We start from the raw sequence: 57,671 nt of genomic DNA on the forward strand, positions 1-57,671 counted from the left end.
CGTCATCGACGGCCCCCAGCGTTGAAGTACGTGGCTTCGGGGTGGTGGATCACGATCGCGTCGGTGGACTGCTCGGGGTGCAGCTGGAACTCCTCGGAGAGGTGTACCCCGATCCGCTCGGGCTGGAGCAGTTCGGCGATCTTCGCCCGGTCCTTCAGATCCGGACACGCCGGGTACCCGAGCGAGTAGCGACAGCCCTGGTACTCGGTACGGAGCACGGCATCCAGCGAGTCCGGGTCGCCCGCTTCGATGCCGAGTTCGGAGCGGACTCGTGCGTGCCAGTACTCGGCGAGGGCTTCGGCCAACTGGACGGAGAGGCCGTGGAGTTCGAGGTAGTCGCGGTAGGAGTTGGCCTCGAACAGCTCGGCGGTGGCCTCACCGATCCGCGAGCCGACCGTGACCACCTGGAGACCGATCACATCGGTCTCGCCGGACTCCTCGGGGCGGAAGAAATCCGCCAGACAGAGCCTGCGGCCACGGCGCTGACGCGGGAAGGAGAAACGGGTCCGCTCACTGCCGTCCTCGTTCAGGAGGATCAGGTCGTCGCCCTTGGAGACACAGGGGAAGTAGCCGTAGACCACTGCCGCTTCGAGCATGTTCTTGGTGTGCAGCTGATCCAGCCACCCCCGCAGATGCGGCCGCCCCTCGGCCTCCACCAGCTCCTCATACGTGGGACCCTCACCCTTACGGGCCTCCTTCAGACCCCACTGCCCCTTGAACAGCGCGCCCTCGTCCAGCCAGGACGCATACTCCTTGAGCTGGATCCCCTTGACGACACGGGTACCCCAGAACGGCGGCTCCGGGACCGGATTGTCGGTGGCCACATCCGAGCGGACAGGCCCCTGCGCCTCCTCCACCTCCAGAACAGCAGCCGTATCCCGCTTCGGCACCCGCCGCTGCTTGAGCTCGGGCAGCACCACACCCGGCACACCCCGCTTGACCCCGATCAGCGCATCCATCAACCGCAGACCCTCGAAAGCATCCCGCGCATAGCGGACCTCGCCCTCGTAGATCTCGTGAAGATCCTGCTCGACATACGCCCTGGTCAGGGCCGCGCCGCCGAGGATGACGGGGAAATCGGCAGCCATCTTGCGCTGGTTGAGCTCCTGGAGGTTCTCCTTCATGATCACAGTCGACTTCACCAGGAGACCGGACATCCCGATGACGTCCGCCTTGTGCTCCTCCGCCGCTTCCAGGATCGCCGAGACAGGCTGCTTGATACCGAGGTTGACGACGTTGTAGCCATTGTTCGTCAGAATGATGTCGACGAGATTCTTACCGATGTCATGCACGTCACCACGGACGGTGGCCAGAACGATCGTGCCCTTGCCGTCATCATCGGTCTTCTCCATGTGCGGCTCCAGATGAGCCACCGCACTCTTCATCACCTCAGCCGACTGGAGCACGAACGGCAACTGCATCTGCCCCGACCCGAAAAGCTCACCGACAACCTTCATACCCTCCAGCAAGGTGTCATTGACGATCTCCAGAGCCGGCCGGGCCTGCAACGCCTCATCCAGGTCGGCCTCCAGACCGTTCTTCTCCCCGTCGATGATCCTGCGCTGCAACCGCTCGTCCAGCGGGAGAGCCATGAGCTCCTCGGCCCTGCCCTGCTTCATGGACTTCATGTTGACGCCCTCGAAAAGCTCCATGAGCTTCTGCAACGGGTCATAGCCCTCAGCCCGCCGGTCGTAGATCAGGTCGAGGGCGACCTTGACCTGCTCCTCCTCCAGGCGGGCGATCGGCAGGATCTTCGACGCATGCACGATCGCCGAATCCAGCCCCGCCTTCACACACTCATCCAGGAACACCGAGTTCAGCACCACCCGGGCAGCCGGGTTGAGACCGAAGGAAATATTCGACAGACCCAGCGTGGTCTGAACATCCGGATGCCGGCGCTTCAGCTCACGGATGGCCTCGATGGTGGCGACGCCGTCGCCCCTCGACTCCTCCTGACCCGTGCAGATCGTGAAGGTCAGCGTGTCGATGAGAATGTCCGACTCGCGCACCCCCCAATTACCGGTCAGGTCCTCGATCAGCCGCTCCGCGACAGCGACCTTGTGCTCGACCGTGCGCGCCTGACCCTCCTCATCGATCGTCAGCGCGATCAGCGCGGCACCGTGCTCGACCGCCAGCGCGGTCACCTTCGCGAAACGGGACTCCGGCCCGTCACCGTCCTCGTAATTCACCGAGTTCAGGACCGCCCGACCGCCCAGCTTCTCCAAACCCGCCCGCAGCACAGGCAGTTCCGTGGAGTCCAGCACAATCGGCAACGTCGAGGCGGTCGCGAAACGGCCCGCCAGCTCGCTCATGTCGGCCACACCATCACGGCCCACATAGTCGACACACAGATCCAGCATGTGCGCGCCCTCACGGATCTGATCGCGCGCCATCTCCACACAGTCGTCCCAACGCGCCTCCAGCATCGCCTCACGGAACTTCTTACTGCCGTTGGCATTCGTCCGCTCACCGATCGCCATATACGCCGTGTCCTGACGGAACGGCACCGTCTGATACAGCGACGCGGCACCCGGCTCAGGACGCGGCTCACGAGCGGTGGGCTGGGTGCCACGTACTCGCTCCACCACCTGACGCAGATGCTCCGGTGTCGTACCGCAACAGCCGCCGATCAGCGACAACCCGTACTCTCCGACGAACGTCGCCTGTGCTTCGGCCAGTTGCTCCGGCCTGAGCGGATAGTGCGCGCCGTCCTTGCCGAGCACCGGAAGCCCCGCGTTCGGCATACAGGACAGCGGGATGCGGGAGTGGCGCGCCAGATAGCGCAGGTGCTCGCTCATCTCCGCCGGACCCGTCGCACAGTTCAGGCCGATCAGGTCGATACCCAGGGGCTCCAGCGCGGTCAGCGCGGCGCCGATCTCCGAGCCGAGCAGCATCGTGCCGGTGGCCTCCACCGTGACCGAGCAGATCACGGGAAGATCGGCACCCGTCGCCTCCAGCGCACGCCGTGCACCGATCACGGCGGCCTTCGCCTGGAGCAGGTCCTGCGACGTCTCCACGAGCAAGGCGTCCGCCCCGCCGCGTATCAGGCCTTCGGCGTTCTGCTCGTACGCGTCCCGCAGGGCGCCGTACCGCACATGCCCCAGCGTCGGCAGTTTCGTACCCGGACCCATAGAACCCAGCACCCACCGCGGCCGCCCGTCGCGGGCCGCATACGCATCAGCGGTCTCCCGTGCGATGCGGGCCCCTGCCTCGGACAGCTCGTGGACGCGGTCGGGGATGTCGTACTCCCCCAGCGCGGCCAGATTCGCACCGAAGGTGTTCGTCTCCACACAGTCGACGCCGACAGCGAAGTACTCCTCGTGCACCGAGCGGACGATGTCGGGACGGGTGATATTGAGTACCTCGTTGCAGCCCTCCAGCTGCAGGAAGTCATCCAGCGTGGGGTCCTGGGCCTGAATCATGGTTCCCATGGCTCCGTCCGCGATCACCACCTGCCCGGTGAGCGCTTCGCGCAGACCCCTCGTGTCCCTCACGTCAACTCCCGCAGGTGTGCTGTCAGATGGGCCACGCATTCAGGGCCGTAGGACATCCTGAGCCGGGAGACGAGGGAGTCGCGGTACAGGCGGTACTCCTGTGTTCCCACGTAGTCGAGCACGGTCGCCGCCACCGCACAGCCGAGCTGGGCGGCGTGCTGCTCGGGGACTCCCCATGCCAGGCCGGCGAGGAAGCCCGCGCGGAAGCCGTCGCCGACTCCTGTGGGATCGACGGCGCCGGGCACCTCGACAGCGGGGACGGCCAGCGGGTCGTGACCGGTGCGCTCAAGGCGGACGCCCTGAGCGCCGTGTGTGGTGACCCAGCAGCCGACCTTGTTGAGGATCTGCTGCTGGGTGAGACCGGTCCGTTCCTGGAGGAGCGCTGCCTCGTACTCGTTGGTGAAGAGCCAGCGCGCGCCGCTGATCAGTTCCAGGGCCTCGGGCCCGTCGAGCCTTGCCAGTTGCTGCGAGGGGTCGGCGGCGAAAGGGATCCCCAGCTTTCGGCAGGCTCTGGTGTGCCTCGTCATGGCCTCCGGGTCGTCCGGGGAGATCATGACGAGGCTCAGCCGGCCGGTCCGGCGGATGACCGAACCCAGGTCGATTTCCCTGGCTTCCGCCATCGCGCCGGCGTAGAAAGTGGCGATCTGGTTCTGCGCCCGGTCCTTCGTACAGAGGAATCTGGCCGTGTGCAGTTCCGTGCTGACCCGGACGGAGTCCGTGTCGACCCCGTGCTGCTTGAGCCAGACACGGTACGGCTCGAAGTCGCTTCCCACCGCGCCGATCAGTACGGGGCGCAGTCCGAGCAGTCCGAGCCCGAAGGAGATGTTTGCTGCCACTCCCCCTCGCCGTATCTCCAGCTGGTCCACGAGGAACGACAAGGACACCCGGTCGAGCCGGTCGGCCAGGAGCTGGTCGGTGAACCTCCCGGGGAACGTCATCAGATGGTCGGTGGCGATGGAACCTGTGACAGCAATACCCATCTCAGTCAGTCCTCCGCTGCCAGACGCAGGGCGGCCACCCGGTCGGTGCGCTCCCAGGTGAAGTCCGGCAGCTCGCGGCCGAAGTGGCCGTACGCGGCGGTCCGGGCGTAGATGGGACGCAGCAGGTCGAGGTCGCGGATGATCGCGGCGGGGCGCAGATCGAAGACCTGGTCGATGGCGTTCTCGATACGGGACACGGGTACGGTCTCGGTGCCGAAGGTCTCGACGAACAGGCCGACTGGTTCGGCCTTGCCGATGGCGTACGCGACCTGCACCTCGCAGCGCTCCGCCAGACCGGCCGCGACGACGTTCTTGGCCACCCAGCGCATCGCGTACGCCGCCGAACGGTCCACCTTCGACGGGTCCTTCCCCGAGAACGCGCCACCGCCGTGCCGGGCCATCCCCCCGTACGTATCGATGATGATCTTGCGACCGGTCAGACCCGCGTCACCCATCGGGCCACCGATCTCAAAACGGCCGGTCGGGTTCACCAGCAGCCGGTATCCGTCGCTTTCGAGGCTGACGCCCTGCTCCGCGAGCGCCTTGAGTTCGGCCTCCACCACGTGTTCGCGGATGTCCGGGGCGAGCAGCCCAGCCAGGCTGATGTCGGCCGCGTGCTGGGTGGAGACGACGACGGTGTCCAGCCGGACCGGCCGGTCCCCCTCGTACTCGATGGTGACCTGGGTCTTGCCGTCGGGGCGCAGATACGGGACGGTCCCGTCCTTGCGTACCTCGCTCAGCCGGCGGGAGAGCCGGTGGGCCAGGTGGATGGGCAGGGGCATCAGCTCGGCAGTGTCGGTACACGCGTAGCCGAACATCAGCCCCTGGTCCCCGGCGCCCTGCTGGTCCAGCGCCTCACCGTCCTTGTCGGCGGTGTCGACGCCCTGCGCGATGTCGGGTGACTGGGCACCGATCGACACGGACACCCCGCAGGAGGCACCGTCGAAGCCCTTGGCCGAGGAGTCGTAGCCGATGTCGAGTACGGCCTTGCGGACGAGTTCGGCTATGGGTACATAGGCGGCGGTGGTCACCTCGCCCGCGATATGGACCTGCCCTGTGGTGATCAGCGTCTCGACGGCCACGCGGGATGCCGGGTCCTGGGCCAGGAGCGCGTCGAGGATCGTGTCGCTGATCCGGTCGGCGATCTTGTCCGGGTGTCCCTCGGTGACGGATTCGGAGGTGAAGAGCCGTCGGCTCACGTCACTTCACCTCCGCGCGGAAGAAGTTGTCCGCGATGGCGTCGAGCGTGCGGATGGCGTCGACCTCAAGCGTCTCCATCTCGATCGGACGGCCGCTCAGCTGCTCCAGCAGGAAGACGAACTCGACGAACGACAGCGAGTCGATGAGACGGTTCTCGATGAGGTCCAGGTCGGGTGCGATGTCGGCCCGGTCCTCGTGGCGCTTGAGGATCCAGTCCTTGACCTGCTGCAGGCCCTCGCTCATGGCTGTGCTCCTAACTGTGTCTGTGGGCATGACGATGTGTGCGTGACGATGTGCGGGCCGGTGGCCCTGTCACGGCTGCGGTGCGACAGGTGGGTCACCGAGGATCGGCGCTGCCACCGCGACGGCGTAGTCGACGTCGTGGCTGATGCTCACGGTGATCTCGCAGATGCCGGAGGCGGCGGCCATGTCGGCTGCGGAACGGCGGAGTTCGACGAGGGGCCAGCCGCCGTCCGACCGCCGCACGACGATGTCGAGCCACGGCAGGAACCGGTTCTGGACGCGGAGTGTCTTGAAGGCCGCCTCCTTGGCCGCGATACGGCCGCAGAGGCTCAGGATGTCCAGTCCGGTCGATGTCCGGCAGTCCGCCAGTTCGCGGGCGTCGAGCATCCGGCCGAAGAAGGCTTCGCCGTGGTCGGCCATGAGGCGGCGGACGCGGTTGACGGACACGATGTCCATGCCGAGATTCGCCCCGCCCAGGCCGCCCGCTGCGACAGTGGGGCGGGCCGGCACGTCAGGTCACCGGCCCGGCCGGCGCCAGTCGTGCCACGGCGGTGCGTACGGCGTCGGTGGCGGCCGCCCAGTTCCCATGGCGCCGTGTGAGCGCCGAGAGCCAGCGTTCGAGGCCGAAGGCGACGCAGCTGGTGAAGGCGGGGCCGCCGTCCGCGAGGCTGATGGAGCAGCGGTCGCCGAAGAAGTTGCGGTGGGTGTTGACCGAGGCGATCGCCAGGTCCTCGTAGAGGAATTCGTGCTTGACCGGCGACAGCCGTTGCAGGAGCGCCTTGGAGCCGCCCTTGTCGAAGAACGGGTCGCAGGCCGCTTCCCTCCGCAGTGGCAGGTCGAGCGCCTCGGCGAAGGCCGTCACCCGCTCGGTGAACCCGCGGAGATGGTTCTCGGCGTGCTCCTGGCTGCCGATGGCCACGATCTCCCTCATCCGGAAGCCGAGTTGGCGGCGCAGACCCTCGTAGTGCTCCTCCTTGCGGAAGCACCAGCCGACGACGGTCACCAGGGTGTCATCGGGCACCTGCTGTCCTTCGTGGTGGAGATACACCGCATAGCAGGAGGCCGATGGCAGCCCGAGTCCGGCCGGCTGGAGGGCGTCGCACGGAAAGGAGCCGGATTCGGTGCAGAACGGCGCCTCGTCGCGGCGGTCCAGGTCGAGGGGTGCGGCCAGCACCGCCTGGTGCGGGAAGTTCTCGTAGTAGTCCAGACGTGCCAGGTCGGCGGCGGGGAGCAGTGGTGCCATGGTCATGGCCCGTGCGCCGGCGTCGGTCCCCCAGGACTCGAAGGTGTCGTCGAGCAGCCGGAGCAGCGCGGTGCCTTCGGGGCCGAGTGCGGGGAGCCCTTGCGGGGCTGCTGGAGCGGGGCGGGGCACGGTGACGCCGGACGCGGTGGTACGGGACGCGGCCGTGCGGGTGGCCGTGGCCTGCGTGGCGGTGGTGTGCGTGGCGGTGGTGTGTGTGGCGGTGGTTCGGGACACGGTGAAGATCCACCTCTCGGTTCAGACGACCGGCAGGGTCTCGTCGGAGAAGATCCCGGTCTTCAGGAAGAAGGCGAGCGGCTTGCGGATGGCCTTGCGCTCGTGGGGGCGCCGGCGCTCGTCCTCGATGAGCGCGGTACGCAGGGCCAGCGGGTCGGCGATCCCCGCGTCGCGGTAGACATGCGGGTTGTAGAGGGAGTTGAGGCTGAAGACGACATAGCGCTTCAGATACGCCTCCACCTCGGCGAGCCGCTCCGGGCCGACCGCCTCACGCATCCGCAGGTGCAGCAGCGAGACCAGTTCCCGGCCGAAGGCGATGTGGCGGGACTCGTCCTGGTGGTGGATGCGGTTGACCTCGCGGATGGTGTCGCAGAGCGCGGTGTCCTGCGCCATCCGGCTGTTGTAGTGGTCGACCAGTTCCTCGAAGAAGAGGATGCGGGCGAAGACGAGGAAGTTCTCGACCTCGGGCTCCCACACGGAGTCCGCGCGCATCGGCGTGGAGCCGTAGATCTTGTTGCCGTACCTCCGGCAGAACTCGGCGAAGAACCACATGTGTTCGTTCTCCTCACCGATGAAGTGGTGGAAGAAGTCCGACGGGACCTCGAAGCCGGGCATGTGGATGCGGCCGACGACCTCGATGAGCAGTTCACGGATGCCGTGCACATTGAGGCTGTAGAAGTTGATGGACTCCCACTTGGCCAGCCGGTGCAGTGTCTTCTCGTCCAGCTCGTCGAAGTGGGGGGTGCCGTACGGGGTGAGCAGCTCGGGACTCATCCACAGGCAGTCCTCCTCAAGCCGGTCGGGCCACTGGAACTGCTGGTAGGGGTTGTAGTAGTCCTCGATGGACTTCTCGCTGAGCCGCCCCAGGACTTCGAGGAAGCGGTCGGTCACGGGCAGGGCTGTTGTGGCCATGGGCATCTCCTGTTGCGTACGTGGGTGGCGCACGGACCGGGGTCGTGCGCGGGGTGGGTCCGGGCGTCAGGGCCTGACCTCGTAGACGGCGTTGACGGGCGTCTCGGCGGCCCGGCGCCAGCGGGTGAATCCGGCCTCTTCGGCGATGGCGCGGAACGCCCGCTCTCCGGAGTGGTTGCCGAGGGCGTGCGGGCCGCGCTGGGCGACGGCGACCGGCAGGCACATGACCGCGGACAGCGCCATGAACATCCGGGCGGCCGGGGTACCGGAGTCGACGTCCGCGGGCGACACATTGGATTCGACCAGCATCCAGGTGCCGTCGGCGTCGAGGGACTTGTGGACGTGCTGGGCCGCTGCGACCGGATCCCCCATGTCGTGCAGGCAGTTGAAGAAGGTCACCAGGTCGTAGCCGGAGCCGGGGTAGTCGTCGGCGGACGCCGTCTCGAAGATCACACGCTCGGACAGGCCCGCGTCGTCGGCGAGCTGGCGGGCGATGGTGATGGCTTCTTCCGAGTAGTCGAAGCCGTGGACGGTCGCCTCGGGGTAGGCCTTGGCGATGAGGAGCGTGGTGTGCCCGACCCCGCAGCCCACGTCGGCGATCCGGCCGCCCGCGGTGAGTTTGCCGGTCACGTCGTGGAGGGCGGGGAGCCAGTCCGGCAGCAGCCGGTGCTGGTAGGTGGGCTCGAAGAAGCTGCCCATGCCGGTGTCGAGCGCCGGGTCGTGCTCGGCCCATCCGACGCCGTCCCCGGTGCGGTACGCGTCGACCAGGAGGTCTTCGGTGGCGTAGAGCGCCTTCAGTGCCGTGAAGAACCCGGCCGCGTAGGTGACGGCCGAGGGGTCGGCGAGCACCGGCGCGTGGCCGGGGGGCAGGGTGTACGTCCCGGCGGAGGGGTGCCGTTCGACGTACTCCGCGCTGAGCTGGGCGTGCAGCCATTCCTCCACGTACCGCTCGCTGGTGCCGGTGCGGCCGGCCAGCTGGGCGGGGGTGAGCGGGCCGTGCTCCGCGAGCGCCCGGTACAGGCCGAGCCGCTCGCCGACGGCCACCGTGAGACCGCGGACGGCGGCGGCCGCGTCACCGATGATCCGCTGGTGGAAGTCGGTGGCGGGAGTGCCGGACGTGACCCGGGTGCCGGGAGCGGGGTTCTCGGTCATGCCGCCTTCTCCTCGCCGGTCGACAGGTCGCAGGTGAACAGGAAGGACCGGGGTATGCGGGGCATCTCGCGCGCCGGCACCGGGTACGGCCAGCGCCCGAAGTCGGCGCCCTCCTCGCCGGGCTGCCTGACCTCGCGTGGCGACCAGCCGCAGTCGGTGAGCAGCTGCTCGGGCTCCTCGGTGCCGAACAGCCAGGGGTTGCCGTCCTCCTCAAGGGCTTTGAGGAAGGTGCGGGAGAGCGGGTTCTTCAGCGCGGACCGGCTGATGACGTCGCCCAGGAGGACGGATCCGGGGGCGCTGTGCGCGGACAGGGTGGTGATCAGCGCCCGGACCGCTTCCTCGGGCAGGAAGAAGAGCAGCCCTTCCACGACCCAGAGTGTGGTCTCGTCGGACCGCCAGCCCGCCTCCTTCAGCGGGCCCGTCCAGTCCTTTGTGAGGTCGACGGCGACGGTGCGCCGTTCGCGGCCGGGCGGTGCGGGCTCACCGGCGAGCATGTCCGCCTTCGCCGCGAGCAGTGCGGGGCGGTCGAGTTCGTAGACGGTGACTCCGGCCGGCCAGCCGAGCCGGTAGAAACGGGTGTCCATGCCCGCGGCCAGGAAGACGACCTGGCGGATGCCCTGGTCCTCGACGGCCCGGCCGATGGCGCGGTCCAGATAGGTGGTGCGGATGGCCAGGAACGGCACGGTGCCTGCGCCCGCGTACCGTTCCAGCAGTTCGAACCCGATGCCGTCGGCAACGGTACGCGCGTAGGGATCGGCGAACAGCCGGTCGTCGCGTTCGGTCTCCAGGGCGCGCGCTGCGGCGGTCCACTGGGCGGTGCGGGATACGGCCTCCACGGAAGGCCCCCTTCACTGGATGGGATGAGAGGACGGTCGTGCTCAGCCGGCCTTCACACAGGCCACCGGGTCCTGTGCCGCGGGCAGCGATGCGGGGGCCGCGGAGGACGCCGTACGGGGCGCGGCAGAGCGCCGCCGGAAGATGCTGTGCAGGACCATGCTGAACACGACCGTCCCGTCCGACGCCACCAGCTCGCATCGCGGCTCGACGATGCCGGTGGCAGGACTCATGAGCGAGGGGCGCGAGGCGAGGACCTCAAGTCGCGCGGTGAGTACGTCGCCGGGGCGCACGGGCCGGTGGAACCGGATCTTGTCGATGCCCGGTGATCCGGCGCCCGCGCTGTCGGCGAGCAGGCCGTCCACGTACAGCCGCATGAAGAGCGCGGCGGTGTGGAAGCCGCTGGCGATGAGGCCCCCGAAGGGCGACCGCTCGGCCAGCTCGGTGTCGGTGTGGAACGGCTGCGGGTCGAAGCGCCTGGCGAACTCCAGCACCTCCTCCTCGGTGACGGTGACCGTGCCCAGATGGTGGACGTCACCGGTACGGAAGTCCTCGAAGTAGCGCATGGAGCGCCCCCCTTGAGCCGAGAGTGGATGGTTCCGAGCTGCTTCGAATATACGAACGTGCCGTTTATTTTGTCAATCCAAATAAACGACCCATCCTTGAATGTTGGACCGTCAGGAGGCGTCGAGCGCCTGCTCGATGTCCGCCCAGAGGTCCTCGGCGTGCTCGATGCCCACAGAGATGCGCACAGTGCCCTCCCCCACACCCGCGGCCGTCAGGGCCTGGCTGTCGAGCTCGCGGTGCGAGGTGGAGGCAGGGTGCGAGATCAGGGTCTCGACGCCTCCGAGGGACAGGGCGAGCCGGGCCAGCCGCACCCTCTCGATGAAGCCACGGCCCGCCGCACGGCCGCCTGTCAGCTCGCAGGTGACCATGCCGCCCCCGCCGGAGAGGACCGTGCGGGCCGTGGCGTACGAGGGGTTTCCGGGAAGCCACGGCCAGTGCACGGCCCGCACGGCCGGGTGCCGGGCGAGCCGTTCGGCGATCACCTCGGCGTTGGAGCAGTGCTGGCGCATCCGCAGCGGCAGCGTCGCCAGCCCCCGGAGTGTCAGCCAGGCGGCGAACGGGTCCGCGGTCGCGCCCAGTTCGACCGTGCGCCCCCACACCCTGCGGTGCAGCCCCTCGTCCGCGAAGACGGCGACACCGCCCAGGACATCGGAGTGACCGGCCAGATACTTGGTGGTCGAGTGCACGACGATGTCGGCCCCGTGCTCGATCGGGCGGCACAGCACGGGCGAGGCGAGGGAGTTGTCCACCAGGCTGAGGACACCGCGCCGGCGGGCGGCCGCCGTGAGCACGGGGAGGTCCGGCACCTGCCCGGTCGGGTTGGCGATCGTCTCCAGAAGCAGCAGACGCGTCTTGGGTCGCATCAGCGCCTCCACGTCAGCGGCGTCACCCCCGGGCAGATACTCGACCTCGACCCCGAACCGCCGGGCCAGATCGGACAGCACCGAGTAGGTCCCGCCGTACAGGCAGCGCTGGGCCAGAACATGATCGCCGGGCTTCAGCAGGGACAGCAGCATCCCGCTGAGCGCGCCCATCCCGGACGCGAAGGCGATGGCGGCCGCGCCACTCTCAAGCCCGGCGACCGTGCGCTCCAGCGCCCGGACGGTGGGGTTGCCGCGCCGCGTGTAGACGTACTGGCCGTCCGGGCCTCCCATGGCGTCCGCCAGCGCGTCGGCCGAGCCGAAGCCGAAGGCCGACGACTGGACGATGGGCACACTCAGCGGCCAACTCCCTTCCCCGAAGGGTTCGTTCACGACGTGCACGGCGCGTGTCCGTATGTCCATTCCCGTTCTCCTGCCAGGTGGTGTCGGATGCGGTGCCGGGGGGCGGTGCGGGGTGCGGTGCGGGGTGCGGTTGCGATACGGAGAGGGGCCGCCCGATGTCCGCGTCGAGACATCGGGCGGCCCCTGTGTCCACCTCTTCTGTACTTACCCCCGGGGGGTATGTATCAAGCGCAACGCAACATACTCCCGGCAGGCAGGAGAGAACAAGGGAGTCACGCCGGCAGTCGGCGGGTGCGGTGAACGCCCTTCCGCACCAGGGCAGTTCAGTTCACGGAGATGTGCTGCCGTTCGGATGCGACAGCCAGGTCCGCCTCGATCCGTGCGACCGCCGCCGCCAGGGGCGGCAGCACAGTGTCGAGGAACTCCTGGCGTGTGGCGCGGCCTGCGTGCTGTGAGACATTGACGGCCGCGACGGTGCGCCCCAGGCGGTCCCGCAGCGGCATCGCCGCCGAACGCAGGCCCTCCTCCAGCTCCTCGTCGACCAGGGCATGTCCGTCACACCTGACGGATTCGAGGATGCCCGCCAGGGCGTCGGCCGTCGTCACGGTGTGCCGGGTGAGCGGCTCGAACCTGATGCGCGCCAGCCGGGCAGCCTGTTCCGGTGCGGGCAGGTCCGCGAGGAGGACCCGGCCCATCGAGGTCGCGTAGGCGGCGAACCGGGTGCCCACGGTGATGTCCACGCTCATGATCCGGGCCGTGGGGACGCGCTCCACATAACGGATGTCATCGCCGTCGAGGACCGCGATGGACGCCGACTCACGGACCTGACGGGTGAGTTCGGCGAGGTGGGGCCGGACGATCTCGCCGAAGGACAGGCGGGACAGCCGGGCGTAGCCGAGTTCGAGCACACGCGGAAGAAGGGTGAAGACACCCTCGTCGGCACGCACATAGCCGAGGTACTGAAGGGTGATCAGTGCGCGGCGCGCGCTGGCGCGCGGGAGGCCTGCGGCCTCGGCGACCGCGGTCAGACCCAGTCCGCCCCGGGCCGAGCCGAGCGCGCGCAGGACGGTGAGCCCCCTGGCCAGCGACTGGAGGAATTCCGGCCCCAGTTCCGCCTTGAGCCCGCTGTCCACGGCTTCGGGCGCGGGGGCGGCGAGCGGCGGTCCCGGGCGGGGCGGCGTACGCAGCGCCTCTTCCATGGCTGCCGCGGCCCGCCGCAGGCGCGGCAGGGCGTACTCGCGGAGCGACCGCGCGCTGTGGCGGCTGGTGTGGCTGACGACGCTGAGAGCGCAGACCACCGTCCCGGCCGGATCGCGGACGGCGTGGGCGACCGCGACCAGACCGGGTTCGATGAACTGGTCGTCCAGCGACCAGCCGAGGCCGGCCGCCTCCCGGACGCGCACGTCGAACTCCGCCTCGACCAGCTCCGGAGCGGTCGGCTCGACGCGGGGCGGAACGGCCGGGAACCCGGTGTCCAGCGGGTCCTCCCGGCGGCGGGCCAGCCAGCGCCCGCGGTCGGCCTCGTCCCACCCGCCGGCGAAGAGCGCACCGGGCGCGCAGCGCTCGGCCGGCAGCAGATCGCCGATCCGGAAGGCGAGCGACATGGCGCGTCTGCGGGTGGCCTGGGTGATGAAGCGGACCCCGTCACCGTCGGGTACGGCGATCGAGACGGACTCGTCCAGCTCGTCGGCGAGGGCGTCCGCGTACGGCTCCAGCGCGTCGGGCAGGCCGCAGGAGGCCAGGTAGGCGTTGCCGAGCTCCATCAGCCGGGGGGCGAGCAGCAGATCACGGCCCTCGGAGCGGAGGTGGCCGAGCCGGGCCAGCGTGATCGCGATCCGGTCGACGGTGGAGCGCGCGAGGCCCGTCGCGCGGGCCAGGTCGCTGGCGCGCCGGCGGGAATCCGGGTCGCCGGCCATCACGCGCAGCACGGTCAGCCCGCGTTCCAGCGGGCCGAGCACCTCGCCGGGCGCGGCCAGTGCCGCGGCGGACTCCCGCATGGCCTGCGGCATGGGCCTTACCTCCTTGGAGCGGCCACCGGGCCGGTGACGCTGGGAAAACCGTACCCGGAGGCGTTGACAGGGCCGACAGCTCGACGGACACTCAAGCTCAGGCAATTATGAACGAAAGTTCAGTGGGCGAACAGAGGCTTTGCATGGACAAGTTGGCAGCCACCGCCGGTGAGGCGGTGGCGGACATCCCGGACGGCGCGTCCCTCGCCGTCGGCGGATTCGGCCTGAGCGGGGTTCCCGATGTGCTGATCCAGGCCCTGTACGCGAGAGGGTCGACCGGGCTCAGCGTCGTCTCCAACAACTGCGGCGTGGACGGCGGAGGGCTCGGCACGCTGCTCGCGGCCGGGCGGATCGCCCGGGTGACCGGCAGCTACGTAGGCGGGAACAAGGAGTTCGCCCGCCGCTATCTCGGCGGTGAGCTGGAGCTCGAACTCACCCCTCAGGGCACCCTGGCCGAGCGGCTGCGCGCCGGCGGCTGCGGCATCCCGGCCTTCTACACCCCGGCGGGCGTCGGCACTCAGGTCGCGGACGGCGGACTGCCCTGGCGGTACGCCCCCGACGGCGGCGTCGCGGTGGCCTCCCCGCCGAAGGAAGTGCGTACCTACGACGGCCGCGACTACGTACTGGAACGCGCCATCACCACCGACTTCGCCCTGGTGCGCGCGGCCAGGGGCGACCGGCACGGCAACCTCGTCTTCAACAAGGCGGCCCGCAACTTCAACCCGCTCGCCGCGATGGCCGGGCGGATCACCATCGCCGAGGTCGAGCAGCTGGTCGAGCCGGGCGGGATCGACCCCGACGAGGTCCATGTGCCCGGGGTCTTCGTCCAGCGCGTCGTCGCGCTGACCCCGGCGCAGGCGGCCGACAAGGGCATAGAACGACGGACGCTCCTGGCGTCCACGACGGCACAGGGGACGGTGCGCGGCTGATGGCCTGGACACGGAACGAGATGGCGGCGCGCGCCGCGCGTGAACTCCGGGACGGCTCCTACGCCAACCTCGGCATCGGCCTTCCGACGCTGGTGCCCAACTTCCTCCCCGCCGGGGTCGATGTGGTGCTCCAGTCGGAGAACGGGCTGCTGGGCGTGGGCCCGTACCCGACCGACGAGGAGGTCGACCCCGACCTCATCAACGCGGGCAAGGAGACCGTCACCGCGCTGCCCGGAGCGAGTTTCTTCGACTCCGCGCTCTCCTTCGGCATGATCCGCGGCGGCCACATCGACGCCGCGATCCTCGGCGCGATGCAGGTCTCCGCCACGGGAGACCTCGCGAACTGGGCCATTCCCGGGAAGATGATCAAGGGGATGGGCGGTGCGATGGACCTCGTCCACGGCGCCCGCACGGTCATCGTCCTGATGGAGCACACGGCCAGGGACGGCTCACCGAAGATCCTCCAGGAGTGCACGCTGCCGCTGACCGGCCGCCACTGCGTCGACCGGATCATCACCGATCTGGCCGTCATCGACGTGACAGGAGACGGCCTCGTCCTGGCCGAGACGGCCCCCGGCGTGAGTCCCGACGAGGTCCTGGCCCGCACGGCCGCGCCCGTACGCCTCCTGTCCGACCGTACGGCCACCCGCTGATGGCCGGCACGGGCACCGCCGCCGGGCCGGGCCCGACGGCCGTCCCTCCCTCCCCGGTACCGGAAAGGCAGCCGTCGCCCATGCCGCTCACCCAGCCCGACATCTCCCGCGAGATCACCCAGGAGTACGAGGCGTACGTCAGCGCCGGCACCGTCCGGCACCACCCCTCCCGTGGCTACGCGCCCTACCGCAGCACCGTCCTGCGCCACCCGCAGCAGCCCCTGACCGCCGTGCGGGACCCGGAGGCGGTGGAGCTGTCGGGTCCGGCCTTCGGCGTCACGGACGTCACTCAGCTGGACGCCGACCTGACACGGCAGCACACCGGCGAGCCGCTGGGTGAGCGGATCACCGTCACCGGCCGCGTCCTCGACCGTTCCGGCCGCCCGGTGTGCGGCCAGCTGGTGGAGATATGGCAGGCCAACGCCTCGGGCCGCTACGCCCACCAGGGCGACCAGCACCCGGCGCCGCTCGACCCGCACTTCACCGGGGTGGGCCGCTGCCTGACGACCAGCCAGGGCTGGTACTCCTTCACCACCGTCAAACCCGGCGCCTACCCCTGGCGGAACCACGCCAACGCCTGGCGCCCGGCGCACATCCACTTCTCACTCTTCGGCCGGGCCTTCACCCAGCGCCTGGTCACCCAGATGTACTTCCCCGGCGACCCGCTCTTCGCCTACGACCCCATCCTCCAGTCCGTCACCGACGACGACGCCCGGGAGCGCCTGGTCGCCCGGTACGACCACGAACTGTCCTGCCCCGAATGGTCGTTGGGCTACCGCTGGGACATCGTCCTCGACGGCCCCGCCGCCACCTGGACCGAGGAGGGCCGATGACCGAACTCCCCACCCCCTCCCAGACCGTGGGCCCCTTCTACGGTTACGCGCTGCCCTTCCCCGGCGGCCCCGAGATCGCCCCGGCCGGACACCCCGGCGCCATCACCGTCCACGGCCGGGTATTCGACGGCGCCGGGGAGCCGGTCCCCGACGCGGTACTGGAGTTCTGGCAGCCCGCACCCGACGGCTCAAGGACCGGGGCACCCGGCTCGATGCGGCGCGACCCGGTGACCGGCGGCCACCTCGGCCGCGACGGCCTCACGTTCACCGGCTTCGGCCGGGTCGCCACCGACGCGGACGGCCGGTGGGTGGTGCGTACGCTGCCGCCCGGCGGCGTGCCGTACCTGTCCGTCTGCGTCTTCGCCCGCGGACTGCTACACCACCTCTACACCCGGGTCTACCTCCCGGGGGAGCCGGCCGACTCCGACCCGCTGCTCGCCTCGCTCGCCCCGGACCGCCGGCGGACCCTGGTCGCCGTCGAATCGGAGCCGCGCACCTACCGCTTCGACATCCGCCTGCAGGGCGCCGAGGAGACGGTCTTCCTTGACTTCCGCTGACGACCCCACCGCTGAGCACCCCACGGCTGAGCACCCCACGGCTGACCACCCCACCGAAGCGGCCCGCCCGTACGAGGACGAGGGCGCGCGGGCGGCGGCCGATGTGGGCCTGCTCGACCCGGTACGGGCCGGGTCGGCCGTCGAGGCGGCCACCGGCGACCGCGCCCTTCTGCAGGGGATGCTGGACGCCGAAGCGGCCCTGGCCCGGGCGCAGTCGGCGCTCGGCCATGTTCCGCCGTGGGCCGCGGCCGAGATCTCGGCTGCCGCCCAGGCCGAGCGGTTCGACGTACGCGACCTGGCGCTGCGCGCCCGCCGGGGCGGCAATCCGGTCATCCCGCTCGTCTCCGACCTCACCGCCGCCGTGTCCGGCGAGTCCGCGCCGTATGTGCACCGGGGCGCCACCAGCCAGGACATCCTCGACACCGCGGCCATGCTGGCCGTGGCCCGCAGTCTGCCGGGCATCATCGCGGACCTGCACCGGACGGCCGGGGCTCTCGGGCGGCTGGCCTCAGAGCACCGGGAGACCCCGATGGCCGGGCGCACCCTCACCCAGCACGCCGTCCCCACCACCTTCGGGCTCAAGGCGGCGGGCTGGCGCAGTCTCGTGCTGGACGCCGCGGACCGGCTGTCCGCCCTGCGGCCGCCGGCCCAGCTCGGTGGCGCAGCCGGCACCCTGGCGGCATTCGAGATCCTGGCCCGCGAGCCCGGCAGCGGCCCCCGGCTGCTCGCCGCCTTCGCCGCCGAACTCGGTCTGGCCGCGCCCGTCCTGCCCTGGCACACCCTGCGTACTCCGGTCGCCGACACGGGCGGGGCGCTCGCCTTCACGGCGGGTGCGCTCGGCAAGCTCGCCGCGGACGTGCTGGTGCTCTCCCGTACCGAGATCGGCGAACTGGCCGAGGACGCCGGGGGCGGATCGTCCGCGATGCCGCACAAGAGCAACCCCGTCCGGGCCGCCCTGATCGCGTCCGCGGCCCGCAGAGCGCCGGCCCTCGCCTCCGTACTGCTGGGCTCGCTGGCCGCCGAGGACGAACGGCCCGCCGGTGCGTGGCACGCCGAGTGGCAGCCGCTGCGCGACCTGCTCCGGCTGACCGGCGGGGCAGCCCGGCTGGCCGCTGAACTCAGCGAAGGGCCAGCCGTGTTCACCCACCGGATGGCCGGGAATCTGGGGCTCACGCAGGGCCTGGTGGTCAGCGAACGGATCGCCGCCGAACTGAGCCGCCTGCTCGGCCGCGGCCCGGCGAGGGAGCTGCTCACCCGGGCCGCCCACCGGGCTGCCGCCGAGTCGCTCGGCCTGGCCGACGTACTCCGGGACGAGCCCGCTCTCCAGGGCCTGCTCAGCCACGACGAACTCCGCGAACTCACCGACCCCGCCGGGTATCCCGGCTCGGCCGCCACCCTGGTCGACCACGCACTGCGGCGCATGCCCGCCGGAAGGACCCAGCCGTGAACCGTCTTCCCCACCACCTGCTCGACGGTCCGGCCGACGGCGCACCGCTGATCCTCGGGCCGTCCCTGGGCACGTCCCTATCCGTCTGGGAGGCCCAGGCCGCCGCCCTGTCCCGTACCCACCGCGTGCTCCGCTTCGATCTGCCCGGCCACGGAGGATCGCCCGCCGGGCTGCTCCCGCAGGACGGCTCCGCCACCGTCGCCGGACTCGCCGCACTCGTACTGCGGCTGGCCGACGCCCAGGGCTGGGACCGCTTCGGGTACGCGGGGATCTCGCTCGGCGGAGCCGTCGGCGCGCACCTCGCGGCGCACCACCCGGAACGGGTCGGCGCACTCGCGATGGTCTGCTCGTCCGCCCGCTTCGGCGACCCGGCCGGCTGGCGGGAGCGCGCCGCACTGGTCCGGGCCGAAGGGACCGCTGCCCTCGCACCGGGCGCGCCGGGCCGCTGGTTCACCCCCGCCTTCGCCGGGTCAACTGCCGCCGCCGGTACGGTCGCAGACCTGTGCGCCACCGACCGGGCCGGGTACGCGGCCTGCTGCGACGCGCTGGCCGCGTACGACCTGCGGGGCGAACTCCACCGTATCCGCGCATCCGCTCTGGTGATCGGCGGACGCGATGACCCCGCCACTCCCCCGGCCCACGCCCGGGAACTCGCCGACTCCATCCCCGGTGCGACCCTGCTCGAACTGCCCGGCGCCTCGCACCTGGCTCCGGTCGAGCAGCCGCAGCCCGTAATCGCCGCGCTCCAGGCGCACTTCGCCAACCATCCGTACGACGACGACTCGCGCCGCGCCGCGGGGACGGCTGTCCGCCGGGCCGTGCTGGGTGAAGCCCATGTGGACCGGGCCGCCGAACGCAGTACGCCGTTCACCGCCGCCTTCCAGGACCTCATCACCCGCTACGCCTGGGGCGAGATCTGGACCCGCCCCGGCCTGGACCGCCGCACGCGCAGCTGCATCACCCTCACCGCGCTGGTCGCCCACGGCCAGCTGGACGAGCTGGCCCTGCATGTCGGCGCGGCGATACGCAACGGGCTCACCCGCGACGAGATCGAGGAGGTCCTGCTCCAGAGCGCCGTCTACTGCGGTGTCCCCGCCGCCAACGCGGCCTTCGCCACCGCACAGCGCGTCCTGGCCGAGCTCGACCGGACCGACTGACGTCACCGCTTCCCCTTCCCCACCTTGGCCTTCCGCCACATTCACCTCCCTCTCCGTTCGCCTCTCCGCCCCAGGAGTCCGTCATGCGCACACGCGTCGGCATCATCGGCGCCGGCCCGGCCGGCCTGTTGCTGTCCCATCTGCTCCACCGCCAGGGCATCGACAACGTCGTCCTGGAACTCCGCACCCGGGAATACGTCGAACAGCGCCAGCGCGCCGGCATCCTCGAACACGGCACGGCCGAGGTACTGCGGGCCGCCGGGGCCGGAGAACGGATGGACCGCCAGGGCATCCGTCACACGGGTGTGGAGCTCCGGTTCGACCGCCGGCCGCACCGCATCGACCTCGCCGCCGGCACCGGTGGGCGGTCAGTGACGGTCTACGCGCAGACCGAGGTGGTCAAGGACCTGATCGCGTTGCGCGAACAGGCCGGCGGCGCCGTGCTCTTCGAGGCCGAGGCGCTCTCCGTCGACGCGATCGACACCCCGGCCCCTTCCGTCCGCTACCGCCACGGCGGGGCCGAACACACGCTGGACTGCGATGTCGTGGTCGCGTGCGACGGCTTTCACGGCATCGGGCGCCGCTCCGTGCCGGACGGACTGCTCACCGTCTCGGAGCGCACCTACCCCTTCGCGTGGCTCGGCATCCTGGCCGACGTACCGCCCTCCTGCGACGAGCTGATCTACGCCCACCACGAGCGCGGTTTCGCCCTGCACAGCATGAGGTCCCCGCAGGTCAGCCGCCTCTACCTCCAGGTCGAGCCCACGGACAGCACCGACAACTGGCCGGACGAGCGGATCTGGGACGAACTCGACGCCCGCTTCGCGACCGACGACGGCTGGAAGCTCGCGCGCGGCCCGATCACCGAGAAGGGCATCACCCCGATGCGGAGCTTCGTGGCAGAGCCCATGCGCCACGGCCGTCTCTTCCTGGCCGGCGACGCGGCCCACATCGTTCCGCCCACCGGCGCCAAGGGCCTCAACCTCGCGGTGGCCGACGTCGCCCTGCTCGCACAGGCCCTGACCCAGTGGCACACCCACCAGGACGAGGCCCTGCTCGACGCGTACTCCGAGACCGCGCTGCGACGTGTCTGGCGGGCCGAGCACTTCTCGTACACGATGACCAGCCTGCTGCACGCCGACCCCGCCGCCACCGGGTTCGACCGCCGGCTCCAGCTCTCGCACCTGCGGTACGTCACCTCGTCCGACGCGGCATCGGCCTCGCTCGCCGAGAACTACACCGGGCTGCCCGTCGTCTGACAGCGGCGGCGGTGCCCCGCACCTTGGAATTCGCCGGGGAATTCTCCGGGGGAATTCGCCGAGGGCAGAACGCCACCGGCAGCCTGCCGGGCGCGGGGCTCCTAGGCTGAAGAGGTGAGCAGCCACGGACCGAACCAAGCCCGCGTCCTTCCCCTGCGCCCGGTTGCAGCCGCTGCTGCGCCGGTCCCGCAGGCGGAGGCGAAAGAGCCCCTGTGGCGGGACGTCGTGGGAGACGTCCTGCGCCGTGAACGTCTCGCGCAGGAGCGCACACTGAAGGATGTGGCCGACGCGGCCAGAATCTCGATGCCGTACCTCTCCGAGCTGGAGCGCGGCCGTAAGGAGGCCTCGTCCGAGGTCCTCGCGGCTGCCGCCCGTGCGCTCGGTCTCGGCCTCGGTGATCTGCTCGCCCTGGGCCAGCGCGAGCTGGCACGCCTCACCCGCCGGATGCCGGCCGTGCCGCGTACCGCGCCCGCGCCCGCCACCACGGCGCGCGGCCCGGTCTCCGGCCGGCCTTCCGCCCGCGCCGGCGAGAACGGTGCGGCGGTGTCCGTGGCGGAGCTGAGTTCCCGCCGCGCGGTCGTTCACCCGGTCGCCTCCCCGGCCACGTCTCCGGTCTCGCGTCAGGGCGAAGTGCGCCTGGCGGCCTGAGAGTTCGGCAACCGGAAGGGCCGGGCCGGGTGCGACTCGCACCCGGCCCGGTCCTTCCCTGCGCAGGCCCCCGCAGGCCCCCGCAGCCCCTCCCGAAGTCCCCCCGTGGGCACCGGCCTTCGGTCCGCCACGGTCCGTTACGCGGCTGCGTTCCGGCGGCTGAGCACCTGGTCGGCGAGCCCGTACGCGACAGCTTCGCGTGCGGTGAAGACCTTGTCGCGGTCCATGTCGGCGCGCAGTTCGGAGATCTCGTGGTGCGTGTGCCGGGAGAGCACCTCCTCGATCTCCGAGCGGATCCGGAGCATCTCCTTCGCCCGCAGGCTGAGATCAGAGACCGTGCCCTGCTGGCCGCCGCTCGCAGGCTGCCCCAGCAGGACCCGTGCGTGGTCGAGGACGAAGCGCCTCCCGGGGTCCCCGCCGGCGAGCAGCACCGCCGCGGTCGAGGCCGCCTGGCCGACGCAGAAGGTCGAGATGGGCGAGTTGACGAAGGTCATCGTGTCGTAGATGGCCATCAGTGAAGTGACCGATCCACCCGGTGAGTTGATGTAGATGGAGATCTCGGTCTCCTGGCCGGCCGACTCCAGGTGCAGCAGCTGCGCGATGACGACATTGGCCACGCCGTCGTCGATCTCGGTGCCGATGAAGATGATCCGCTCGGAGAGCAGCCTGCTGAAGACGTCGTAGGACCGCTCCCCCTGCGGGGTGCGCTCGACGACGTTCGGGATCGTGTACTGGCTCATGTCCATCGGGTACCGGTCCATCTCAGAGCCCCGTCCGTCGCCGCGGACCGGCCGGCCGGACATCGCCGAGCGACTCCACGACCCGGTCCACCATGCCGTACTCCTTGGCCTGCTCAGCCGTGAACCAGCGGTCGCGGTCGCCGTCGCGGGAGATCGTCTCCTCGCTCTGGCCGGTGTGCTCGGCGGTGATCCGTTCGATGGACTTCTTGGTGAATTCGAGGTTCTCCGCCTGGATCGCGATATCCGCGGCGGTCCCGCCGATACCGGCCGACGGCTGGTGCATCATGATCCGCGCGTTCGGCAGTGCGAAGCGCTTGCCCTGCGACCCGACCGTGAGCAGGAACTGGCCCATGCTGGCGGCGAATCCCATCACGAGGGTGGAGACGTCGTTCGGGATGAGCCGCATGGTGTCGTAGATCGCCAGCCCGGCCGTCACCGAGCCGCCGGGGCTGTTGATGTACAGGCTGATGTCGGTCTTCGGGTCCTCCGCCGACAGCAGGAGCAGCTGGGCGCAGACGCGGTTGGCCGACACCTCGTCGACCTGTGTGCCGAGCATGACGATGCGCTGCATCAGGAGCTGTGCGGCCAGATGGTCGTCGAAGCGGGTGGCGGGCGTGCTGTCGTCGTCGGACGCTCGGGGGGCGAGGGCGGTGCCCCAGCCGGTAGCGGGAGTTGACATCGGTCCTCCTTGTCGGGGCGCGGACGCGATTGCGCCGCGCTCTCCCCCCACAGTCGGCCCGGCCGTGACTCCTGTTGAGCTTTCTCGGCCCCCAGCAGATTCGCTGACGGCAGAGCAGAACCGGCCCACCGGTCCGCGCCGGTGGGCCGGGGCGGACCGGTGCGGACCGGTGCGGTGGTCAGCTCAGCCCAGCTCAGCTCAGCGAGCGGTAGAGGCCGAACTCCGCGATACGGGCGGGCCCGCGGGAGCCGAGCACGCGCAGCCGCCACTGCCGGGCGGCCACCGGCGACTGCAGCAGGACGATTCGGCTCGCGCCGACGGTCCCCACCTTCGCGACCTGGGTCCAGCCCTCCCCCGTCCTGGCCTCCACGACGATCTGTTCGACCTGCTGACCGTGGCGGATGTCCTCGGCGAGCCGGATCCGGTCCACCTCGCGCGGGCGGCCGAAGTCGACGTACAGCGCACCGTCCGACGCTGCGGGCGCGGTCCATGCCGTGTCCGGGTCGCCGTCCACCGCGAGGCCCGGGTGGTGTCCGTCGCCCCAGGTCCGCGCCGTGTGGGCGAGGTTCTTGGGCAGTTCGGCGCCGATGCGCTCGTCGAAGGCGCGGAGTACGGCGACGTCCGCGTCGGGGAGCCGCCCCTGCTGGTCCGGCGGAATGTTCAGCAGCAGCACGGAGTTGCGGCCGACCGACCGCAGGTAGATGTCGGTGAGTTCGTCGACCGTCTTGGGCTGCTGGTCCGCGTGGTAGAACCAGCCGGGCCTGATGGACACGTCGCATTCGGCCGGCCACCACTGGAGGTACTGGGCGACCGACCGGGAGGCGGCGAGCGCGTCGCGGCTGCCCTGGTCGGGGGCGTCGTAGGGGAGCGCGTAGTCGGTACGGCCGTACTCGACCTCGGCGACGGGTACGGCGCTCCACTCGTCCTCGCGGGCCAGCCCGCCCTCGTTGCCCACCCAGCGGACGTCCGGTCCCGACACCGCGATGGAGGCGCCGGGCGCGAGGGCGCGTACGACCTCGTACCAGCTGTCCCAGTCGTAGTGCTCCACCTTCTCCGGGGGGATGCGGCCCTGGGCGCCGTCGAACCACACCTCGTCCACCGGCCCGTACTCCGTGAGCACTTCGTAGAGCTGGTTGAGCATGTGGGCGCCGTAGTCGGTGGCCTGGAGTTCGAAGGTACGCAGCCTCTTTCCCGCCCGGTCGTCGCCGTCCGTGAGGGTGGGCACCGTGCGGGAGGTGCGGGCGCTGCCGTTGGCGTAGACACCGTGCAGGTACTGGTTCTCGTCGGCCGGGGAGATGTAGACGCCGATCTTGATCCCATGGGCACGCATCGAGTCGGCGAACGAGCGCAGTACGTCGCCGCGGCCGTTCTCCCAACTGCTGGAGACCACACCGTGGTCCGTGTATCGGGAGGGGTAGAGGACGAAGCCGTCGTGGTGCTTGACGGTGAGGATGGCGAGTTCGAAGCCGCCGTCGCGCAGCGCCCGCGCCCACTGGTCGGTGTCCAGTCCGGTCGGCTGGAAGACATCGGGGCTTTCCTCACCCGTGCCCCATTCCAGGCCGGTGAAGGTGTTGACGCCGAAGTGCAGGAACGCCGTCTTCTCCAGCCGCTGCCAGGCTATTTGACGCTCGGTCGGGCGCAGCCGGGCGGCCTTGGCCACCAGCTCGTCCGGGGTGTCGTCCGGGCTGATGGCGATGCGGTAGCCGGGCTCGACGGGTACGGAGGGGTGGCTGCCGGACGCGGCCAGGGCCTCCGGAGCGAGCAGTGGCGAACCGGCGGTAGCGCTGACCGCGGCGAGCGCGGTGACGAAGAGGCGTCGGCTGAGAGCCATGGGCAGGTCCTTCGATGGCAGGGGCTCCGGTGGCAGAGGCCTCGGCCTCAGGGACCTCAGACAGAGGTCTCGGTGGCAGGGGCCTCGGTTTCAGGGCTTCGGGCGCGGCCTGCCGGGGCCACACCTTCGCCCATTCATCCGATGTTCTGCGGAACCCAGACTCTCAATTTCGATGCCCTACCGGTGAGTTGACGGAGAAGAGTCCATCCGTCCGTACGGAAAGTCCATCCCGGGCACAGCGAGAGGCCGGCAGAGCCGGTGGTGGGGACCCACGGCGTACACGGGTCCCCATCACCGGCTCTGCCGGCCGTCCGGCTCTCCTGACCTGCGGGCCTCTCGTCAGTCCGCGACGGGAATCCTTCCGGTCTCCTGCCCCTTGCCGAGCGACGGCAGGAAGCGCCCGATCATCAACTTGTACAGCCCCGCACCGAGCGCACCGCCGATCAGCGGCCCGACGATCGGCACCCAGAAGTAGAGGTTGCCGTACTGATCTCGCCAGGCCGTGTGGTAGCCGGTGATGAAGCTCGCCAGTCGGGGGCCGAAGTCACGCGCGGGGTTGATGGCGTACCCGGCGTCGGCGCCGAAGGCCATCCCGATGGCCACGATGAGCAGACCGATGAGCAGCGGCCCCATATTGGCGCCGGGCGGGTCGTTGAGCACGTCGGTGAGCGCGAACAGCACGAAGAGCAGGATCGCGGTACCGAGGATCTGGTCACGCAGGGCCCCCCACTCACTGACCGGCAGGTTTCCGTTGCCGGGCAGCGTCGAGAAGACGAACTGCGTCTTGAACGTGTGTCCGGGGTCGAACTTGGCCAGCACTTCCGTGTAGTTCCACCGCACGAGCAGCGCGGCACAGAAAGCACCGGCGGTCTGCGCCACGACGAAGGGGACGACCTTCGCCCAGGAAAAGCCCCGGAAGAGGGCGAAGGCGAGTGTGACCGCCGGGTTGATGTGGGCCCCGCTGATCCGGCCGGCGACATACACACCCAGCGTGACGCCGATACCCCAGGCCCAGGCGATGCTGTCGTGGTCCCCGAGACCCGCGGCCACCACCTGCGCCACCACCCCGCACCCGAACAGGATGAGGATCAGGGTGCCGGCGAACTCGGCGGACAGTTCAGCGACCAGACCACCGGTTCTCTTTGCGCCTTTTGACATGGACACCTGCCTCCAGACAGTCCGGGCTGAGACGTACGGCCGGCGGCACGGAGGCGTAGGGGGCGGCAGACTGACGCACCGTACGACCGAAGGACGCACACCGGCATACCCATACGACGTGCAGCGGACCGCCCGCGCAAGCTGGGGCTGGCGACCGGGTGCAGGGCCGCCCCGCCGCCAGGAGGGGAGGCCGCCGCAGCGGGGGTTCCCCGACCGGGTGACGACGGTTCGTCCACAGGGCCCCCACACACCCACCCTTGACGCGGACACGTCGAACTGAAATGGTCTGGACCAAGTTGGTGCAGACCACTGGCGTGTTGCCGGACCACTCGGTTCTGTCGGCCGCGCAGGTGGTCCGCACCGCCCCCTTCGCGCCTCTCGGCCCCCACCCGCGAGAGGCCGACCTGCGCGCGGCCTGGTCCCCCACAGGCCCGGCCGCGTGCAGGAAGACCTGATGTGAAGGAGTTCTGATGCACGCGAAAAGAAGGACAGCCGCGATCCTGGGCGCCGTTCTCGCGCCGGTACTCGCGGTCAGCCTGCCCGTCAGCTCGGCCAGCGCTCACGGATATGTCTCGTCGCCTCCCAGCAGGCAGGCGCAGTGTGCGGCACACACCGTCAGCTGCGGCGCCATCACCTACGAGCCGCAGAGTGTGGAAGGCCCCAAGGGCCTCCAGAGCTGCAGTGGCGGTAACGCCCAGTACGCCGAGCTCGACGACGACTCCAAGGGCTGGGCCGTCACACCGGTGAGCTCCACCACGGATTTCAAGTGGACGCTGACCGCACAGCACGCCACCAGCACCTGGCAGTACTTCGTCGGCGGACAGAAGATCGCCGAGTTCGACGACCACGGTGCGAAGCCCGGCGCGACCGTCACCCACTCGGTGAATTTCGGCGGCCTCAAGGGCAAGCAGAAGGTCCTGGCCGTATGGAACATCGCGGACACCGGTAACGCCTTCTACACCTGCATCGACGTGAACGTCGGCTGACGCGGTACCGCACCGGCACCGTACGTCGTACCGCGCGCGGGTGGGCCTCTGTCCAAGGGCAGTTCAGGGGCCCGCCCGCCCGGTGTGTGCGGGACCTGCCGGCCGGGTCGCGGCCGGCAGGTGCATCACGTCAGGTCGCGAAGTTCATCAGCGCCAGCGGTTTCGATGTGGGCTGCTTGGAGCCGCCCGCCGGTTCGACGGTGATCCCCATTCCGGACGCCGCGCCGACAGGACCCGACATCAGTGCGGCATGCGAGCCGCCCGAGGGCTTCAGCAGACCGGCCGCCCGCATGGTTCCGCCGTCGTTGTACCAGAGCTCGTACACCTTGCCGCTCGGCGGTTCGGGCAGTGCGGACGCGAGGAATGCTGCCTGATCGCGCTGATGAGAGACGACCACGGTGCCGTTCCCGCCGTTCTTCAGCCTGCCCGTCGTGATCTTGGCGTCGGGGGCCGCGAGAACGGAAGCCAGATCCTGCGCCTGCTGCTGCGAGGAGTGGACCTGTGCACGGGCTTCGCTCGCCTTCTGGTGCTGCCACACCGCGATCCCGCCACATCCTGCGGCGGCGACCACACAGGCGGCCAGTGCGAAACGTGACAGCGCACGCCCTCGGCGGGCACCGACGGTGGCCCGCAGGGCGACCCTCGGCGGCTCCTGTCGCTCGGTGGCGATCCTGCCGAGCACCTGCTCCTTGAGCGCGGGTGGCGGGGTGACCGCCACGGCCTCCCCGAGGCGGGCCGCGGTGGCAGCCAGCTCGCGCACCTCCATGGCGCACGCGGGGCACGCCTCAAGATGTCTTTCGAATGCGATGCGCTCCTGCGGCGTCAGCGCGTGCAGCACGTAGGCGCCGGTCAGCGTATGCAGATCCTCGGCATTCATGCGCTCACCCCCAAACAGTCGCGCAACCGGATCAGACCGTCACGCAGGCGGGTTTTGACTGTGCCCAGCGGGACCGAGAGCAACTCGGCGACCTCCCGGTAGGCCAGTCCCTGGTAGTACGCCATGGTCACCGACTGGTGCTGAAGCTCGGTGAGGGTACGCAGACAGCGCCGCACCTGCTCCCGTTCGAGGTTGGTCTCCACCTGCTCGGTGACCTGGTCGAAGGCCGGGCTCTGATCAAGCAGCGCGGCCCGGTGCTCGCGGTCGCTGGACGCCTGGGCCGAGCGCACCCGGTCGACCGCCCGCCGGTGGGCGAGGGTGAGGACCCAGGTCATCCCGGATCCGCGAGAGGGCTGGAAGCGGGCAGCAGACCGCCAGACCTCCAGCAGCACCTCCTGGGCGACCTCCTCCGACTGGGCGGGGTCGCGCAGTACGGAACGCACCAGACCCAGCACCGGACCGCAGACGAGGTCGTAGACACGCGAGAAGGCATCTTGATCGCCGCGGGCGACGTGGCCGAGCAGTTCTTGCAGATCCGGTCCCGCCGAAGCGGGACCGCCGATGAAAACAGCTTCCTTCACGCGGCTTTCCTCAATGGTCGGTACTGGACGGAGCCCGGTGACATCCGACCCATGCCATCCGAACAGACTTCCTCCGTGATTCGGAGCGACAGGCCATTCGGATTGGTAGGGGTCTCCCCCTTTTTCAGGGTCCCACGCAGGCCGGGCCGGCCGGCACGTCCCCGTCGCGCCGGCCGGCCCGTGGCCCGGGACGTGACTACTTCGGCATCAGGACGCTGTCGATGATGTCGACCGTCGCGTTGGCGGTGGGGACATTGCCGCAGACCACGTTCGCGGTGTCGTTGACCTTGTACGAGGAGCCGGAGCCGGCGGTCATCAGCTTGCCCTTCTCCAGCGTCGGGTAGGTGCCGGACGCCAGGTCCTTGGTGGTGAGCTTCTGGCCCACGACGTGGTAGGTGAGGATCTTGGTCAGCATCGCCTTGTCCGCGAGCACCTTGTCCAGCTGGGCCTTCGGGATCTTGGCGAAGGCCTCATTGGTCGGCGCGAACACGGTGATGTTCTTCGCGCTGTTGAGGGTGTCCACCAGGCCGGCCTTCTTCACCGCGGTGACCAGTGTGGAGAGGTCGGGGTTGTTGGACGCGGCCGTCGCGACCGGGTCCTGGGCCATGCCGTTGAAGCTGCCCGCGCCGCTCTTCGGGACCGACGAACAGGCGGGACCGAAGGGCTTGCCCGCCATGTTCGACGTGTCGGTGCTCTTGGAGGGCTTCGAAGAATCCTTCGAGGAATCCGAGGAGGTCGACGACTTGGTGTCCTTGCTGCCGCTGTCGCTGGAACAGGCGCTGAGTGCGAGCGGCAGTACAGCGGCTCCTACGACGACAACGGCGGCGCGGTGGAATCGGTTGGCGAACATATGGTTTCTCCTTGTTGTCGGTGCACGGTGTTGTCGGTGCACGGTGCGCAGGAACAGCGCACTCGGGGGTACGGATGACGTGGGTGGTATGGCGTGGGTGGTACGGCGTGCGGGTGGGGCCCTGGGGGCGGTGGTCAGGTCACGGCGACCACCACCGAGTGCCAGCCGGTCGCGCCGTTGGGCACGGTCCCGACGCGTCTGTCCGTCTGGGTGTAGCCGTCCCGGTCGGTGGCGCGGACCTCGATGGTGTGGCTGCCGGAAGTGGCCGGCCACTCCCACTTCCACTGGCGCCACGTGTCCTTGGAGTCCTCCGCCGCCAGCTCGGCCGTGTGCCATGTGCCGCCGTCGACCCGGACCTGCACTTCGGCGATCCCACGGTGCTGCGCCCAGGCGACTCCGGCGACCGGTACCTTTCCCGCTGCCGGACTGGCGAAGGGGCGTGGGGTGTCGATCCTGGACTCGGTTTTGATGGGGGCCTGCCTGGACCAGGTCCGCTTGACCCAGTAGGCGTCGTAGTCGTCGAACGTGGTCAGTTCGAGATCGGTCAGCCACTTGCAGGCCGAGACGTAGCCGTACAGTCCCGGAACCAGCATCCGGACGGGGAACCCGTGGGCGAAAGGCAGCGGTTCGCCGTTCATGCCGAGCACGAGCATGGCGTCACGGCCGTCCATCACCGTGTCGACCGGTGAGCCGATGGTCATGCCGTCCACCGAGCGGGCCACCAGTTGGTCGGCGGGTCCGCCCTCGGAGGGCGGTTTCACCCCTGCCTCACTGAGGAGGTCCGCCAGCCGGACTCCGATCCACCGGGCGTTGCCGACGTAAGGGCCGCCCACCTGGTTCGACACGCAGGTCAGGGTGATGTCCCTTTCGATCAGCTCCCGCTGGAGCAGGTCGTGGTAGCTGACGGTCATCGGCTTGGAGACACCCTTGCCGTGGATCCGCAGCCGCCAGTTCCTGGCGTCGACCTTCGGAACCACCAGCGCGGTGTCCACCCGGTAGAAATCCTTGTTGGGTGTGGTGAACGGGCTCAGGCCGTGGATCCGGAGGTCCGCGCCCGCCGGAATCGGCCGGGCGTACGAGGCGGGCCGCGGGATCACGATGTTCTTCCGTACGGCGGCGGCCTCGGCCGACCCTGATGCGTTGAGCCGGCGTCCCAGAACGCCCGCTCCGGCCGATGCCGCCACCGCGGCCGTCGCGGCGATCACAAAACCGCGTCGGTCGAAGGTCCCGTGCGCCTCGCCCTTCCCAGCGGCCACGCCGACCGTGCGGGAGGGGTGGAGAGCCAGCCTGCCGGTCAGCAGGTAGAGCACCCCGCAGCCCAGCAGGCCACCGACGACCGAGGGCAGCGCGTCCAGCGGGCCGCCGTCGGGCCGCCCCGCCGCCGCCACCGCCCCGACCGCGCCGAAGATCAGTACGGCGGCGGAACCGGCCTTCCGGTAGCGCAACGCGGCCACTCCGACCGCCATGGCGAAAGCCGCCAGGAGGGCCAGGATGCCGAGCTGGAGCACCAGTTTGTCGTTGGTCCCGAAGTGCCGTACGGCGAAATCCTTCAGCCAGGGCGGGGTGCGGTCGATGACCGCACCGCCCACGGCGGTCACCGGACTCGCCTCCGGCCGAATGGCCGGCGAGACGAGCTCGGCGACACACAGCGCGGCGAGCCCGGTGATCAGCCCGCTCAGTGCGCCCAGCGAGGCGCGCACGGCACGAGCCGCCCCCCTACGGCGGCCGGCCTCCGGCACTGGAACTTCCCGATCTTCGCTCACATCGGCCATTCGGTGCCGGCACCGCGGCGGATTGGTCCTTCAGCCGAATGATTCAGAAGCTGTGGTGAACCGTGAATGCGGAGAGGTCACCAGGTACCAATCCTCCGGTCGGCCGGCACCGAATAACCAGTGAGGGGCCATGTCGGCCTTGAGCTGGTGATTGAGGGAGCGGAGCCGTATGAAGGACGACCGTCGGCGCACGGCAGTGGTGGGCAGCGGGGTGGCAGGCCTGACCGCCGCTCACATTCTCCGGCGTTCGCACGATGTCGAGCTGTACGAGGCCGACGAACGGCTCGGCGGGCATGCCCACACCCACGACATACCGTCGGCCGACGGACGGGTGCACCGGGTCGACACCGGCTTCATCGTCCACAACGAACGGACCTATCCCTACCTGCTGCGGCTCTTCGGGGAACTCGGAGTCGCCACCCAGGAATCGGAGATGAGCATGTCCGTGCGGTGCGAGGAGTGCGGTCTCGAATACGCCGGTGCGCGCGGCCTGCCGGGCCTGTTCGCACAGCGGCGCAACGCACTGCGCCCCCGGTATCTGCGCATGCTCGGAGAAGTGCCTGCTTTCCACCGCCGGGCCCGTCACCTCCTCGCCACGGCCGACGCGGCCGAGCGGGCCGATGCGGCCGGTCCCGGGGCCCCGGGCGCGGCGGGCGGGAGCGCAGCGGCGGCGATGACGCTGGCGGAGTTCATCGCGGCGGGCCGCTTCTCCCCGTACTTCGTCTCGCACTTCCTGACACCGCTTGTCGCCTGTGTGTGGTCGTGCGACGCCGAAACGGCGCTGCGCTACCCCGCCCGCTACCTGTTCCGGTTCCTGGCTCACCACGGCATGCTCTCGATCCACGGCTCACCCGCCTGGCGGACCGTCAGCGGCGGCTCGCGCGAGTACGTCGAGCGCGTCGGCAAGAGCATCGGAGCCGTACACACGTCCACCGCCGTGCGGGCGCTGCGGCGCCACACCGACGGGGTCGAGATCACTGCCGACGACGGCAGCGTCCGCCACTACGACTCCGTGGTCATCGCCGTCCACCCGGACCAGGCGCTGCGTCTGCTGGCCGATGCCACCGATGAGGAACGCCGGGTCCTCGGCGCGTTCCGGTACTCGCGCAACCCCACTCAGCTGCACACCGACACACGTGTCCTGCCACGCAGTGCGGGGGCCCGCGCCTCCTGGAACTACTGGATGCCGGCCTGCGACGCGGGGGCCGCCGCCGTGCGCGTCAGTTACGACATGAACCGGCTCCAGCGGCTCGACGCCCCCGAAACCTATGTGGTGACGCTGAACGGTGCGGACCAGGTGGACGAGAGCCGCGTGCTCGCCCGCATGACGTACGAACACCCCGTCTACACGCCGGAGTCCGTGGCAGCCCAGCGCCTGCTGCCCGCGCTCAGCGGCCCCGTCACCGCTTACGCAGGCGCTTACCACGGTTGGGGGTTCCACGAGGACGGCTGCCGCTCGGGGGTCGAGGCCGCCGCCGCGCTGGGGGTGTCATGGTGAGCAGCGTCAGCGAAGCGGACCGTGCGGGCGCGGGTGCCGCCCGGAAGAGCAGCGTCCCCGCCCTCTACCCGTGCACCGTCACCCACGTCAGGACCTCCCCGAGCCGCCACGTCATGCGCCACCGCACCTATATGTGGCTGATCGACCCCGACCGGCCGCCACGGCTCCCGTGGCTGCTGCGCCCGCTCGCCGGCTTCGACGCCCGTGACCACTTCGGCGGAAGCCTGCGCACGATCCGTGCGGGGCTGGACGCGTTCCTCGCCGCCCGCGGGATCGATCTGGACGGTGGGCGGGTGACGATGCTCGCGCACGCCCGGGTGTTCGGCCATGTCTTCAACCCGCTCAGCCTGTTCTGGTGCCACGGCCCCGACGGCACACCGCTCTGCGTCGTCGCTGAGGTGCACAACACCTACGGCGAACGGCACTGCTATCTGCTCCGCCCGGACGGCGCGGAAGTGTCCCGGGTGGACAAGGAGTTCTACGTCTCGCCGTTCTTCCCGGTCGACGGCGGCTATCTGATGCGACTGCCCGAACCGGATGAACGGCTCAGCCTGACCGTACGGCTCGAACGCGAGGGGAGCAGTCCCTTCACCGCGACCGTACGGGGTGAGCGCCGCCCCGCCACGCCCCGGGCGCTGGTGCGCACTGCTCTTCGTCACCCGTGGTCCACCGCCGTGGTGTCCGCCGGTATCCGGCTGCACGGCGTCCTGCTGTATCTGCACGGGCTGCCCGTGCGGCACCGTCCCCGTCATCTGCCTCAGGAAGGTGTGAAGTGAGCGTTCCGACAAGCAGGCACCCCGTGTCGCAGCCGGCGTCCCGGTCTGCGGCCGCCGTCGACGCCGGGCGCTGGCCCCAGGTGGCCTGTGGTCCGAAGGCGTCCTGGATCCGTACCGCCATCGCTGAACGCGTCGTCCGCCATGCGCTGGAACGGCTGCCGCTGCGTGTCGGGCTGGGCTCCACCGGCGAGACGCTGGGCCCCGGTGGCCCGCTGATGGAGGTGCACGAACCCCGCTCGTTCTTCCGGCGGATCGGCGCGGATGGCCTCATCGGCTTCGGCGAGTCCTACATGGCAGGCGAGTGGGAGGCCCGCGACCTCGTCGCGGTGCTGACCGTGTTGGCCGACCATGCGGCGACGATCATTCCGGCGCCGTTGCAGAAGCTGCGTGCGGTCTGGGCGTTGAAGCAGCCGTCGGCGCACCGGAACACCCCCGAGGGTTCGCGCGACAACATCAGCCACCACTACGACCTGTCGAACGACCTGTTCACCTTGTTCCTGGACGAGACGCTGTCGTACTCATCGGCCCTTTTCAGGGCGCTTCCCGCCGACGAGTCCCTGCTGGCCGCCGCCCAGCGACGCAAGATCGACCGGCTCCTCGACGCGGCGCAGGTCGGGCCGGGCACCCGGCTGCTGGAGATCGGCACCGGCTGGGGCGAACTCGCCATCCGCGCGGCCGCGCGTGGCGCGCAGGTGCTGACCATCACCCTCTCCGAGGAGCAGGGAGAACTGGCCGGCGACCGCATTCGCCGGGCAGGCGTCGAGGGAGCCGTCACCGTCGAACTGCTCGACTACCGGCAGGTGAAGGGGACCTTCGACGCCGTGGTCAGCGTCGAGATGATCGAGGCCGTCGGCGCGGAGTTCTGGCCCGAGTACTTCATGACACTGGACCGGTTGACCGCGCCCGGTGGCCGGATCGCCCTCCAGGCGATCACCATGCCGCACGACCGGATGCTGGCCAGCAGGGACACGTACACCTGGATCCAGAAGTACATCTTCCCCGGCGGACTCCTGCCGTCCGTCGAGGCGGTCGAGCAGATCACCGGCGAGCGTACGGGGCTCCGGATGGCGCGGCGTGACGGCTTCGGGGCGCACTATGCGGAGACGCTCAGGTTGTGGCGCGAACGGTTCACCGAGCGGGCCCAACAGGTCGAAGCCCTCGGCTTCGACGAGACCTTCCGGCGTATGTGGACCTTCTATCTCGCCTATTCCGAGGCGGGCTTCCGCTCGGGCTATCTCGATGTGCAGCAGATGCTGCTGACGAAGGAGGGGACCCCGCGATGACGGGCCCACAGAGGCGAACCGGCGCGGGCCGTTGCGTGATGCCCGCCGCCCCCCGGGAGTGTTACGCGCCGGGCGGCGTTCGATGAACGGATTTCCGTGGGCCGTGTTCGGTGAGGGGGTGGGCGCCGCGGCGGGCGCCGCCCTCACGGTCATGCTCATCACCTTCGGTATCGCCGTCGCGAAGGGCCTGCACCGCATCGTCGACGTCGCCTGGGGTGTGGCCTTCACTGCGGTCGCCCTCGTCTCCTACGTGTTGTCGGCCGGCGAGGGCGACGACGTTCGGCGCGTTCTGGTCACCGTGCTGACGGCTGTCTGGGGCCTGCGACTCGCTGTCCACATCGCCGCGCGCGGAAGCGGCCACGGCGAGGACCCGCGCTATGCGTCGATGCTCGCCAGGGCGCCCGGCAGTCCGGAGGTGTACGCCCTGCGCATGGTCTATCTGCTCCAGGGTGCGCTGGTCCTGCTGATCTCGCTGCCCGTGCAGGCGGCCCAGTACATCCGTGGCCCTGTCGGACCCGTCGCCTACGCGGGCGGGGCGCTCTGGCTGGTCGGCTTCTTCTTCGAGGCGGTGGGCGACCGGCAGCTCGCCCGGTTCAAGGCGGACCCGGCGAACAAGGGCCGCATCATGGACCGCGGCCTGTGGAGCTGGACCCGGCACCCCAACTACTTCGGTGACTTCTGTGTCTGGTGGGGCCTGTTCCTGATCGTCTGCGACGCCCCGGCTGTGGCCGCCGCGACGGTCATCAGCCCCTTGGTGATGAGCTTCCTGCTGATCAACGGCAGTGGAAAACGCCTGCTGGAACGGCATATGGCAAACCGTCCCGGGTTCGCCGAGTACGCCGCCCGCACCAGCGGCTTCTTCCCCCTGCCGCCGCGCTAGGTGTGCTGTGCCGGGCCCGCGGCCTGCGGCGTCCCCGACCGGGAGTTGAGCCTCGACGAGGGCGAGGCCCGTGCGCTCGGCGGCGCGGTGGAAGGTCTCATCACCGGTGGCGTGGCAGGCGTCGAGGAGGCTGTGCGGTGCCCGGACACATGCCGTGTCCGGGCACCGATGCCTGTCGCTGTCAGGGAGTCCTGGCATGCCGCAGCTGGTCCGGCTTGTCCGCCGGCCCGACGAACACGTCTCGGGCACCGTGGGTGCGGACCCACTGCTGCTTCGATGTGGACCAGTACTGCATAGCGCGCGGTCCGACGTGGGTCGTCACGGTACTCGACGCTCCCGCAGCAATGCTTACGCGGTCGAAGCCCGCCAAGGCCCGTGGTGCGAACTCCACACCGCTCGGCCGCTCGGACGGTGGGCCGACGTACACCTGCGCCACAGCAGCGCCGGCCTGTGATCCTGTGTTCCGGATCGTGCAGGTAACGTCCAGCCCACCGTCCTTGGTAGCGGTGACCGTCGGCTTCGAGTACGCGAAGTTCGTGTAGGACAGGCCCCACCCGAACGGGAATTGCACTGCCATGCCCAGTTGGTCGTAGTAGCGATAACCGGCGTAGATCCCGAAGCTGGCGACTTGACGCGCCGGATAACGGGCACCCTTGGTGGTCAACGCGATCGAGTCGATGTTGACGTTGCCGCTGTCCTTACTGTTCCGCTGAATCGTGATCTTGTGAATTCCGGCGGACAGTTTGACGCCGATGGTCTTGATGCCCCAGGCGTTCTGGTCGCTCAGCTCCGGCAAGGTGACTTTGCCGGCTTTTCCGTCGATGTCGACGGTCAGTGTCTGCGCGGTTGCCTTGGGGTTTCCGTAGCGCAGTTGCAGTGTGTAGTTCCCCGCGTCGGAGGGGATGTCTATCGTCGCTTGGTCGCCCGTCTTGGTGAAGCCGGCAAGGAGTCCCTCACCGGTATAGCCCTTGGGGTCGACGGTCGTCTTTATACCCGCTCCGCTGATGTGACCTCGCTCAATCTCGCAGGTGACGCCGACGGAACATTCATACAAGCCGCCGAGACTGTTCGCTGTGCTGGGGAAGTGGGCGCCAGGGTTGGTCAGTCCGAGACTGTCCACGTTGACGTTTCCGCTGCTGTTGTCCGAACCCGACCGGAAGAGCCGCACGGTGTGGGGCCCGGCCGTCAGACGCAGGGGGACCTGGGAGATCGACCAGTTTCCTCTCTTACCGGTTTTCGGCAGCGGCAGTAGTTTTGCCGGCCCGGTATCCACAGCAACACGCAATGATCGGCTCGACCTCAGGGTGGTTGCGTACCGAACTTTCAGCATGTAGGTGCCCGCTGTGCCTGGGCTGACCTGGTAGCGCAGCGAGTCCCCGTTGCTGCGGAAGCCGGCGGCGTACCCAGAACCGGTGTAGTTCTTGTCGCCGGTAGCGGCGGTCGGGCCGCTCAGTTTGGCGTCTTCACCCTGACAGACCTTGCCTGTCTCACAGGCTGGAACCTGTCCGGTTGACTTTTCCGTTCCGCCCACCCGCTCAGGATGCGTTCCGGTCGCGTCCCCAGGAAACAGACCTTGATTCTGGGCGGTGCTGAACAGGGTGTCTTCACTTCCCTTGGGCCAGGTCGTCACCGCCCGCCCGGACGGATTCGCCATTCCCAGCAGCAGCCGTGCCGTTGCCGTACCACCCTCTTGGCCTGGCTGCCACATTTCAAGGACGCTCTTGACGTCATGGATCCAGGAGGAAGTGATGACGGGACCCGGGGTGTTCAGTACGACGGAGGTGTTCGGGTTTGCCGCCGCTACCGCCTTGATGAGGGCGACCTGTTCGGCCGGCAGCTCCCCGGGTACCATGTCCGAATTTGCCGGGTCAGTCAGCTGGCCGGTGTTTCCAGCACCGACGAATACAAGGGCCTTGGATTTTCCCTTCGCGGCTTCTGCGGCATCACTTATGTCGCCGTCGGTGCGGCTGTAAGCAAGCCGAAAACTGGCCTTCCCGGAGCTGGCGTTCGAGAACGATACCGAGATCGAATGGTAACCGGCAGACAGGTTCCCCACCTTGTAGGCCGAATTACTGAGCCCACCTGTGGTGAAGCCGGCCCGGGTGGTACTCATATCCATCGGAAACATTCCGGGGCGAGGGCCCGTGTAGACACCTTCCGGGGTTGAAGCCTTCTGCGGCTTTCCGTCGATGGAGAGTTCGACACCGATGTCGGAGCCTTTTGTGCTCTGGGTACGCAAGGTGTATGTGTCTGCTGACGGCACATACAGGTAACCGCGCCAGGTGTAGTTCCCCTTGCCGAGTGCCCCCGCCGGTGAGGCGGCAGTGAAGTCGAGTGACCTGTCAGTCGTCGGGGCCCCGGGTCCGCCCGTTCGATGAAGTCCTCCCGTGACCTTCTTACTCGACGTGGACAGCGCCGACGAGGGTACGGCATAGCCACTCGGGCTGAGCGCCGGGCTGTAGGTGAAGGCGTTCTTGTTCTGGGCGAACGTCTTGATCTGCTGGAGGGTGTTGATCACACTGCGATCTGGGTAGCCACCGGAGGATTCATTGTTGGGAGAGCCGACGTTGTATTCCGCCAGAGGGCCGCTGAGTGCGACTCCAGAGGACAGGTCGGTCGGCGTGATGGGGAGGTTCGAGGCGTCGTTCTTCAGGAGCACCGCTCCTTCTTCGGCAGATTTCTCGGCGATGGCAGCATGTCCGTTCTTTGTGCCGATGACGGCCCCGGAATCCGGGCTTCCCGTCGGTAGAGCTGCTGAACCATCGCGCACTCCGTTTACGCCGCCGGGGTTGCTGCAAGAAGCGCTACTGTCATTGCAGCCGAGTAGCCCGAAGCGCTCCTCTTGGTAGAGGACGCGAGCAAGTGCCTGCTCAAAAACGGGCAACGGGATCCGGCCGCTGCGTACGAGTTGCGGTATTTGGTCCCAGACGCTCTCCTTCCCGGTTCGCGGGTCAGCGCCCGGCATATTCTGCTCGGTACCCTGGGCGAGATCGGTGCCCTTGGTGGCTACGGGATAGTCGGTCCCCACGAATGCTTTAGAGTTCCATTCGCCGCGAATAAGTTGATCCTGGATCAGGGGGTTTCCGCAGGCGAAATTGGGGTCGGCGAGATTGCGGGTCTGCGCGGTGGTACTTCCGAATGGGCTCTTCTGGGTGAGTTGTCCCAGCGTTGCATTCGGGGCGTCGGGCACCTGAACTTTCTGGTAGGAGCACATGTACGACGCGGTCGAGCTCTTTTTTCCGGCTGTCTCGTAGGGCGGCGCGAATAGCTCGTGTATCGCCTGATCGGTGATCTGAGCTGCCTGGGAAATGTCGTTTCCGTAATATCCCAGGATATGCTTCGTCTGAGCCATCGCGTGCCGGCCCTGGATGCCATTGACCTCAGATGCTGCAGTTTCCCCACCAAGGTAGGGATCCTCGCCCGTTTCGTCACTGGCGCGGGCCCAGTTGGGGAAGATGTCCGTATCCACTTGCGGGCCCAAGATCCCGGTAGCCATGTGCGCGCGCGTCTCGGCACCTTGCACTTGCCCCCAGGCATTGCTCAGACCGGGATCGAACGATCCGGTCACCGCAGAATTCTGTGTTGCGGCGGTCGACTGGCCTCGCTGCGGCCCCGCGAACAGTTCGACCCCGGCCCCGTCGGTCCAGCACAACGGCGAGATGGCCGGCTTGGTGCCACTCGGTGCGAGATTGGAGCCGGTCTGGTTGCAGCTTGCGACTGGAGAGTGGCCGTCGCTGTACTTGTACCCATCAGTCCCGTCGAGGATCTGCAATGCGTTCTGCAGCTGGCTGAGGGTCGGAGGATCCGACGGCAGCAGTTGTTTGATCAGCCCTACGACGGTGCGGGTGTACGGGGCTTGAGCATCCTCAGTCGGCGATTGGACTTCCGAGGGCAGAACCACCGGCAGCCTGTAGGGAACATTGGCCGGCTGCATCTCCGTGAAACCATTGGCGACCGCCATGGCTCGGGGCATGGGAGCACACACCAGTGAGCTCAGCAACGCGGCACACGCCGCTGTCACGGTCACCGCACGCCAGGAGTGGAGGGGTGCACCTCTACTCGCGACTCCGGCTCTTCTCGCTGCGGACCAAATACGAGTTCTACTCATCCAGTTCACCCTTCTTGAGCGGAGAAACCGTGGTGTGGTGGCTGATCGGACCTTGTGCATGGACGCGTTCCCCACCGTCGGCGCCCTCCTGCTTCCTCCTGCGGTCCGAGAGCTTCTCCAGATACGTGAATTTCCACTGCGTGTTGCTCCGTCACGTACGAGACGGAGCAACACACGTGGCCCGGTCAGGAAGAGACGGTGCCCGGGTCGCTGAGGCCCTCTTCCCCGGTTTCGATGTGGCCGGCGAGGCGGCGGAGGTAGTGCGGGTCGCCGGGAACGCGGAGGATGAGGTCGTACCAGCGGTGGCCGCCGGTCGCGGACACGCGGTGTCGGAGTCGGCCTCGGGCGGGCACGGTCAGGCGGGTGATCGCGCCACCGCGGTAGGCGTCGGTCACGGAGAGGGTGGTGGGGCTGTCCGCCGGATTGGCCAGGACGAGTTCGAGGCCGCCGCCGTGTGCCGCGTCGTGGCGCGCTGTCAGCTCGGGAGTGCGTGAGGACACGGATCCCTGGAAGGTGCGCAGGAATCCGTTCGGCCCGTAGACGCTCAGGTCGTAGCGTCCCCCGGTCTGATCTGTGTCCCAGTGCTCAGTGAGTGTGCGACCCGCCGTGGTGGTGTAGCTCCACGGGCCGTCCTCACGGTTGCCCGAGATGACCAGATGGCATCCGCCGGCCTGGGGGCCGGTGCTGAACGTGAGGGTGAATGTGCCGGGCCCGGCGTTGGCCGCCCCGTCCACCAGCGGCTCGTACGGCAAGGGCCGGGCGGGGCGTGTGCCCGGTTCCTGCTGCGGCATCGAGGCGGTGGCCGGGGCGAGGGGGGTGAAGGTGCGGTACGGGTCGGGGTTGGGCGGACGGTAGGCGTCCGTCGACGGGAGCCCCCTGTGATGCGGGCTGTTCTTCCGGAAGTCGAACGCGGAGGTCAGGTCGCCGGAGATCGCGCGGCGCCAGGGGGAGATGTTGGGCTCGTGCACCCCGAATCGGCGTTCCATGAAGCGGATGATCGAGGTGTGGTCGAAGGTCTCCGAGCACACGTATCCGCCAGTGCTCCACGGGGAGACCACGGTCATGGGGACGCGTGCGCCGAGCCCGTAGGGTCCGGCACGGTGGTCGTCGTCGCCGGGGAACCAGTCCTGGGTCACGTCGATGTCGGAGCGGCCGTGGTCGGAAGTGTGGGGCGGGAAAGGCGGGACCACGTGGTCGAAGTAGCCGTCGTTCTCGTCGTAGGTGACGAACAGGGCGGTCCTGCTCCACACCTCGGGGTCAGAGGTCAGCGCGTCGAGTACCTGGGAGATGTACCAGGCGCCGTAGTTCGCGGGCCAGTTGGGATGCTCGGTGAAGGCTTCCGGTGCCGCGATCCAGGAGATCTGCGGCAGGTCGCCGGACAGCACGTCTGCCTTCAAGTGGTCGAAGAAGCCGTCGCCGGCGACGGCGTCGGTACCGGTGCGGGCCTTGTCGTACAGCGGGTCGCCCGGTTGGGCGTTACGGTAGTTGTCGAAGTAGAGCAGTGAGTTGTCGCCGAAGTTGCCGCGTTGGGGATCCTTGATCCAGCCCCAGGTGCCGTCGGCGTCAAGGCCGTCGCCGATGTCCTGGTAGATCTTCCAGGAGACACCTGCCTTCTCCAGGCGTTCGGGGTAGGTCGTCCAGCTGTAGCCCGCTTCGTAGTTGCTCAGGACGGGGCCGCCGCCGGTGCCGTCATTGCCGACGTACCCGCTCCACATGTAGTAACGGTTCGGGTCCGTGGCACCGATGAACGAGCAGTGGTAGGCGTCACAGACGGTGAAGGCATCGGCCAGAGCGTAGTGGAACGGGATGTCCTTGCGGGTGACATGGGACATCGTTCCTGCGCCCTTGGCCTTCACCCACTGATCCCAGCGGCCGTTGTTCCACGCCTCGTGACCGCCCTCCCATTCATGATCCATCCCCTCAAGGAACTCCATCCCCAGGTCGTCACGGTCGGGGCGGAAGGGCAGCACGTCCTTGGTGCCATCGCTCTGGTACCAGACGGACTTCCCATTGCTCTGCGGGAAGGGGCGTGGGTCGCCGAAGCCCCGTACGCCGCGCAGGGCACCGAAGTAGTGGTCGAAGGACCGGTTCTCCTGCATCAGCACCACGATGTGCTCGACGTCGCGCAGGGTCCCGTGATGGCGACGTGCCGGGATGGCCGCCGCGCGGTCAATGCTCTGGGACAGGGCAGAGAGGCCTGCGGTGGCTCCGGCGAGTTGGAGAAAACGCCGACGGTTGATTTCAGACACGGAAAGACATCCTCATGATCAGGGAAGGGGCGCCTCAAGGTGCAGGCCTGAACAGTCGGTTGCAGGTCCCCTCGGTGAACGGTCGGGAGACTCCTGCTCACACCTGGTCGCTGCACAGCGCTCTGTGTTCGGCGGGGTGGATGTCCGTCACATACCTCCCCTGTGTCCGCCGTGCGGGGCACGGCGGACACAGGGGAGGTGAGGTCAGCGTTCCTTACGTGTGAGCGTCAAGGTCTGTTCGGCGGCCGTCCGCGCGCCCCCAACACGTGCCCCGCTGGTATCCGTCCAGGCGCGCGTCGGAGTGGTCTCGGCAGACCGGTCCGCGACCCCGGACAACGCGATGACCAGGCCGCTGTAGCGGTTGACCAGCTTGAAGGTGCCGGTGGGCCGGCCGTGGGCGTCCTTGGCGGGGATGACGAACCACTGCTGGCCCACCGTCGGGCCGCTCTTGGGCGCCTTCGCCAACGTCGGCTTCGCGGCCCAGGCACGGCCCGCCTTCTTGGTGGAGTCGACCCCGAGCAGGCGCCCCGTTGCGGAATGGGCGATGCGGTACGAGCCGTCGCCGTTCGAGGTGAAGGTCCACTCGGTGCGCCCGGACCTGTCCGCGGCGGGCCGTGAGGTAGTGCCCTTGCCGTCGCGCGCGGGTGCGAGGACGCGGCCGCTCGCGCTGCCGATGGTGTAGTGCGCGCCCGACTTCACGGGCGCGGCCGGGGCATTGGTCTCGATCGCCGTGTTGTAGTACTCGCCGTCGCCCCCGCCCGAGCACTGATACGAGCAGTAGCTGCGGAAGTCCTTGCCGACGATGGTGGAGCCGGTCTTGTTCACCGAGTCCAGCATCCAGCGGTACCAGGACCCCGAGTGGTAGTCCCCGGTGTCACCGATGAGCTTCCACTTCTGCGTGGACAGGTCGTCAGTGGCGTAGAAGCGCTGCGGCTCACTGCTGTCCTGCACGGTCGCCTCGGGCTGGCCGATGTACAGGCCGAGGTAGGCGTTGTAGGCGACGTTCATCGTCAACAGGTCCGACTTTGCGGGCAGTTCACCGGCCGCGACCTGCTCGGCGACATTTCCGTCGTTCGCCGGGTCGTAGTCGTGCTCGACGGGTGTGTAGCCGCTGGGGTGGTCGGTGGTGACCGGCTCCATGTTGGACTCCAGGCCTCCGATGCCCGGCTGGGACCAAGCGCCGTCGTACCACTTCTGCCATGACCCGGGCGCCATCTTCTTGGACATCGGCGCGCGCGCCACATGCGCGAGACTGCCGTCGGTCCAACCGCCGGAGACGCCGCCCTTCGGGAGGGCACGGGAATCGTAGTAGACGTAGAAGTAGCCCGAGGCCGTGTCCACGAACAGACGCGGGTCGCCATCGCCGTAGTCGTACAGGTCGTTCGGGAATGCCTCGCTGTCGCCGCGCTTCGTGCTGTACGGCGAGGTCAGGACGTGGTCCTTGATGTCCCAGGTCTTGCCCTGGTCCTTGGAGACGGTGTAGTCGATCGCGTCGTAGTGCAGACCGTCGTCGAAGGGGCTCGGCGTGAACTCGTTGTGCACCAGGCCGTACCAGTCGCCGGTGTCGGGGTCGACCCACACGCCCAGCAGATCGCAGTAGTTCTTCTGCGCGTAGTGCGAGGTGTCGGGTGCGTACGTGGACTCGCGCCCGGTCGGGCTGTTGTTGCAGCGCCACGTCGTGTCGTCGTTGCGGTCGAGGGAGTTGGCCGGGTTCACCGCGCCGTTCAAGTCGGCGTCGGGCTTTGCCGAGTCGAAGTCCTTGCCGGTGTAGAACGACCACTCGCGCGGGTCGTCCGCGCCGTACAGCGCGTGTGCGGACTGGTAATGGAACGTGCCGTCCTTGTCCATGTACGTGGCGGCGGGGGTGTCGTCCGGGTTGGTCCACTCACCGGTCTGTCCGACGGTGACGGAGTATGTCGGGACATCGCTATCAGCGACCGCGGGCGACGACGTCGCCGCAGCGGCCAACAGGGCGGCCACCGCGGCAAATACGCCGACGGCTCGTGCTCTCGTACGCGCTGACACAGGTACTCCTCGCTTCAGGAGGCGGGTGGGAGGGAGGCGACCGGTGAACGTCCTCAGGCGGCTCGCCAATCGAGCACCGCCCAGCCGCGGTGCGGCAGGGCGGCTTCGAGGTCCAGCAGTCCGTCGGCCTCGATGAGGGTGGCCGGGGCCGGGTCCGCCAGCGGTGCGAGCAGGGTGGCGCGCACCTGATCGGGGGTGGTGGGCAGGGCGATCGTGGGGTGGGCGGGGTCGGCGCTGCCATTGACAACGGCAAGCCGGAGGGTGTCTCCGTCGCGTGCCGCGTGCGGGATGAGATGCGGCGCTCCGTGCACCAGCGGCAGCCCGGGGCAGTCGCCCTCCAGGAAGCGCACCGTGCTGTGGAGCAGTCGTCGGCCCCTGTCGCTGCGGGCCAGTTCGGCGGGAGCCGTGGCGGCGAGCACCGCGACGCGTCCGCCGAGAGTGTTGACGAAGTGGCACCGGCCCGCGCCCCAGGCGCGGCCGTCGGGCGTAAGGATCTCGGTGATGACGCGCGCGCCCTGCTGCGGGTCGAGCCGGGCGAGCGCGGGCTGGACGTCGACGCTGAGGTGCGTTCCCTCGTGCGTGGCGGCGTGTGCCGTGACCTGTTCGACTGCGTACGGCCCTGGGCAGGTCGGTTCATCCCGGGCGTACAGCCGGGGCGCTCCTACGCCGAGCAGGCCGGCGAATCCGCGTTCGGTGAGGCGGTGCGCGGCCACGCCGTCCAGGAGCAGCCCGCTGCACAGCATGGTGTGCAGTTCCTCGTCGCTGAAGGCGTCGACGCACCGGCCGAACAGGGCCTGCACCGGTGCCGGTCCGGCGGTCACGGGTACGCCGTAGCCGAGCAGGTAGTCCGCGGTCGCCGCGGGATCCGACACGAGCTCCTGCAACGTCCCCTCGGTGGTGACGAGGTGTGCTGCCGTGTCCGGCCGCCAGGGCAGACCGACACCGATCGGCACCGCCTGTTCCGTATGGCGGCCGGCAAGCCAGTCCAGGGCCGGCCGGGAGCGGCGAAGGAGTTCGTCGATGCCCGGGAACTCCTCAGCCCGCTCTGCGGAGCTGGGGTGCACGTTCAGCAACAGTGCGTCGGCGCCGCAGAGTTGAGCGGTAACCATCTCCGACCAGGTCTGGGTGTCCGACTTCGACCAGGAGGTGTGCGGCCAGTTCTCGATCTCCGGCTCGCAGGCAGCGTGCGGCGCACGCAGCACGCGCTGCGCCTCCAGGGACCACAGCGCGGAGGACAGGCCGCGTGCGGGAGTGTCCGAGTACGGTGCGAAGTGTGGTCGCTGGGTGACGCGTTGCCCGATCGACAACGCGCCGAACAGAGCGTCCCAGTCGCGCCCCTCGACCGAGTGCATGGCGGGCACCGAGCTCATCAGGCCCAGCTGGGAGCGGCCCGCGGACTGCTCTCGTACCGCCTGCGCCAAGCCCTCGGCGACTTCCAGCTGCGCGGTACGCCACACCTGCTGCAACAACGCCCGCCAAGGGTGCGGCACGCCAGGTCTCGTGACGGCAGCGACCACCTGTTCCCGGGTGACCTCCTCCCCCACGAGCCGGGACAGCCGCTCCATCATGAGCGGTTCGAAGCCGCCGCCCCAGTCGAGCGGGGCGTGATTGTGATACCGGAAGTCGTCCTCCACCCACAGCACACGGAAGCCGAGTTGCGCGAAGCGTCCGTAGTGCGCGTACAGCCACTTGCGCCACGTCGGGCAGGCGAACGATGCCTGGGCGGCTGCGGGCTTCCCGGTCGGCGAGACCATGGGGGCGAAGCCGAGGCGGTCCGTGCGGCCACGGTCCGCGTGACCGACGGTCACCCAGGGGTTGAGGCTGACGTCCACGCCCGCGGCGGTCAGCACGTCGCTCGCCTGCCCCGCCGCCTCGAACCAGCTGTCCTCCTCCGCTCCGGCCAGATGGCCGGTGTACAGCTCCTCGGCGCCGATCAGCAGGACGACTTCCGCGACCTCGTTGTCGTGGCACGTCTTGGCCAGCCTCGCCGCGCGCTCGCCGAGGTCGTCGCCGGGCCGCAGCTGGAAGCGCAGGTGGTAGCGCGCCCGACGGGCGCGGGGCGTCACTTGACGCTCCCCGTCGTCAGGCCCGAGCGCCAGAAGCGCTGCAGCGTGAGGAACAGCAGGACCAGCGGAATCACCGAGACCAGCGCGGCCGTGATGATGATGTTGTACGGCACCGATGTGCCGATGCCCTGCTGCGACTGCCAGCCCACGATGCCGACGGTGACCGGCTGCAGCTTGTCGTCGGCCAGCATCAGCACGGGCAGCAGGTAGTTGGTCCAGATGGCCACGAACTGGAACAGGAAGATCGTCACCAGCGCGGGCGCCATGATCCGCATGCCGATCGTCGCGAAGATGCGGAACTCCCCCGCGCCGTCGACGCGTCCGGCCTCGATCACCTCGTCGGGCACGGAGGCGGCCGCGTAGATCCTGGCAAGGTAGACCCCGAATGGGCTCACCATGCTCGGCAGCAGCACCGCCCAGTAGGTGTTGACCAGGTGGACCTGCGAAAACATCAGGTACAGGGGGATGGCGAGCAGCGGCTGCGGTACGAGCACGGCAGCGAGCACCACGTTGAAGGAGAACTCCCGCCCGCGGAAGGCGTACTTGGCGAGGGCGTAACCGGCCAGCGAGGAGATCAGGGTGCTCACCGCCGCACCGCCGACCGCGTAGACGGCGGTGTTGAGCAGCCAGCGCGCGTAGATCCCTCCTTCCTGGCCGAACAGCGCGCGGATGTTGTCGGCGAGCGCGAAGTCGCCGAACCAGAAGCCGTTGGTGGTGGTGAGGGCAGAGTTCGTCTTGGTCGCTGAGACGAGCAGCCACCACACCGGCAGCAGGAAGTAGACGGCGGCCACGCTCATCACGGCGAGTACCAGCCACCGCGACTTCGCACGCACCGGCTTCGCCGTCCGCGTGCTGCGGGGCAGCGCGGCGGCGTCCTTGTGCTCCTGCCTCCTGAGTGTCCCGGCGATGCTCACAGATCCGCTCCCTTGCGCTGGACGAACTTGAGGAAGCCGAACGAGAGCACCAGGGTGAGCAGCGCGAGAATCACCGACTGGGTGGCGGCGTAGGGGAAGTTGCCCGAGTTGACCGAGCTGTACGCGGCGAAGATCGGGGTGTAGTCGCTGCTCAGGTTCGGCGCGACGCTGCGCAGGATCGACGGCTCGTTGTACAGCTGCGCGGTGCCGATGATGGAGAACACCGTGGTCAGCACCAGCGCGGGCCGCACCATCGGGATCTTGATGCGCCAGGCGATGCCGAACGCGGAGCAGCCGTCCATCCTGGCCGCCTCGTTCAGCTCCGCCGGGATCGCCTGCAGCGCCGCGTAGATGATCAGCATGTTGTAGCCGGTCCATCCCCACGTGAGCATGTTGCCGACGACGGGGGCGAGCATGCCGTCCGTGGTCAGATCCAGGTGCAGGCCGAAGTGGCTCGCGATCGCGCTGATCGGGCTCAGTTCGGGCGCCACCAGGTAGGACCACATGAGCGCGCCGATGACACCGGGCAGTGCGTACGGCAGGAAGAACGCAAGCCGGAATAACCGCTTGAACAGCGTCCGCCTGGCGTCCAGGAGCAGCGCGAGCGCGAGCGCCGTGCCGAGCATGAGGGGCACCTGCACGGCGCCGATGAGCAGGACCCGCAGCAGGGAGTCGCGGAAGCCCGCATCGCCCATCGCCTGGGCGTAGTTGGCGAGGCCCGCGAAGGTCGTGGTGGGTTCGGAGAGTCCGAGCCCGTCGCGCTTCTGACGGAACAGGCTCTGGTACAGCGTGTACGCGATGGGCGCGAGATACATACACAGGAACAGGGTGGCGAAGGGCGCGAGGAACAGCAGTGCTGTATGCGAGCGTCGCCGGGTGTGCCACGAGATGGGGCTGCCCGGGCCGCCGGCCGCCTTCGCCTGAGGCGCGTAGCTGGTCACGGTGTGCTGCTCCGGTCAGTCGTTGGTGACATTGATGCCCTGGCTCTTCATCTCGCCGACCGTCTTCTTCCGAGCGGCGGCGAGCATCTCCGGCAGGGTGGTGCTGCCCTTGCCCGTGCGCCCGAGGCCGTCGGTGAGATCGGTCGAGGTCTGCGTCATCGTCGGGCCCCACTTCCAGCTGGTGTCGATCTGCGCGCTCTCCTTCTTGAAGACGTCGTAGATCTTCTGACCGCCGTAGAAGGGGTCGGGCTCGGACAGCGCCGGACGGTCAAGACCTGCGGTGGCCGCCGGATAGATGCCGGTGTCCTTGATCAGCGCGCCGAGGCTGTCCTTGTTCGTGCTCATCCACATGGCGAACTCGGTTGCCTGCTCCGGGTGTTCGCAGTCCTTCATGACCGCGGTGGACGAGCCGCCGTCGTTGCCGTAGGCGGGCTTGCCGGCATCCCACACCGGCATCGGGGCTACCGCCCACTTGCCGGAGGTGGACTTCACGCTGGAGGCGAGAAGCGGCGCGTTCCACACGGCGTTGACGTCGGAGAGGATCTTGCCGGAGGCCATGTTCTTGTAGAGGGACGGGTCGAAGCTCGGCTCCGGCTTGAGCAGCTTGTCGTCGAGGAGGCCCTGCCAGTAGTCGGCGACCTTGGTGTTGGCCCCGCTGTCGAGAGACACCTTCCAGGCGTCGGTCGTGGTGTCGAACCACTGGGCGCCGGCCTGCCATGCCAGGCCGGCGTAGTTGTAGGCGTCCGTGCCGAAGGTGCCCAGGTAGACGTCCGGGTCGGCCTTGTGCACCTTCTCGGCGGCAGCCCGGTACTCGTCCCACGTGGCCGGGGGCTTGTCGATGCCGTACTTGGCAAAGAGATCCTTGCGGTAGAACAGCGCCATCGGGGCCGTGTCCACCGGCGCGCCATAGGTCTTTCCTGCGACGGTCACCTGGTTCCAGGTCCAGTCCGCGAACTCCCCCTTGTGCGGGGCGGCGTACTTGGTGATGTCCGCCAAGGCGCCTGCGGCCACGAAGCTCGGAACCGTCTCGTAGCCCACCATGGCCAGACACGGTGCGTTGCCTGCCTTCGCGGCCGTGAGCATCTTGGTGTAACCACCCTTGGAGCCCGAAGCCGTCTTCTGGAAGTCGACCCTGATGTCCGGGTGGGTCTTGTTGAACTCCGCGACAACCTTCTCGTAGCCGGGAGCCCAGCCCCAGAAGTCGAGCGTGACCTTGCCGCCCGAAGCGTCCGACCCGCTCTCCCCGGACGTACACCCGGACACCGCGACCAACACCGCAACCGCCGCACCGACCACCGTCGCGCTGCGCACCTGCATCATCGCCCCCTCACCGAACGGATTAGTTCGACTAGGATCTGAAATTAATATTTCCAAGTCAACGGGGTGGGGCAAGAAAGTTGCACCAGCGCAACCAGCCCCTCGCGCCACGCTTGACGGCTCGCGTACGTTGGCATGGTGCGCGGGCAGGTATACGAGGGAGAGGTCGAGTGAGGACAGGGCTACGGGGAGCAGGCGTACGGGACCTGGGCGGGGACGGACCGATCAGGGCAGCCGATCGTGCGTCTCTGCGCCGGGCGAATCTCGGTCTGGTGCTACGCCTGTTGCGCGACGCGGGTCCACGGCCGCGCACGCAGATCTCCGCGGAGACGGGGCTGCCCAAAGCCACGATCACCAATCTGGTCGCGGAGTTGATGGAGCGCGGCCTGGTCCGCGAGGGGGAGCCCGCCCGCGAGGGAGCCGTCGGCAGGCCCAGCCGCACCGTCGAGATGGACGGGCGCTCCATCTGCGGCATCGGCCTGGAGATCAGCGCCGATTACCTCTTCTTGATCGCACTGAATCTGCGCGGCGACGTCGCCGCCGAGCATCGCGTCACCCTCGACGCCCGGGCCGAGGGCCCCGACCGGGTCCTCGACCGGGCAGCGGAGGCGATCGACGTCGTCTGCCGGAAGCTGCGCAGCAGCGGCTCGCGGGCGGTAGCGGTGACGATCGCGGCGCCCGGCGTGATTCAGCACGACAGCGGCGTGGTTTCGTACGCACCCAACATCGGCTGGCGGAATGTCGACGTCGTCGGCTCGCTGCGGCAACGCCTGGGGCCGAAGTCCCCTCCGGTCCACCTGGAGAACGACGCGAAACTCGGCGCCATCGCCGAATACTTGATCGCCTCCGCCTCCGATATCCACGACCTGATCTACGTGACGGGCGAGACCGGCGTCGGTGGTGGCATCATCTCCGGCGGCAGGCTCCTTCGCGGATCGGCCGGATTCGCCGGCGAGATCGGCCACATGCGCCTGAGCTCCGATGGCAAGGTGTGCGTCTGCGGTCGACGCGGATGCTGGGAGACCATGGTCGGCCTGCACGCCCTCCTCGATCAGGCCGCCGCACCTGACGACCCGGTGCGTGATGCCACCGTGGACCTGGAGCAGCGCCTCGCGGAACTCAGACGCCGCAGCGATGCCGGAGACGCGGCCACCGTGACGGCTCTGGAAGAGATCGCCGACGGCCTGGGGCTCGGCCTGGCGGTGCTTGCCGACATCCTCAACCCCCGGGCCATCGTGCTCGGCGGCTACTTCGCCTTCTTCGGCGACTACCTCGTCGACCGCGTCCAGAGCGAACTCGCCGAGCGCGTCATGGCTCCTGACGCAGGCGGATGCGCCGTCATGGTGTCCACCCTCGGGTTCAGTGCCGCGGCACATGGGGGCGCGCATCTGTCGCTCGACCTCGTGTACCAGGACCCGGGCGGGACTCTCACATCCTCCGTGCGGTGACGCGAAAGAACAGTTCAGGTCCGCGCCGCACGGGACCGAGCGCTGCTGACCGGCGGCCGAGTGCCGGCGTGGTGCCCCACCGAGCAGGTCGGGCCGCACCGAGACCGACCAGCTCGTGCGCACCATTCACGGCGTGCACACCGGGCACGCTCGCCCCACCGTCGCCCGACGGCTTCTCGGAGCACGCACCCGCCGGCCGGCCCGTCTCACCGGACGAACAACGCCGCCAACGCCGCCTGGAAGCGCTGAGCGCCCGCGAGCGGGATGTCCTGGTGCTGCTCTCCCGCAGTCTGTCCACCGCGGAGATCGCCGCTGACGCAGGCACCGCCGACGGCACGGTCAAGGGAGACGTCACCAACATCCCGGCCGAACTGGACGCGGCGACCCGGGTGCGGGCTGCCACCATTCCCTACCGCGCAGGACTGGACCGCGACGCCGAACAGCCGTAGAGCGCGCCGGGGATCCGACGCCCGCAGAGGGCGACGCTACGCGAGGCCGGTCAGCGTCTTGACAGCCGACTAATTAGTTCAGACCCTAGTCGAACTAATCGCCTCTCCCTCCACTCAGGTACCGGCGGCGCCGGTAGACGAGGAGACCCCGCGGCATGCGACATCTCGGTGACAGACAGGGCGGCGCCCGCACGACCCAGGCCCTGGCGGCAGCGGCGGCGGGCGGACTGCTCGCCCTGTCCGCGGCGACAGGCGCGCAGGCGCAGCCCGCGCAGCGTCCCGCTCAGGGCACAGTGATCGACCACGACGTCCGCTTCCAGGTACTCACCCCCACGCTGGTGCGCATGGAGTACGCGAAGGACGGCCGGTTCGAGGACCGTCCGACGGTGAACGCGGTACAGCGCGACTTCTCGCCGCCCGCATACACCGCCCGTGTGGAGAACGGATACCGGGTGATCCGGACCAGCGGTCTCACCTTGCGGTACCGGCTCGGCTCGGGGCCCTTCACTCAGGACAACACCGAAGTACGGCTCACGGCAGGCGACCAACTGGTCACCGGCCACCCGCAGTTCGGCGAGTCCACGTCGACATGCACGTTCGGCGCGGTGTGCGACACGGAGTACGGCACCATGTCCGGCGGCGCAAAGTACACCTCGCCCGGGCAGTCCACCAAGGCGTACGGGCGGGGTGTCACCGCCGGCTACGAGCAGGCGGGCGCAGCCTCGACGGTGCGCGTAAGCAACGTGCCCGCCGACGGCAGGTACACCCTGCGCCTTCGCTACTCCAACGCCAAGGCTTCCGACGGGCGGACGACGGACCGCACCCTGTCCGTCGAGGCAGGCGGCCGGCGGCAGCAGGTCACCATGACACCGTCCGGCGACTGGGAGAAGTACCAGGTCTCCGAGCCGATCACGGTCGAGCTGAAGCATGGCATCGACGACATCACGGTCGCCATGCGCGACGGCGACACGGGCAAGGTGAACATCGACGCCTTCGCCCTCACGCGCTCCGCCGAAGCCGCCTTCCCCACCCCGGCGACGAAGGGTGAGACCTCCAACCTGGGCGGCTGGACCCGCGGCCTGGACAACACGCCTTCCGCTCCTTACCAGTTGAACGACGGCGTGCTCTCCCGCGACGGCTGGTACCTGCTCGACGACTCGGCAACGGCGCTGTCGAACGGGGACGGCCAGCAGCCCACCCCCCGCCGTGAACGGCCGGAGTCCGCCTACCAGGACGGCTACCTCTTCGGCTACGGACACGACTACAAGCAGGGCCTGCGCGACCTGCAGTCACTGACCGGACCGGCACCGCTGCTACCGCGCTGGGCGTTCGGCCTGTGGTTCTCCCGCTGGCACGCCTATTCGGCCGGCGACTACAAGGAACTCCTTGCCCAATTCCGTTCCCACAAGGTGCCGTTGGACGCCCTGGTCGTCGACACGGACTACAAGGGCTCGGGCTGGTGGAACGGCTGGACGGGCTGGAACAAGGACCTCTTCCCCGACCCGGACGCCTTCATGAAGTGGGCCAAGGACAACGGCCTGCCCGTCGTCCTGAACACGCACCCCTCCATCGACGCCTCCGACCCCGCCTTCCCCCGGGCCATGCGGACCGCGAACGGCCAGCTCTCCAAGACCCCCTGCAACTCTGGCGCCGACTGCTACGGATTCGACTGGTCCGACCCGAACCAGGCCAAGGCCTTCTTCGACCTGCACAAGCCGTACGACGCCCAAGGCGTGCGCCTGTGGTGGAACGACTGGTGCTGCGACGCGTCCCTCGCCACCGGCCGGGGCATCACCCCCGACACCCTGATCAGCCAGCTGTACGCGGCCCACACCGCCGAGGCCACCGGCCTGCGCGGCTTCGCCTTCTCCCGCATCGGCGCCTCCTACCAGCGTCTGGGCGGTGGCTACCCGTCCGGGCCCTGGGCCGATCACCGCTCGACGATGCACTTCACCGGCGACTCCTCGCCCACCTGGGAGACCCTCGCCTTCGCGGCCGGCATCAACGCCTCCGAAGGCAACATCGGCCTGCCTTATGTCAGCCACGACATCGGCTCCTTCCACGGCGAGGAAACCGACAAGAACCCCGAGCTGTACGCCCGTTGGATGCAGCTCGGCGCCTTCTCCCCCATCGACCGCATCCACTCCGGCGGAAAGGCGTCCCTGCCCTGGGAATTCGGCGGCGAGGCCGGCGAAGCGGGTGAGAAGTTCGACCGCCTGCGCGGCGCGCTCACCCCGTACTTCTACTCCCTGGCCCGCGAGTCGACCCGGACCGGCCTGCCCATGGCCCGCCCCCTGTACCTCAACTACCCCGAGCAGAAAGCCGCGTACGAGCACTCCACCCAGTACACTCTCGGCGACGACGTCCTGGTCGCCCCGGTCACCGAGCCGGGCGGGAAGTCCACACTCTGGGTGCCACCGGGCACCTGGACCGACTACTTCACCGGCAAGACCTATACCGGCCCGAAGTCAGTCCACGTGACGACGCCTCTGGACGAAATGCCGGTCCTGATCCGCTCCGGCGGCATCCTCCCCCAGCAGGACTACAAGGATTACGACGCCAAGTCCCCCATGGACCACGTCACGCTCACCGTCGGTTCCAGCGGCCACAGCTCCTTCCCGCTGTACGAAGACGCGGGCGACGGCATGCAGTACTCGCGCGGTGAACACGCGACGACGACGATCCGCACGGCCGGCGACACGCTCACCGTTTCGCCGCAGCAAGGGACGTATCCCGACCGGGTCACGTCTCGTTCATGGACCCTCAGTTACGTGAACGCCGAGCGCCCACGGTCAGTGACGGTGAACGGGAAGCCGGTGAAATGGACGTATGACTCGGCCAAGCGGACGCTGACAGTGAAGACCGCGCAACTCCCCACCGATCAGCGCACGGTGATCAAGACCCGGCGGTGAGCGCCGGCGCGGCGGTGCGATGACACCGGCCCCTGAGCACCGCCGCGCTCGTCGATGCCTCGGCCGCTGGAACCTCACTCGTGCGTGGCCCCATGGCCGACCCGGCAGTCACCCGATCGACCTTAAAAGGCATCTCATTTGACTCCAGCAGGTGGTACCGGCGGCGCCCTCGCGGCCTCAGGGCGGCGGTCGGCGTCGGCACGGTGATCGTGCGGTGCTGGCCGCGATCATGTACTTGCCCCGGTCGACTCTCGTCCAAGGAATACCGCCGATCCGCTCACGCCGCGGACCGCGACGCCGTGAACAGAATCGCCAAATGAGATGACTTCTTAACGGCGGCTCCTATCCCCTGAACGTCTCCAGCAGCCGCAGCCACACCTCGCTGATCGTCGGGTACGCCGGGACCGCGTGCCAGAGCCGCTCGACGGGGACCTCCCCCGCGATCGCGACCGACGCCGAGTGCAGCAGCTCGCTGACTCCCGGGCCCACGAACGTGGCGCCGACGAGGACCTCGCGGTCGAGATCGACGACCATACGGGCGCGGCCCCGGTACCCGTCGGCGTACAGGCCCGCCCCCGCGACGCCCGCCATGTCGTAGTCCACTGCCCTGACCCGGTACCCGGCGCTCTCCGCCTCGGCGAGAGTCAGTCCCGCCGATGCCGCCTCCGGGTCCGTGAAGACCACCTGGGAGACCGCCGCGTGGTCGGCGGTCGCGGCGTGGGCGCCCCAGCGGTCGGTCTCCAGCAGGGGGACACCCTGGGCCCGTGCGGTGATCGCGGCACCCGCGACACGGGCCTGGTACTTGCCCTGATGGGTCAGCAGGGCCCGGTGGTTGACGTCCCCGACGGCGTACAGCCAGTCGCTGCCGTCGACCCGGCAGCTGTCGTCCACGGGCAGCCAGGCGCCCGCGGTCAGGCCCACCGTGTCCAGGCCGATGTCGTCGGTGCGCGGGGCTCGGCCGGTGGCGACGAGGATCTCGTCGGCCTCGATCCGCTCTCCGTCCTCCAGCACCACGGTCACCGGTCCATCCCCCCGCTCGACCGAGGCGGCGGACGTGTGGAACCGCAGGTCCGCCCCGGCCTCCTTGAGCGCCGATGCCACCAGCTCGCCCGCGAAGGGCTCCATCCTCGGCAGCAGCCCTCCGCCGCGCACCAGCATCGTCACGCGGGAGCCGAGGGCCTGCCAGACGGTGGCCATCTCGGTGGCCACCACTCCCCCGCCGACAATCACCAGACGTCCGGGTACCGCCCGCGCGCTGGTCGCCTCACGGCTGGTCCAGGGCCGGGCGCCGGCCAGTCCGGGCAGCTCAGGGATGACCGCGCGGCTCCCGGTGCACACGGCGACCGCGTGCCGTGCGGTCAGCTGCCGCTGCTCCCCCGCCGGACCGGTGACGACGACCGTCCTCCTGCCGGTGAGCCGGCCCTGGCCGCGGTAGAGATCCACTCCGATGTCCGCCAGCCAGGCGACCTGGCCGTCGTCCTTCCAGTGCGAGGCGTACGCGTCCCGGTGGGCGAGCACCTCGGCCACGTCGAGCAGCCCCCGCACCGCTCCGCGCAGTCCGGGGACCCTGCGCGCGTCGGCGCGCGCCGTCACCGGGCGCAGCAGGGCCTTGCTCGGCATGCACGCCCAGTACGAGCACTCGCCGCCGACCAGTTCGCTCTCGACCACCGCCGCGCTCAGGCCGCCGGCGCGGGCACGGTCCGCCACGTTCTCGCCGACCGGGCCCGCGCCGATCACCACCACGTCGTACACCGTGTTCTTCATGCCATCGGTCATAGGGGCCAGTCTGGTACGGGGTGTGCCGAGCGGCCACATGGGCAGTCGGAATACGACAGCGAACACCACGGTTGACGCGGGCGAACACACCGGTCAGCCACGAAAGGCGGGCACAGCATGACCACGGTCGAGCTCACCAAGGAAAACTTCGACGACGTCGTGACCGACAACGACTTCGTCCTCATCGACTTCTGGGCTTCTTGGTGCGGACCGTGCCGTCAGTTCGCCCCGGTATACGAGGGCGCTTCGGAGCGGCACGACGATCTCGTCTTCGCGAAGGTCGACACGGAGGCCCAGCAGGAACTGGCCGCGGCCTTCGAGATCCGCTCCATCCCCACCCTGATGATCGTGCGTGACAATGTCGCGGTCTTCTCGCAGCCCGGCGCTCTGCCGGAAGCCGCTCTGGAGGATGTGATCGGACAGGCCCGCGCGCTGGACATGGACGAGGTCCGCAAGTCGGTGGAGAACGCGAAGGAGGCGTAGCGCCGCTCGTTTCGGAACGCGCAAGGCCCCCGGCGGAAGACCCCGGGGGTCCGGCCCGGGTTCCGGTGGGCGGGCGATGCCTGTCCACCGGAACCCCGGCCTGAGTCCTTCCGCGTCGCGGTGCTCGGCGTTGCCGTGCGCTCAGCGACACCCGGCCTGCCCCGCGCCACTCAGCGTTCGAGTACGAGCGCGAGGCCCTGGCCGACGCCGATGCAGAGGGCTGCCAGCCCGGTGCCGGAGCCGGCCGCGGCCAGCTGGTGCGCGACCGACCCCGCGAGCCGCGCACCAGACGCGCCGAGCGGGTGGCCGATGGCGATGGCGCCGCCGCGCGGGTTCACGACGGCCGGGTCGAGTTCCGGCCATTCGGCCAGGCAGCCGAGCGACTGGGCGGCGAACGCCTCGTTCAGCTCGAAGGTGGTGAGGTCCGCGAATCCCCTGCCCGCCTTGGCGAGAGCCCGCCGGACCGCCTCGACCGGGCCCAGCCCGAAGAGCTGCGGCTCGACACCGGTCACAGCGGACGCCCGGATGCGGGCGAGCGGTTCCCGGCCGGTGGCGCGCAGTCCCTCGTCGTCGACCAGCAGCAGGGCGGCCGCGCCGTCGTTGAGCGGGGACGCGTTGCCCGCGGTGACGGTGCCGTCCTTGCGGAAGGCGGGCTTGAGCCGGGCGAGCGCCTCCATGCTCGACTCGGCGCGGATGCACTCGTCGCGTACGAGGTCGACACCGTCGTACGGCACGACCTCCCCGTCGTAGTGGCCCGCATCCCAGGCCGCGGCCGCCTTGCCGTGGCTGGCCAGGGCGAAGGCGTCCTGCTGCTCCCGGCTGATGCCGTGCTTGTCGGCGATGAGTTCGGCGCCCTCGCCGAGCGGCACGGTCCACTCCTCCGGCATCCGGGAGTTGGTCATCCGCCAGCCGAGCGTCGTGGAGTGCAGCTGCTGGTGTCCGGCCGGGAAGGCGCGTTCGGGTTTCTGCAGTACCCAGGGTGCCCGCGACATCGACTCGACCCCGCCGGCCACGGCCACCGATGCGTCGCCCACCGCGACGGCGCGGGCCGCCTGGATGACGGCTTCGAGCCCGGAGCCGCAGAGCCGGTTGACGGTGACACCGGGGACGGAGACCGGAAGTCCCGCCAGCAGCACGGCCATCCGGGCCACGTCGCGGTTGTCCTCACCCGCGCCGTTCGCGTCGCCGAAGTACACATCGTCGATACGGGACGGGTCGAGGTCCGGGGTCCGGTCCACGAGCGACCTGACGACGTGGGCCGCCAGGTCGTCGGGGCGCACCCCGGAGAGCGCCCCCGCGAATTTCCCGACCGGCGTGCGGACTGCGTCGACGATGTACACGTCGCGGATGCTCATCGGACCTCTCCCATGCCACCCGGCCGTTCGCCAAGTGAACAATCGTTCATGACGGTTTACCGCCCGAGTCTCTGCCCGCCTTCCCTCTGTGTCAACGCCGGGCCACGTTCTCCGCCGGGCCGGTTCACTGCCGGGCGAGCACT

Annotated in this window: 46 protein-coding genes and 2 pseudogenes (1 of these 48 running past the window's edge); 18 read left to right on the top strand and 30 right to left on the bottom strand. The window is 69.3% G+C overall.

Going from position 1 to position 57,671, the window contains the following annotated elements; all coding sequences use genetic code 11:
* Positions 1–2: 2 nt before the first annotated feature.
* The 12 genes from metH to OG385_RS00060 form a co-directional block, all read right to left on the bottom strand.
* Positions 3–3,494 (bottom strand): methionine synthase, encoded by a 3,492-nt coding sequence (gene metH, locus OG385_RS00005; RefSeq protein WP_266850584.1) that lies wholly within the window; start codon positions 3,492–3,494, stop codon positions 3–5.
* Positions 3,491–4,474: a carbohydrate kinase family protein gene (locus OG385_RS00010; protein ID WP_266850586.1), complete on the bottom strand. Its 984-nt coding sequence runs from the start codon at positions 4,472–4,474 to the stop codon at positions 3,491–3,493. The genes metH and OG385_RS00010 overlap by 4 nt, the downstream gene beginning before the upstream one ends.
* Positions 4,475–4,479: 5 nt before the next feature.
* Positions 4,480–5,673: a methionine adenosyltransferase gene (gene metK, locus OG385_RS00015; protein ID WP_266850588.1), complete on the bottom strand. Its 1,194-nt coding sequence runs from the start codon at positions 5,671–5,673 to the stop codon at positions 4,480–4,482.
* 1 nt (position 5,674) lies between these two features.
* The gene (locus OG385_RS00020) at positions 5,675–5,917 is read right to left on the bottom strand and encodes an acyl carrier protein (protein ID WP_266850590.1); all 243 of its coding nucleotides are present in this window, start codon (positions 5,915–5,917) and stop codon (positions 5,675–5,677) included.
* A 69-nt stretch (positions 5,918–5,986) separates the two neighbouring features.
* Entirely contained in the window at positions 5,987–6,427 is a 441-nt protein-coding gene (locus OG385_RS00025) for a holo-ACP synthase (protein WP_266850592.1), read from the bottom strand.
* A 1-nt stretch (position 6,428) separates the two neighbouring features.
* Positions 6,429–7,394 (bottom strand): hypothetical protein, encoded by a 966-nt coding sequence (locus tag OG385_RS00030; protein WP_266850594.1) that lies wholly within the window; start codon positions 7,392–7,394, stop codon positions 6,429–6,431.
* Positions 7,395–7,415: 21 nt separating this feature from the next.
* Entirely contained in the window at positions 7,416–8,306 is an 891-nt protein-coding gene (locus OG385_RS00035; RefSeq protein ID WP_266850596.1) for a diiron oxygenase, read from the bottom strand.
* A 66-nt stretch (positions 8,307–8,372) separates the two neighbouring features.
* A complete protein-coding gene (locus tag OG385_RS00040; protein ID WP_266850597.1) occupies positions 8,373–9,458 on the bottom strand; it encodes a class I SAM-dependent methyltransferase in 1,086 nt (361 codons plus the stop codon).
* Positions 9,455–10,294, bottom strand: a complete 840-nt coding sequence (locus tag OG385_RS00045) for an SAM-dependent methyltransferase (RefSeq protein WP_266850599.1) — start codon at positions 10,292–10,294, stop codon at positions 9,455–9,457. Before OG385_RS00045 ends, OG385_RS00040 begins: the two co-directional genes overlap by 4 nt.
* Positions 10,295–10,336: 42 nt before the next feature.
* A complete protein-coding gene (locus tag OG385_RS00050) occupies positions 10,337–10,858 on the bottom strand; it encodes a MaoC family dehydratase (protein ID WP_266850601.1) in 522 nt (173 codons plus the stop codon).
* A 111-nt stretch (positions 10,859–10,969) separates the two neighbouring features.
* Positions 10,970–12,142 (bottom strand): PLP-dependent aspartate aminotransferase family protein, encoded by a 1,173-nt coding sequence (locus OG385_RS00055; protein ID WP_266850603.1) that lies wholly within the window; start codon positions 12,140–12,142, stop codon positions 10,970–10,972.
* 263 nt (positions 12,143–12,405) lie between these two features.
* Positions 12,406–14,091, bottom strand: a complete 1,686-nt coding sequence (locus OG385_RS00060) for an IclR family transcriptional regulator C-terminal domain-containing protein (protein ID WP_266850605.1) — start codon at positions 14,089–14,091, stop codon at positions 12,406–12,408.
* Between the two features lie 143 nt (positions 14,092–14,234).
* On the opposite strand from OG385_RS00060, the gene OG385_RS00065 reads away from it, so the two are divergent.
* The 8 genes and pseudogenes from OG385_RS00065 to OG385_RS37335 form a co-directional block, all read left to right on the top strand.
* Positions 14,235–15,020, top strand: a complete 786-nt coding sequence (locus OG385_RS00065) for a CoA transferase subunit A (RefSeq protein ID WP_266850607.1) — start codon at positions 14,235–14,237, stop codon at positions 15,018–15,020.
* Positions 15,020–15,673, top strand: a complete 654-nt coding sequence (locus OG385_RS00070) for a CoA transferase subunit B (RefSeq protein WP_266850609.1) — start codon at positions 15,020–15,022, stop codon at positions 15,671–15,673. The genes OG385_RS00065 and OG385_RS00070 overlap by 1 nt, the downstream gene beginning before the upstream one ends.
* Positions 15,674–15,753: 80 nt before the next feature.
* Positions 15,754–16,506, top strand: coding sequence for a protocatechuate 3,4-dioxygenase subunit beta (gene pcaH, locus OG385_RS00075; protein ID WP_266850610.1), 753 nt, complete (start codon positions 15,754–15,756; stop codon positions 16,504–16,506).
* On the top strand, positions 16,503–17,063 hold the full coding sequence (pcaG, locus tag OG385_RS00080; protein ID WP_266850612.1) for a protocatechuate 3,4-dioxygenase subunit alpha: 561 nt from the start codon (positions 16,503–16,505) through the stop codon (positions 17,061–17,063). Before pcaH ends, pcaG begins: the two co-directional genes overlap by 4 nt.
* A gap of 103 nt (positions 17,064–17,166) precedes the next feature.
* Positions 17,167–18,510, top strand: a complete 1,344-nt coding sequence (gene pcaB / locus OG385_RS00085; protein WP_266860509.1) for a 3-carboxy-cis,cis-muconate cycloisomerase — start codon at positions 17,167–17,169, stop codon at positions 18,508–18,510.
* The gene (gene pcaC, locus OG385_RS00090; protein ID WP_266850614.1) at positions 18,507–19,667 is read left to right on the top strand and encodes a 4-carboxymuconolactone decarboxylase; all 1,161 of its coding nucleotides are present in this window, start codon (positions 18,507–18,509) and stop codon (positions 19,665–19,667) included. Before pcaB ends, pcaC begins: the two co-directional genes overlap by 4 nt.
* Before the next feature lie 83 nt (positions 19,668–19,750).
* A complete protein-coding gene (locus tag OG385_RS00095; protein WP_266850616.1) occupies positions 19,751–20,926 on the top strand; it encodes a 4-hydroxybenzoate 3-monooxygenase in 1,176 nt (391 codons plus the stop codon).
* 114 nt (positions 20,927–21,040) lie between these two features.
* Positions 21,041–21,352: pseudogene (locus OG385_RS37335) on the top strand (helix-turn-helix domain-containing protein); the annotation flags it as partial.
* A gap of 359 nt (positions 21,353–21,711) precedes the next feature.
* On the opposite strand, the gene OG385_RS00105 reads toward OG385_RS37335, so the two are convergent.
* From OG385_RS00105 to OG385_RS00120, 4 genes are all read right to left on the bottom strand, one after another.
* Entirely contained in the window at positions 21,712–22,314 is a 603-nt protein-coding gene (locus OG385_RS00105; protein ID WP_266850618.1) for a ClpP family protease, read from the bottom strand.
* Positions 22,315–22,336: 22 nt separating this feature from the next.
* The gene (locus OG385_RS00110) at positions 22,337–22,993 is read right to left on the bottom strand and encodes an ATP-dependent Clp protease proteolytic subunit (protein WP_266850620.1); all 657 of its coding nucleotides are present in this window, start codon (positions 22,991–22,993) and stop codon (positions 22,337–22,339) included.
* A 193-nt stretch (positions 22,994–23,186) separates the two neighbouring features.
* A complete protein-coding gene (locus OG385_RS00115; protein ID WP_266850622.1) occupies positions 23,187–24,824 on the bottom strand; it encodes an alpha-L-fucosidase in 1,638 nt (545 codons plus the stop codon).
* 339 nt (positions 24,825–25,163) lie between these two features.
* Positions 25,164–25,982: an MIP/aquaporin family protein gene (locus OG385_RS00120; protein ID WP_266850624.1), complete on the bottom strand. Its 819-nt coding sequence runs from the start codon at positions 25,980–25,982 to the stop codon at positions 25,164–25,166.
* Between the two features lie 470 nt (positions 25,983–26,452).
* Here OG385_RS00120 and OG385_RS00125 point away from each other — a divergent pair, with 470 nt between their 5' ends.
* The gene (locus OG385_RS00125) at positions 26,453–26,968 is read left to right on the top strand and encodes a lytic polysaccharide monooxygenase auxiliary activity family 9 protein (protein WP_266850626.1); all 516 of its coding nucleotides are present in this window, start codon (positions 26,453–26,455) and stop codon (positions 26,966–26,968) included.
* A gap of 130 nt (positions 26,969–27,098) precedes the next feature.
* Here the strand turns inward: OG385_RS00125 and OG385_RS00130 are convergent, their stop codons facing one another.
* From OG385_RS00130 to OG385_RS00145, 4 genes are all read right to left on the bottom strand, one after another.
* On the bottom strand, positions 27,099–27,845 hold the full coding sequence (locus OG385_RS00130; RefSeq protein WP_266850628.1) for an anti-sigma factor: 747 nt from the start codon (positions 27,843–27,845) through the stop codon (positions 27,099–27,101).
* The gene (locus tag OG385_RS00135) at positions 27,842–28,426 is read right to left on the bottom strand and encodes a sigma-70 family RNA polymerase sigma factor (protein WP_266850630.1); all 585 of its coding nucleotides are present in this window, start codon (positions 28,424–28,426) and stop codon (positions 27,842–27,844) included. The genes OG385_RS00130 and OG385_RS00135 overlap by 4 nt, the downstream gene beginning before the upstream one ends.
* A 196-nt stretch (positions 28,427–28,622) precedes the next feature.
* The gene (locus OG385_RS00140) at positions 28,623–29,276 is read right to left on the bottom strand and encodes a fasciclin domain-containing protein (protein ID WP_266850632.1); all 654 of its coding nucleotides are present in this window, start codon (positions 29,274–29,276) and stop codon (positions 28,623–28,625) included.
* 134 nt (positions 29,277–29,410) lie between these two features.
* Positions 29,411–30,976, bottom strand: coding sequence for a molybdopterin-dependent oxidoreductase (locus OG385_RS00145; protein WP_266850634.1), 1,566 nt, complete (start codon positions 30,974–30,976; stop codon positions 29,411–29,413).
* A 241-nt stretch (positions 30,977–31,217) separates the two neighbouring features.
* Here OG385_RS00145 and OG385_RS00150 point away from each other — a divergent pair, with 241 nt between their 5' ends.
* The 4 genes from OG385_RS00150 to OG385_RS00165 all read left to right on the top strand — a co-directional run bounded on the left by OG385_RS00150 (position 31,218) and on the right by OG385_RS00165 (position 35,485).
* Positions 31,218–32,546 carry an NAD(P)/FAD-dependent oxidoreductase gene (locus OG385_RS00150; protein ID WP_266850636.1) on the top strand — a complete coding sequence of 443 codons (1,329 nt, stop codon included), beginning with the start codon at positions 31,218–31,220 and terminating at the stop codon, positions 32,544–32,546.
* Between the two features lie 113 nt (positions 32,547–32,659).
* The gene (locus OG385_RS00155) at positions 32,660–33,322 is read left to right on the top strand and encodes a DUF1365 domain-containing protein (protein ID WP_266860512.1); all 663 of its coding nucleotides are present in this window, start codon (positions 32,660–32,662) and stop codon (positions 33,320–33,322) included.
* Between the two features lie 23 nt (positions 33,323–33,345).
* Positions 33,346–34,605: a cyclopropane-fatty-acyl-phospholipid synthase family protein gene (locus OG385_RS00160; RefSeq protein WP_266850638.1), complete on the top strand. Its 1,260-nt coding sequence runs from the start codon at positions 33,346–33,348 to the stop codon at positions 34,603–34,605.
* Positions 34,606–34,687: 82 nt separating this feature from the next.
* Positions 34,688–35,485 (top strand): DUF1295 domain-containing protein, encoded by a 798-nt coding sequence (locus tag OG385_RS00165; protein WP_266850640.1) that lies wholly within the window; start codon positions 34,688–34,690, stop codon positions 35,483–35,485.
* A 181-nt stretch (positions 35,486–35,666) separates the two neighbouring features.
* Here OG385_RS00165 and OG385_RS00170 read toward each other — a convergent pair whose 3' ends face one another.
* The 7 genes from OG385_RS00170 to OG385_RS00200 all read right to left on the bottom strand — a co-directional run bounded on the left by OG385_RS00170 (position 35,667) and on the right by OG385_RS00200 (position 49,105).
* The gene (locus OG385_RS00170) at positions 35,667–39,446 is read right to left on the bottom strand and encodes a glycoside hydrolase family 3 C-terminal domain-containing protein (RefSeq protein WP_266850642.1); all 3,780 of its coding nucleotides are present in this window, start codon (positions 39,444–39,446) and stop codon (positions 35,667–35,669) included.
* A gap of 332 nt (positions 39,447–39,778) precedes the next feature.
* Positions 39,779–41,842: a phosphocholine-specific phospholipase C gene (locus OG385_RS00175; RefSeq protein ID WP_266850644.1), complete on the bottom strand. Its 2,064-nt coding sequence runs from the start codon at positions 41,840–41,842 to the stop codon at positions 39,779–39,781.
* A 204-nt stretch (positions 41,843–42,046) separates the two neighbouring features.
* Positions 42,047–43,822, bottom strand: a complete 1,776-nt coding sequence (locus OG385_RS00180; protein ID WP_323183619.1) for an RICIN domain-containing protein — start codon at positions 43,820–43,822, stop codon at positions 42,047–42,049.
* A gap of 98 nt (positions 43,823–43,920) precedes the next feature.
* Positions 43,921–45,933, bottom strand: coding sequence for a hypothetical protein (locus OG385_RS00185; protein ID WP_266850646.1), 2,013 nt, complete (start codon positions 45,931–45,933; stop codon positions 43,921–43,923).
* A complete protein-coding gene (locus tag OG385_RS00190) occupies positions 45,930–46,847 on the bottom strand; it encodes a carbohydrate ABC transporter permease (protein ID WP_266850648.1) in 918 nt (305 codons plus the stop codon). Before OG385_RS00190 ends, OG385_RS00185 begins: the two co-directional genes overlap by 4 nt.
* Positions 46,844–47,788, bottom strand: coding sequence for a carbohydrate ABC transporter permease (locus OG385_RS00195; RefSeq protein WP_266850650.1), 945 nt, complete (start codon positions 47,786–47,788; stop codon positions 46,844–46,846). Before OG385_RS00195 ends, OG385_RS00190 begins: the two co-directional genes overlap by 4 nt.
* Positions 47,789–47,803: 15 nt before the next feature.
* On the bottom strand, positions 47,804–49,105 hold the full coding sequence (locus OG385_RS00200) for an ABC transporter substrate-binding protein (RefSeq protein ID WP_266850651.1): 1,302 nt from the start codon (positions 49,103–49,105) through the stop codon (positions 47,804–47,806).
* Between the two features lie 170 nt (positions 49,106–49,275).
* Here OG385_RS00200 and OG385_RS00205 point away from each other — a divergent pair, with 170 nt between their 5' ends.
* From OG385_RS00205 to OG385_RS00220, 4 genes and pseudogenes are all read left to right on the top strand, one after another.
* The gene (locus OG385_RS00205; protein ID WP_266850653.1) at positions 49,276–50,553 is read left to right on the top strand and encodes an ROK family protein; all 1,278 of its coding nucleotides are present in this window, start codon (positions 49,276–49,278) and stop codon (positions 50,551–50,553) included.
* 68 nt (positions 50,554–50,621) lie between these two features.
* Positions 50,622–51,002 (top strand): response regulator transcription factor, encoded by a 381-nt coding sequence (locus tag OG385_RS00210; protein ID WP_266850655.1) that lies wholly within the window; start codon positions 50,622–50,624, stop codon positions 51,000–51,002.
* A gap of 155 nt (positions 51,003–51,157) precedes the next feature.
* Positions 51,158–53,914, top strand: coding sequence for a TIM-barrel domain-containing protein (locus OG385_RS00215; protein WP_266850657.1), 2,757 nt, complete (start codon positions 51,158–51,160; stop codon positions 53,912–53,914).
* A gap of 151 nt (positions 53,915–54,065) precedes the next feature.
* Positions 54,066–54,152, top strand: a pseudogene (locus tag OG385_RS00220) (IS5/IS1182 family transposase); the annotation flags it as partial.
* 104 nt (positions 54,153–54,256) lie between these two features.
* Here the strand turns inward: OG385_RS00220 and OG385_RS00225 are convergent.
* Positions 54,257–55,690, bottom strand: a complete 1,434-nt coding sequence (locus OG385_RS00225) for an NAD(P)/FAD-dependent oxidoreductase (protein ID WP_266850659.1) — start codon at positions 55,688–55,690, stop codon at positions 54,257–54,259.
* A gap of 117 nt (positions 55,691–55,807) precedes the next feature.
* Between OG385_RS00225 and trxA the strand changes: the two genes are divergently transcribed.
* A complete protein-coding gene (gene trxA, locus OG385_RS00230) occupies positions 55,808–56,173 on the top strand; it encodes a thioredoxin (protein WP_266850661.1) in 366 nt (121 codons plus the stop codon).
* 170 nt (positions 56,174–56,343) lie between these two features.
* On the opposite strand, the gene OG385_RS00235 is transcribed toward trxA, so the two are convergent.
* A complete protein-coding gene (locus OG385_RS00235; RefSeq protein ID WP_266850663.1) occupies positions 56,344–57,528 on the bottom strand; it encodes a thiolase family protein in 1,185 nt (394 codons plus the stop codon).
* A gap of 124 nt (positions 57,529–57,652) precedes the next feature.
* On the bottom strand, positions 57,653–57,671 hold the 3' end of the coding sequence (locus OG385_RS00240; RefSeq protein WP_266850665.1) for a glycosyl hydrolase family 18 protein. It continues 1,061 nt past the right edge of the window; only the last 19 of its 1,080 coding nucleotides appear in the window; the start codon falls outside the window, past its right edge — the gene reads right to left on this strand; the stop codon is at positions 57,653–57,655.

It is taken from the genome of Streptomyces sp. NBC_01306 (assembly GCF_026340465.1).
Lineage (GTDB): Bacteria > Actinomycetota > Actinomycetes > Streptomycetales > Streptomycetaceae > Streptomyces.

Coding starts and splice junctions, on each gene's coding strand:
- OG385_RS00155 (WP_266860512.1), top strand. CDS start 32,660: ATGCGCCACCGCACCTATATGTGGCTGATCGACCCCGACCGGCCGCCA.
- OG385_RS00040 (WP_266850597.1), bottom strand. CDS start 9,458: ATGACCGAGAACCCCGCTCCCGGCACCCGGGTCACGTCCGGCACTCCC.
- OG385_RS00110 (WP_266850620.1), bottom strand. CDS start 22,993: ATGTCAACTCCCGCTACCGGCTGGGGCACCGCCCTCGCCCCCCGAGCG.
- OG385_RS00130 (WP_266850628.1), bottom strand. CDS start 27,845: ATGAATGCCGAGGATCTGCATACGCTGACCGGCGCCTACGTGCTGCAC.
- OG385_RS00215 (WP_266850657.1), top strand. CDS start 51,158: ATGCGACATCTCGGTGACAGACAGGGCGGCGCCCGCACGACCCAGGCC.
- OG385_RS00225 (WP_266850659.1), bottom strand. CDS start 55,690: ATGACCGATGGCATGAAGAACACGGTGTACGACGTGGTGGTGATCGGC.
- OG385_RS00010 (WP_266850586.1), bottom strand. CDS start 4,474: ATGGGTATTGCTGTCACAGGTTCCATCGCCACCGACCATCTGATGACG.
- OG385_RS00020 (WP_266850590.1), bottom strand. CDS start 5,917: ATGAGCGAGGGCCTGCAGCAGGTCAAGGACTGGATCCTCAAGCGCCAC.
- OG385_RS00070 (WP_266850609.1), top strand. CDS start 15,020: ATGGCCTGGACACGGAACGAGATGGCGGCGCGCGCCGCGCGTGAACTC.
- OG385_RS00055 (WP_266850603.1), bottom strand. CDS start 12,142: ATGGACATACGGACACGCGCCGTGCACGTCGTGAACGAACCCTTCGGG.
- OG385_RS00105 (WP_266850618.1), bottom strand. CDS start 22,314: ATGAGCCAGTACACGATCCCGAACGTCGTCGAGCGCACCCCGCAGGGG.
- OG385_RS00060 (WP_266850605.1), bottom strand. CDS start 14,091: ATGCCGCAGGCCATGCGGGAGTCCGCCGCGGCACTGGCCGCGCCCGGC.
- pcaH (WP_266850610.1), top strand. CDS start 15,754: ATGCCGCTCACCCAGCCCGACATCTCCCGCGAGATCACCCAGGAGTAC.
- pcaG (WP_266850612.1), top strand. CDS start 16,503: ATGACCGAACTCCCCACCCCCTCCCAGACCGTGGGCCCCTTCTACGGT.
- OG385_RS00150 (WP_266850636.1), top strand. CDS start 31,218: ATGAAGGACGACCGTCGGCGCACGGCAGTGGTGGGCAGCGGGGTGGCA.
- OG385_RS00235 (WP_266850663.1), bottom strand. CDS start 57,528: ATGAGCATCCGCGACGTGTACATCGTCGACGCAGTCCGCACGCCGGTC.
- OG385_RS00095 (WP_266850616.1), top strand. CDS start 19,751: ATGCGCACACGCGTCGGCATCATCGGCGCCGGCCCGGCCGGCCTGTTG.
- OG385_RS00050 (WP_266850601.1), bottom strand. CDS start 10,858: ATGCGCTACTTCGAGGACTTCCGTACCGGTGACGTCCACCATCTGGGC.
- trxA (WP_266850661.1), top strand. CDS start 55,808: ATGACCACGGTCGAGCTCACCAAGGAAAACTTCGACGACGTCGTGACC.
- OG385_RS00170 (WP_266850642.1), bottom strand. CDS start 39,446: ATGGCGGTCGCCAATGGTTTCACGGAGATGCAGCCGGCCAATGTTCCC.
- OG385_RS00125 (WP_266850626.1), top strand. CDS start 26,453: ATGCACGCGAAAAGAAGGACAGCCGCGATCCTGGGCGCCGTTCTCGCG.
- OG385_RS00065 (WP_266850607.1), top strand. CDS start 14,235: ATGGACAAGTTGGCAGCCACCGCCGGTGAGGCGGTGGCGGACATCCCG.
- OG385_RS00200 (WP_266850651.1), bottom strand. CDS start 49,105: ATGCAGGTGCGCAGCGCGACGGTGGTCGGTGCGGCGGTTGCGGTGTTG.
- OG385_RS00120 (WP_266850624.1), bottom strand. CDS start 25,982: ATGTCAAAAGGCGCAAAGAGAACCGGTGGTCTGGTCGCTGAACTGTCC.
- OG385_RS00140 (WP_266850632.1), bottom strand. CDS start 29,276: ATGTTCGCCAACCGATTCCACCGCGCCGCCGTTGTCGTCGTAGGAGCC.
- OG385_RS00035 (WP_266850596.1), bottom strand. CDS start 8,306: ATGGCCACAACAGCCCTGCCCGTGACCGACCGCTTCCTCGAAGTCCTG.
- OG385_RS00115 (WP_266850622.1), bottom strand. CDS start 24,824: ATGGCTCTCAGCCGACGCCTCTTCGTCACCGCGCTCGCCGCGGTCAGC.
- OG385_RS00165 (WP_266850640.1), top strand. CDS start 34,688: ATGAACGGATTTCCGTGGGCCGTGTTCGGTGAGGGGGTGGGCGCCGCG.